58 protein-coding genes and 1 riboswitch (2 of these 59 cut by a window edge) are annotated in these 57,671 nt (G+C 47.4%); of the genes, 44 read left to right on the top strand and 14 right to left on the bottom strand.

The features are described from left to right. Together FS818_RS20295 and FS818_RS20290 are read left to right on the top strand one after the other, a co-directional pair. Nucleotides 1-738 carry the 3' portion of a Tle-like phospholipase domain-containing protein gene (locus FS818_RS20295; protein WP_186331802.1) on the top strand. It extends 600 nt beyond the left edge of the window, so only the last 738 of its 1,338 coding nucleotides appear in the window; its start codon lies beyond the left edge, outside the window; it ends in the stop codon at nt 736-738. Between the two features lie 73 nt (nt 739-811). Continuing rightward, on the top strand, nt 812-1,084 hold the full coding sequence (locus FS818_RS20290; RefSeq protein WP_090918837.1) for a hypothetical protein: 273 nt from the start codon (nt 812-814) through the stop codon (nt 1,082-1,084). A 188-nt stretch (nt 1,085-1,272) separates the two neighbouring features. Here the strand turns inward: FS818_RS20290 and FS818_RS20285 are convergent, their stop codons facing one another. The 4 genes from FS818_RS20285 to FS818_RS20270 form a co-directional block, all read right to left on the bottom strand. Continuing rightward, nucleotides 1,273-2,076 carry a YcnI family copper-binding membrane protein gene (locus tag FS818_RS20285; RefSeq protein ID WP_260984761.1) on the bottom strand — a complete coding sequence of 268 codons (804 nt, stop codon included), beginning with the start codon at nt 2,074-2,076 and terminating at the stop codon, nt 1,273-1,275. Nucleotides 2,077-2,152: 76 nt separating this feature from the next. Beyond that, nucleotides 2,153-3,868, bottom strand: coding sequence for a copper resistance CopC/CopD family protein (locus tag FS818_RS20280; RefSeq protein ID WP_145334121.1), 1,716 nt, complete (start codon nt 3,866-3,868; stop codon nt 2,153-2,155). Nucleotides 3,869-4,120: 252 nt separating this feature from the next. Next, nucleotides 4,121-4,777 carry a response regulator gene (locus tag FS818_RS20275; RefSeq protein WP_145334120.1) on the bottom strand — a complete coding sequence of 219 codons (657 nt, stop codon included), beginning with the start codon at nt 4,775-4,777 and terminating at the stop codon, nt 4,121-4,123. After that, on the bottom strand, nt 4,777-5,607 hold the full coding sequence (locus FS818_RS20270; protein WP_145334119.1) for a sensor histidine kinase: 831 nt from the start codon (nt 5,605-5,607) through the stop codon (nt 4,777-4,779). Before FS818_RS20270 ends, FS818_RS20275 begins: the two co-directional genes overlap by 1 nt. Before the next feature lie 524 nt (nt 5,608-6,131). Between FS818_RS20270 and FS818_RS20265 the strand changes: the two genes are divergently transcribed. Next, complete coding sequence (locus FS818_RS20265) at nt 6,132-6,320, top strand: hypothetical protein (RefSeq protein WP_090918827.1); 189 nt, start codon at nt 6,132-6,134, stop codon at nt 6,318-6,320. A gap of 112 nt (nt 6,321-6,432) precedes the next feature. On the opposite strand, the gene FS818_RS20260 is transcribed toward FS818_RS20265, so the two are convergent. From FS818_RS20260 to FS818_RS20250, 3 genes are all read right to left on the bottom strand, one after another. Continuing rightward, nucleotides 6,433-8,265, bottom strand: a complete 1,833-nt coding sequence (locus FS818_RS20260) for a bifunctional diguanylate cyclase/phosphohydrolase (protein ID WP_145334118.1) — start codon at nt 8,263-8,265, stop codon at nt 6,433-6,435. 382 nt (nt 8,266-8,647) lie between these two features. Beyond that, nucleotides 8,648-9,241 carry a DUF5317 domain-containing protein gene (locus FS818_RS20255; protein WP_145334117.1) on the bottom strand — a complete coding sequence of 198 codons (594 nt, stop codon included), beginning with the start codon at nt 9,239-9,241 and terminating at the stop codon, nt 8,648-8,650. Between the two features lie 244 nt (nt 9,242-9,485). Then, nucleotides 9,486-10,913, bottom strand: a complete 1,428-nt coding sequence (locus tag FS818_RS20250) for a hypothetical protein (RefSeq protein WP_145334116.1) — start codon at nt 10,911-10,913, stop codon at nt 9,486-9,488. 276 nt (nt 10,914-11,189) lie between these two features. Between FS818_RS20250 and FS818_RS20245 the strand changes: the two genes are divergently transcribed. The 15 genes from FS818_RS20245 to FS818_RS20175 all read left to right on the top strand — a co-directional run bounded on the left by FS818_RS20245 (nt 11,190) and on the right by FS818_RS20175 (nt 25,745). Next, entirely contained in the window at nt 11,190-12,221 is a 1,032-nt protein-coding gene (locus tag FS818_RS20245; RefSeq protein ID WP_145334115.1) for a BMP family lipoprotein, read from the top strand. A gap of 391 nt (nt 12,222-12,612) precedes the next feature. Beyond that, a complete protein-coding gene (locus tag FS818_RS20240) occupies nt 12,613-14,112 on the top strand; it encodes an ABC transporter ATP-binding protein (protein ID WP_145334276.1) in 1,500 nt (499 codons plus the stop codon). After that, nucleotides 14,109-15,176: an ABC transporter permease gene (locus tag FS818_RS20235; protein WP_145334114.1), complete on the top strand. Its 1,068-nt coding sequence runs from the start codon at nt 14,109-14,111 to the stop codon at nt 15,174-15,176. Before FS818_RS20240 ends, FS818_RS20235 begins: the two co-directional genes overlap by 4 nt. Then, nucleotides 15,160-16,083 carry an ABC transporter permease gene (locus FS818_RS20230; protein ID WP_145334112.1) on the top strand — a complete coding sequence of 308 codons (924 nt, stop codon included), beginning with the start codon at nt 15,160-15,162 and terminating at the stop codon, nt 16,081-16,083. Before FS818_RS20235 ends, FS818_RS20230 begins: the two co-directional genes overlap by 17 nt. Nucleotides 16,084-16,107: 24 nt before the next feature. Continuing rightward, nucleotides 16,108-16,779 (top strand): sulfite oxidase-like oxidoreductase, encoded by a 672-nt coding sequence (locus FS818_RS20225; protein WP_145334110.1) that lies wholly within the window; start codon nt 16,108-16,110, stop codon nt 16,777-16,779. A 2-nt stretch (nt 16,780-16,781) separates the two neighbouring features. Beyond that, on the top strand, nt 16,782-17,597 hold the full coding sequence (locus FS818_RS20220) for a nucleoside phosphorylase (protein WP_145334108.1): 816 nt from the start codon (nt 16,782-16,784) through the stop codon (nt 17,595-17,597). A 234-nt stretch (nt 17,598-17,831) separates the two neighbouring features. After that, nucleotides 17,832-18,020 carry a hypothetical protein gene (locus tag FS818_RS20215; RefSeq protein ID WP_145334106.1) on the top strand — a complete coding sequence of 63 codons (189 nt, stop codon included), beginning with the start codon at nt 17,832-17,834 and terminating at the stop codon, nt 18,018-18,020. A gap of 94 nt (nt 18,021-18,114) precedes the next feature. Then, nucleotides 18,115-18,600: a GNAT family N-acetyltransferase gene (locus tag FS818_RS20210; protein ID WP_145334104.1), complete on the top strand. Its 486-nt coding sequence runs from the start codon at nt 18,115-18,117 to the stop codon at nt 18,598-18,600. A 138-nt stretch (nt 18,601-18,738) separates the two neighbouring features. Then, nucleotides 18,739-19,125 (top strand): metal-sensitive transcriptional regulator, encoded by a 387-nt coding sequence (locus FS818_RS20205; RefSeq protein WP_145334102.1) that lies wholly within the window; start codon nt 18,739-18,741, stop codon nt 19,123-19,125. Between the two features lie 285 nt (nt 19,126-19,410). Beyond that, on the top strand, nt 19,411-19,611 hold the full coding sequence (locus tag FS818_RS20200) for a copper ion binding protein (RefSeq protein WP_145334101.1): 201 nt from the start codon (nt 19,411-19,413) through the stop codon (nt 19,609-19,611). Between the two features lie 158 nt (nt 19,612-19,769). Then, nucleotides 19,770-22,328, top strand: coding sequence for a heavy metal translocating P-type ATPase (locus FS818_RS20195; RefSeq protein ID WP_260989924.1), 2,559 nt, complete (start codon nt 19,770-19,772; stop codon nt 22,326-22,328). 306 nt (nt 22,329-22,634) lie between these two features. Continuing rightward, nucleotides 22,635-23,795, top strand: a complete 1,161-nt coding sequence (locus FS818_RS20190) for a YhgE/Pip domain-containing protein (RefSeq protein WP_145334099.1) — start codon at nt 22,635-22,637, stop codon at nt 23,793-23,795. A gap of 156 nt (nt 23,796-23,951) precedes the next feature. Beyond that, entirely contained in the window at nt 23,952-24,548 is a 597-nt protein-coding gene (locus FS818_RS20185; RefSeq protein ID WP_145334097.1) for a TetR family transcriptional regulator, read from the top strand. Continuing rightward, nucleotides 24,541-25,284, top strand: a complete 744-nt coding sequence (gene nfsA, locus FS818_RS20180) for an oxygen-insensitive NADPH nitroreductase (RefSeq protein WP_145334095.1) — start codon at nt 24,541-24,543, stop codon at nt 25,282-25,284. The genes FS818_RS20185 and nfsA overlap by 8 nt, the downstream gene beginning before the upstream one ends. 50 nt (nt 25,285-25,334) lie before the next feature. Further along, entirely contained in the window at nt 25,335-25,745 is a 411-nt protein-coding gene (locus FS818_RS20175; RefSeq protein WP_145334093.1) for a hypothetical protein, read from the top strand. A gap of 102 nt (nt 25,746-25,847) precedes the next feature. Here the strand turns inward: FS818_RS20175 and FS818_RS20170 are convergent, their stop codons facing one another. The 5 genes from FS818_RS20170 to FS818_RS20150 form a co-directional block, all read right to left on the bottom strand. Continuing rightward, entirely contained in the window at nt 25,848-26,657 is an 810-nt protein-coding gene (locus tag FS818_RS20170; RefSeq protein ID WP_145334091.1) for a TatD family hydrolase, read from the bottom strand. A gap of 102 nt (nt 26,658-26,759) precedes the next feature. Then, a complete protein-coding gene (locus tag FS818_RS20165) occupies nt 26,760-27,611 on the bottom strand; it encodes an ABC transporter ATP-binding protein (RefSeq protein ID WP_145334089.1) in 852 nt (283 codons plus the stop codon). A gap of 47 nt (nt 27,612-27,658) precedes the next feature. After that, a complete protein-coding gene (locus tag FS818_RS20160) occupies nt 27,659-28,417 on the bottom strand; it encodes an ABC transporter permease (RefSeq protein WP_145334087.1) in 759 nt (252 codons plus the stop codon). Further along, complete coding sequence (locus tag FS818_RS20155) at nt 28,417-28,707, bottom strand: MTH1187 family thiamine-binding protein (RefSeq protein ID WP_090918785.1); 291 nt, start codon at nt 28,705-28,707, stop codon at nt 28,417-28,419. Before FS818_RS20155 ends, FS818_RS20160 begins: the two co-directional genes overlap by 1 nt. 372 nt (nt 28,708-29,079) lie before the next feature. After that, nucleotides 29,080-30,120, bottom strand: coding sequence for an ABC transporter substrate-binding protein (locus FS818_RS20150; RefSeq protein WP_145334085.1), 1,041 nt, complete (start codon nt 30,118-30,120; stop codon nt 29,080-29,082). Between the two features lie 214 nt (nt 30,121-30,334). Further along, nucleotides 30,335-30,447, bottom strand: a riboswitch (TPP riboswitch). Between the two features lie 131 nt (nt 30,448-30,578). Here FS818_RS20150 and FS818_RS20145 point away from each other — a divergent pair. Next, a complete protein-coding gene (locus FS818_RS20145; protein ID WP_397351798.1) occupies nt 30,579-31,073 on the top strand; it encodes a DUF2798 domain-containing protein in 495 nt (164 codons plus the stop codon). A gap of 55 nt (nt 31,074-31,128) precedes the next feature. Here FS818_RS20145 and FS818_RS20140 read toward each other — a convergent pair whose 3' ends face one another. Beyond that, entirely contained in the window at nt 31,129-31,308 is a 180-nt protein-coding gene (locus FS818_RS20140) for a hypothetical protein (RefSeq protein WP_145334084.1), read from the bottom strand. 358 nt (nt 31,309-31,666) lie between these two features. On the opposite strand from FS818_RS20140, the gene serS reads away from it, so the two are divergent. After that, nucleotides 31,667-32,965: a serine--tRNA ligase gene (gene serS / locus FS818_RS20135; RefSeq protein WP_145334082.1), complete on the top strand. Its 1,299-nt coding sequence runs from the start codon at nt 31,667-31,669 to the stop codon at nt 32,963-32,965. Nucleotides 32,966-33,156: 191 nt separating this feature from the next. On the opposite strand, the gene FS818_RS20130 is transcribed toward serS, so the two are convergent. Continuing rightward, on the bottom strand, nt 33,157-33,360 hold the full coding sequence (locus FS818_RS20130; protein WP_145334080.1) for a hypothetical protein: 204 nt from the start codon (nt 33,358-33,360) through the stop codon (nt 33,157-33,159). Nucleotides 33,361-33,571: 211 nt separating this feature from the next. Between FS818_RS20130 and FS818_RS20125 the strand changes: the two genes are divergently transcribed. From FS818_RS20125 to FS818_RS20010, 24 genes are all read left to right on the top strand, one after another. After that, nucleotides 33,572-34,684: an Ig-like domain-containing protein gene (locus FS818_RS20125; RefSeq protein WP_145334079.1), complete on the top strand. Its 1,113-nt coding sequence runs from the start codon at nt 33,572-33,574 to the stop codon at nt 34,682-34,684. A gap of 123 nt (nt 34,685-34,807) precedes the next feature. Continuing rightward, nucleotides 34,808-35,359, top strand: a complete 552-nt coding sequence (locus tag FS818_RS20120) for a GrpB family protein (RefSeq protein WP_145334077.1) — start codon at nt 34,808-34,810, stop codon at nt 35,357-35,359. A 14-nt stretch (nt 35,360-35,373) separates the two neighbouring features. After that, nucleotides 35,374-35,769 (top strand): ribosomal maturation YjgA family protein, encoded by a 396-nt coding sequence (locus FS818_RS20115; protein WP_145334269.1) that lies wholly within the window; start codon nt 35,374-35,376, stop codon nt 35,767-35,769. A gap of 29 nt (nt 35,770-35,798) precedes the next feature. Then, nucleotides 35,799-36,356 (top strand): GNAT family N-acetyltransferase, encoded by a 558-nt coding sequence (locus FS818_RS20110; protein WP_145334075.1) that lies wholly within the window; start codon nt 35,799-35,801, stop codon nt 36,354-36,356. Between the two features lie 48 nt (nt 36,357-36,404). Continuing rightward, nucleotides 36,405-36,734, top strand: coding sequence for a DUF952 domain-containing protein (locus tag FS818_RS20105; protein WP_145334073.1), 330 nt, complete (start codon nt 36,405-36,407; stop codon nt 36,732-36,734). Between the two features lie 24 nt (nt 36,735-36,758). Beyond that, the gene (locus FS818_RS20100) at nt 36,759-37,325 is read left to right on the top strand and encodes a DUF1572 family protein (RefSeq protein WP_145334071.1); all 567 of its coding nucleotides are present in this window, start codon (nt 36,759-36,761) and stop codon (nt 37,323-37,325) included. Between the two features lie 28 nt (nt 37,326-37,353). Then, on the top strand, nt 37,354-37,929 hold the full coding sequence (locus tag FS818_RS20095) for a histidine phosphatase family protein (RefSeq protein ID WP_145334069.1): 576 nt from the start codon (nt 37,354-37,356) through the stop codon (nt 37,927-37,929). 18 nt (nt 37,930-37,947) lie between these two features. After that, nucleotides 37,948-38,790 carry a DUF2785 domain-containing protein gene (locus FS818_RS20090; RefSeq protein WP_145334067.1) on the top strand — a complete coding sequence of 281 codons (843 nt, stop codon included), beginning with the start codon at nt 37,948-37,950 and terminating at the stop codon, nt 38,788-38,790. A gap of 26 nt (nt 38,791-38,816) precedes the next feature. Further along, complete coding sequence (pxpB, locus tag FS818_RS20085; protein ID WP_145334065.1) at nt 38,817-39,548, top strand: 5-oxoprolinase subunit PxpB; 732 nt, start codon at nt 38,817-38,819, stop codon at nt 39,546-39,548. Further along, nucleotides 39,545-40,570 carry a 5-oxoprolinase subunit C family protein gene (locus FS818_RS20080; protein WP_145334063.1) on the top strand — a complete coding sequence of 342 codons (1,026 nt, stop codon included), beginning with the start codon at nt 39,545-39,547 and terminating at the stop codon, nt 40,568-40,570. Before pxpB ends, FS818_RS20080 begins: the two co-directional genes overlap by 4 nt. Next, nucleotides 40,567-41,346, top strand: coding sequence for a LamB/YcsF family protein (locus FS818_RS20075; protein ID WP_145334061.1), 780 nt, complete (start codon nt 40,567-40,569; stop codon nt 41,344-41,346). Before FS818_RS20080 ends, FS818_RS20075 begins: the two co-directional genes overlap by 4 nt. A 26-nt stretch (nt 41,347-41,372) precedes the next feature. Beyond that, nucleotides 41,373-41,831, top strand: coding sequence for an NUDIX domain-containing protein (locus FS818_RS20070; RefSeq protein WP_145334059.1), 459 nt, complete (start codon nt 41,373-41,375; stop codon nt 41,829-41,831). A 461-nt stretch (nt 41,832-42,292) separates the two neighbouring features. Then, nucleotides 42,293-42,709 (top strand): pyridoxamine 5'-phosphate oxidase family protein, encoded by a 417-nt coding sequence (locus FS818_RS20065; RefSeq protein ID WP_090918752.1) that lies wholly within the window; start codon nt 42,293-42,295, stop codon nt 42,707-42,709. A 498-nt stretch (nt 42,710-43,207) separates the two neighbouring features. Next, nucleotides 43,208-45,481, top strand: a complete 2,274-nt coding sequence (locus FS818_RS20060; RefSeq protein ID WP_145334057.1) for a bifunctional 2',3'-cyclic-nucleotide 2'-phosphodiesterase/3'-nucleotidase — start codon at nt 43,208-43,210, stop codon at nt 45,479-45,481. 218 nt (nt 45,482-45,699) lie between these two features. After that, nucleotides 45,700-46,764, top strand: a complete 1,065-nt coding sequence (locus tag FS818_RS20055; protein WP_145334055.1) for an EAL domain-containing protein — start codon at nt 45,700-45,702, stop codon at nt 46,762-46,764. Between the two features lie 197 nt (nt 46,765-46,961). Next, nucleotides 46,962-49,061 (top strand): methyl-accepting chemotaxis protein, encoded by a 2,100-nt coding sequence (locus FS818_RS20050; RefSeq protein ID WP_145334053.1) that lies wholly within the window; start codon nt 46,962-46,964, stop codon nt 49,059-49,061. A gap of 169 nt (nt 49,062-49,230) precedes the next feature. Beyond that, a complete protein-coding gene (locus FS818_RS20045; RefSeq protein ID WP_145334051.1) occupies nt 49,231-50,523 on the top strand; it encodes an arsenic transporter in 1,293 nt (430 codons plus the stop codon). 634 nt (nt 50,524-51,157) lie between these two features. After that, nucleotides 51,158-52,090 carry a phosphate ABC transporter substrate-binding protein gene (locus FS818_RS20040; RefSeq protein ID WP_145334049.1) on the top strand — a complete coding sequence of 311 codons (933 nt, stop codon included), beginning with the start codon at nt 51,158-51,160 and terminating at the stop codon, nt 52,088-52,090. 145 nt (nt 52,091-52,235) lie between these two features. Further along, on the top strand, nt 52,236-53,144 hold the full coding sequence (gene pstC, locus FS818_RS20035; RefSeq protein ID WP_145334047.1) for a phosphate ABC transporter permease subunit PstC: 909 nt from the start codon (nt 52,236-52,238) through the stop codon (nt 53,142-53,144). 2 nt (nt 53,145-53,146) lie between these two features. Next, a complete protein-coding gene (pstA, locus tag FS818_RS20030; protein WP_145334268.1) occupies nt 53,147-54,034 on the top strand; it encodes a phosphate ABC transporter permease PstA in 888 nt (295 codons plus the stop codon). Nucleotides 54,035-54,047: 13 nt separating this feature from the next. After that, nucleotides 54,048-54,803 (top strand): phosphate ABC transporter ATP-binding protein PstB, encoded by a 756-nt coding sequence (pstB, locus tag FS818_RS20025; protein WP_123065562.1) that lies wholly within the window; start codon nt 54,048-54,050, stop codon nt 54,801-54,803. 331 nt (nt 54,804-55,134) lie between these two features. Next, nucleotides 55,135-55,848: a response regulator transcription factor gene (locus tag FS818_RS20020; RefSeq protein ID WP_145334044.1), complete on the top strand. Its 714-nt coding sequence runs from the start codon at nt 55,135-55,137 to the stop codon at nt 55,846-55,848. Then, nucleotides 55,845-57,350: a HAMP domain-containing sensor histidine kinase gene (locus tag FS818_RS20015; RefSeq protein ID WP_145334042.1), complete on the top strand. Its 1,506-nt coding sequence runs from the start codon at nt 55,845-55,847 to the stop codon at nt 57,348-57,350. The genes FS818_RS20020 and FS818_RS20015 overlap by 4 nt, the downstream gene beginning before the upstream one ends. Nucleotides 57,351-57,356: 6 nt before the next feature. Beyond that, nucleotides 57,357-57,671, top strand: the 5' end (the start) of a protein-coding gene (locus FS818_RS20010; RefSeq protein WP_145334040.1) for a LolA family protein. It continues 780 nt past the right edge of the window; the window shows 315 of its 1,095 coding nt (coding positions 1-315); it begins with the start codon at nt 57,357-57,359; the stop codon falls past the right edge of the window.

Here is a 57,671-nt window from a genome sequence, read left to right as displayed (position 1 = left end):
TATACAGGTCTTCCCGCGGTTACATTCAGTGCACCTTCAGTTATGGGTAACTTGACTCCTGAAATGCGTCGACGGGTTGAGGCGGGTGAGTTGGATGGCCAAGTCACGAACTATGCGAGCCCGGGCGATCTGGTCGCGAGCGGAACGTTAGGCGGATATGATCGTCATGTAGGTTCTACGTATTATATTGATTCGAATTACGCAGATGCCAATAACGGTGTAAGTCTGATTGATAAAATCAAGAATACATTTGGCGGAGAAAACTACCACAGCCTGGATCAGTATGACTTCAAGAACGGTTATATTTCCAACGATTTGTATGATCCGATCACGGGTGAGCGGGTTCGTTATTCGCCAAGACTCATGGAGAATCTGGGACCACTAAGCAAAGCGGTAGGTCCAATGGGGCTGAGAGGCGGTGCAGGCAGAGGTGCGGCCGCCGCACTGGGATCAGGTCTAATCCAGGTTACCCCGGAAGAACTGAAAAGTGTAGCTTCCCGCTGGAAACAGAATGCCCAGCAGTGCAATGCCGAGCTGAATCAGGTGCGGACACGTATGGCCCAGTATTTGCATACAAGCCGAAGCCGCAGACTGGAGCCTATTGTGACCCACTTGGATGCATCCATCCAGGAGCTGAGCACGTGGCATATGAAGCATACGAGTCAGTTCCTGAACTTTATTGAGGAAAAGGCGGAGGCTTTCCGGCAGGCGGATGAGAGTCCGGTGCATTTTAACTAACGTGAAATGGCAGGCTGGAGAGTTTGAGTTGAGTTCAAGGTGAGAACGTGCACTGAGGGGGAGGGATACACCAATGAGCGGACAATTGCTGGTGGAACTGAACGACCTGCGAATTGCGGAGAAGGAGCTGTCACAGCTACTGGTTCGCATGCAAGCAGATGAGCAGGAGGCTAGAGCGCTGTACAGCCGTCTGAACGACTGGAAAGGACAATCTGCGGATCATACGAGGCAACAGATTGAAGAGTTTTTCGCAGGCCTTGCGAAGCGTATCCAATCCATCGAGATGCAGAAAAAAAGTCTGATCCAGTACATTGAATTTATGATTCAAACGGATCAGCAACGTTAGCATGCAACGGGGTGCCATATTGCGGATGGCACATGTAGTGTACACGGCAAGTCATCTGGATTCTAGATATGAGTTAACCCAAAAAGGAGTTTGCAGCATAAACGAGGCTATCCCGTTTGCTGCAAACTCCTTTTTTGAATCTTTTTACAATGTTCTCCTCGGGTGACCCCGGAGAAGAGAACTGCAGATTAACGTTTTTTGCGGCGAGTGGCCAGTGCGATGCCCAGGAAGGACATGATCAGAGCCAGGATCGATACGATTAACGTTGCTTGTTGTAGCTTCAACGTACCTGCATCGGAATCCGTGTTATTCGGTTGACCTGTTACCGTATCGGAGAGAGCATCGCCGAGAGTGGTGTCATCATTTCCCTTTTTGCCATCGGTCGCAGTGTCAGAGGCTTTGTCACCTGTCGCGGTACCGGCAGTACCTGCACTGTCATGCCCATCACTTGTTCCGTCAGCACTATGGTGGTCACCGCCTGTTGCGGCATTACCGGCAGCTGCCGGGTCTTCGCTGATGGTTGTGATGCTGTGAGGAGAGTTTGCCCCCGGCTGGCCTGTCCACTCTACAATGCTGCCATCACTGTAATATTGGAAGGCATCCCATGCGACTTCTGTTTCTGTCTTTGGGTTCTGTGCAACAAAGTTAAACTGTTGGAACTGTCCAGCCAGAATCCCTTGGTTATCTCCATCAATCTCCCAAGTGATTGAGGTTACTTCGTTAGAATCATTTTTCTCGGTTGTGATCTTCCATCCAGCCAGCGGCTGATATTGCTTAAATGCAACACCCTCTGGAATTTTGAGTGTAATTTTAGTTGTTGGCAACTCTTTCTCGGACGGTATTTTAATCGTATACGTCTGCCATGCACTCGTTTGTGCGACGGACGGATTTACCGTGACGTGAGCGCTGGCTAATCCAGAGAACAGCAGGAATGCTGCTGCACCTGTTGCCATAGCAGATGTTAATTTGGATACCCATGATGTCTTTTTCAAAATCAGAACCCCTCTCATTCTTGTGCAAATCGTATTTAGATACACTTGACTCTTTTTAAAAATGGTTCGTTGTTTACTACGGCTTTGCTACCTCAATCTTAAACTCGGCATCCAGGGAATCAAGTGAGCTTGTCAGCGCGTGGACTTGGATACTCCACTTGCCCGGCATAGAGATGTAGTCCTCTGCCTTGTATACGCCCGTATCGTTCTTCGGAATGGTGATCTCATAGATGCCCATATCCATATCCAGATGGATCAGAGACAACGTCACCTGTTCGAGATCTTTGACGGTACTGCCATCCGCTCGCTTCATGCTGACTTCGAACTGATTTTCTCCCACTACGCTTGGACTTACCTGAAGTGTTATCACGGAGCCATCATCTGTCGTCTGTGTGCCCTTATAAGGACCAGCGGGTGCTGGCTGACCTGGAGACAGATGTGTCAGTACAGCCGCGAGCGCAAGAATGATGGCACCTGTAGCCAGTTCAGCCTTTAAACTGCCAGACAACTGCTTACCTGTAGCAGCTCTTGCTCGTTTGGCATGAATCAGCGCGAAACCGATCATTACAATAAGCAACAGGATTTTACCGATTAGAACCAGGCCATATGCTGTTGTGAATAAGGAGTTCAGTAGCGGTGCAGGCAGGATGACCAGACTGCCATAGATACCCGTAGCGACCAGAACGGCTACAGCACCGATACCCCAAACGGTAAATCTCCTTATCGCTGCCCAGTAGACTTCGCCTCGCAGTTTTGCAGGCAATCGATTGGTGAGTGGTGGCAGACACACCGCCATAGCGGTGAGAGTCCCGATCCAGAATGCAGCAGCGGCAAGATGTACAAAGTCCATGGCTACAGCAAGCACACGTTGCTCTGCGGCAGCAGGATGCCCCGTCATCGCATGGGTAAGCAACCAGCCTAGAACTAGCACCAATGATCCGTATGAGGACCAGATGCGCACGCGCAGGGATCGATCCAGATCATAACCGGACAGTAGTGTGACTGCAAGCAACATGGCAATCAGCATCTGTAACATCCAGATCTGACCGAAGGAGGTCAGTTTGAGCGCACTGCCTAATAAGGCCCAACTGAATTCGCCGAGAGTGACACCTGACTCATAGAGGGTGTTCAGCGGAAGGCTTATTAGTGCGGCAAAGGAAGCAGCCGCATAGCTGATCCATAACAATTTGTAGCTACCCGGTGCCTCCATCGGTTCCCGTAGAAGGGAAGCTGGTGCAATTCGCAGTAGCAGGAAGGCTAGCGTACCGAGTATGACGGACAGACCGAGATATTGAATCCAGTCCGTGAATGACACGATCCATTTCAACGGGCCACCGGTGGCACCCGAACCGGATGCCAGATCCTTCATTCCGGCAGGTGCTCCGGTAGGCTCGCCGATATGGAACACATACGCTCCGGAGATTGGATGACCATCGGCAGATACGGCCTTCCAGTTGACGAGATATGTCCCGTCAGCAAGGCCAGGCTTCAGACCCGTTTCCAGAATGTGCGGGCGTTCCGAGTCAATCTGTACGTTACCATCGTCCGCTTGATTTCCGTCAGGTCCGGTAATTTTAATATCATAAAAGGCCGTCTGCAGTGATTCATTGAACTCCAGCGTCAGCCGCTGCGGTGCGGTTACGAGCAATTCATTTTCTTCAGGAGAGGCCTTAACAACATATGCATGGGCAGATGCCCATTGCGGCATCACAAGGCAGAACACCAGTAGCAGACTGGTGAGCAGCGTCCAGTGACGTTTGCTCCAACGCAGGGTTAAGCTACTTACTTTCAAAAATCATCACCCTTGGGTTATAGATTTACAATTATCCATAATTCATCGTTCACACATAATCTATACCATTATAACTTTGTCCAAAATGAAGGCGTATGACTACATAGGGCTATAAAAAATCATGGATTACTGCATATTTGTGACAAATGCTTGAAATAATGCACGTTGATATGCGGTGCTATTACATAGCGCATATCAGAAGTAGATCGTTCTGTGATAGAATTTCCTGTTCCATTCGCTTTGAAACATGTTTTATTTACGAGGCTTGCGACCGGCAAGCCCGCTCTCTAATGCGTAGCGAGTGAGCTGCACCCGGTTCTCCAGTTGTAGCTTCTGCAGAATGTTCTTCAGATGGTTCTTGACGGTCTGATCCGAGATGCCGAGCTGTTCGGCAATTTCACGATTGGTGTACCCGGCAGATACCCATTGCAGAATCTCCAATTCACGGGCGGTTAGCGGATTCTCCTGTACATCCTCACTGCGAGGAACGGGGAACTCCTGTAATATTCGGTACGCTAGCTCCTTGCTCAGCGGTGCATCGTCGCTAACAATGGCGCGAAGGTATTCCAGCCAAGTGGAAGGAGATAAATTTTTGCGTAGATAACCTTGAGCCCCTTGTTTCAGTGCTTCAAAGAGATAAGTGACATCATCCGATACGGTGACCATTACGATCATGACGTATGGGAAACGGAGTTTAATCTGCTTTGTTGCTTCGAGTCCATCCATATCGGGCATCTGCACATCCATCAGAATCAGGTCGGGCATCCAGTGCTCGGTTAACTCAATCGCTTCCTGCCCATTTTTGGCTGTACCAATGACTTCAAACAGGCTATCTTCGGATAAAATGGTGCATATCGCCTCACGCGCATGTGCGTGATCGTCCACGACCAGTACACGTACCAGTTCCATCAAGTCTGCCCCTTTCCAATGATTATTTGTGTATTACCTGATGCCGAATCAAGCTGGAATGTCCATCCCATCTGCTCAGCCCGTTCCTTGGTGATTCGTAAACCGTACCGATCTTTGAGTAGCATAGGGTCTTCGTGAATTCCAATACCATTGTCACGGATGTGAACAGACCAGTTAGAGGCATTGCCTTGCGTGTAAACTTCCACTTTGGTAGCATGGGCATGTTTGCGCACGTTAAGCAGTGCTTCGCGAATGCAAGCAAGCAGTTCTACCTGCTCTTTGGCCGAGAAGGAAACTTCGGTCAGATTCCATTCTACATCTGCCTCCGGAACGGTATCATTCACGATGGATTCGACCTGAGCCTGCAAAGCAACGGCTTCGGGATCAGCAACAGGCGAAGGTACATAACGCAACTGGGCAATGGCTTGCCTCACATATGTATTGACTTCGTGCACGGTCTTTTGAATCTCGCGCAGCTCCTGCTCATGGCTGGTGCCTGCAAGACTGCGTCCTGCTTTGTCAGTCTTTACCGAGAGCAGGAATAGCGATTGTGAAATGCCGTCATGCAGTTCCCGGGCAAGCTGGTCACGCGCTTCGAGCGCCGTTTTGGAAGCTCGCTCTTGTTCGAGGGCAGCTCGGGCCCCTTCTAACATCAGGAACAAACGGCTTAGCAGTGTCACACTGACAAGATAAACGATCACAGGTGTCAACCAGTTTCCGGCATCCATCGATAGATATGGCATCAGAAACTGATGGCGAATATATTCCCACAGTCCCACGGTGATGGTGGGAATCAGCAGGATCATCCATTTAATCTGTTTGTAGGACATATATGCATAACTCCTTCTAAGTAAAAATGGTCTTAATAAGTTGATCCATTTATTTACACTTTAACGGAGAGGACAGAAAAAACCTGAAAAAACGAAGTGCTTGCCTGAAAGCTTTCTGTAAGAAAGCTGCATCGGAAGCATATGCTTATCACCGGATTTTCCCCTTTTAGAAAAGGGAATCAACAAAATCCGGGGATAACAGCGATTGAAAGGTTCTTCTGTCATCGAAGTGTGTCGTGTAAAATTCTTCCTTAAAATTATTAATGGAATGAGGGTAATGGGATCATTATAACGCAACCTTGTCCAAGACCCTAGTCCGGGCTGTTCACAGGAAATCGGGGAGCATCATGGAGTATTTAGAAGGATATCTAAGAACACGGAGGGGTGAAATGCTGTCATCCTAGGTGAGGGTTGATGTGCTCTGCTCAGGAGGGCTCTGCCCGTTTTCGCTATGAGGGAAGGTCCTCTATACTTATATAGAACGCAAAATCATTACAAAACATGTTAAGGAGTGACGCAGCAACATGAGTCAAGAAGTATTGGAACGTCGCAGTGAATTGCTCAAGAAGAACATTCACCAGATGCTTGTTCAAGACAATCAGCACGGGATCAGTCGCCAAGACAACATGTTTTTGCAACAGATGATCAAAGAGTTACATCAGACCTCGCATGAACTGAATACGATGAGTAACGAAGAGTCTTCACAAGACTGAACAGGCCCTGATGCATCCGATGGATCAAATCACACTTCACATCACGATGAAAAATGAAAATGGCGCTATCCCTCCCGGGGATAGCGCTTTGGCTTTTATTCACCATTTCAGACTATTGCAATAGTTGATGAGCCGCTCTTTTTTCGATATACCGAATGAACAACTCCGCCAGTTCCGGATCAAATTGCGTACCTGAACATGCCCGCAACTCCTCTATGGCCTCATCCACGTTTTTGGTTTTCTGATAGGGTCGCTCGGTGGTCATGGCATCAAAGGAATCGATCACGGTCAGCATCCGGCACAGCTTCGGAATTTCATGACCCTTCAGCCCGTAAGGATAGCCATTCCCGTCATAGCGCTCATGATGCAATTCAATATACGGAATCAGATCGGCGAAGCGATCGTTCGTCATCACCATTTTTTTGCCCCAAGTCACATGACCTTTGATGGTATCCCATTCCTCGCATGTTAGCTTTTCTCTTTTGTTCAATATAGACCAGGGGATCTCCAGCTTGCCAATATCGTGAATCAGCGCCCCAAGCACGAAACGCCGCTTTTCTGCATTGTCCAGTTTGAGTACTTCGCTAATATCGAGCGCATATTTATAGACCCGTTTGGAATGTTTGAACGTATCCATATCCTTGTATTGAAACAGATTCAGCTGCTGCTCAATGTCGCGGACGTCTTGAACTAGATCAATCTCGTGCTCCATACCGTCATTGCTGCCATAGCGATGTACGTTGTTTTTGCCTTGCTTTTTGGCATAGTAAAGCGCCTTGTCCGCCTGATCCACCAGTTGAGACTTGTTATACATATCCACTTGGTATGCAGCAATTCCGGCAGAGAATGAGAGACAGCCATGGGGTAATACCTCTACGCCTTCAAAAGGGGTATCATTCAGCTGTTTGCGTAACTTATTCATAAATCTGTAAGACTCATCGAGTTCCATGCCTGGCATGAGCAACGTGAATTCTTCTCCACCATATCGAAAAGCGGTAACGGATGTGCCTTCGGTCTTGCGAATGAGAAAATCCCCAAGCAACGCCAGCAGGCTATCGCCTTGAAGGTGACCAAACTGATCATTATATTTTTTGAAATCATCAATATCAAGCAACCCCAGACAGAGGGGCGTTCCTTGCGTACGAGCTTTATTGAGCTCCGTTTCCAGCATGTTCTCGAAATAGCTGTGGTTGAACAAGCCCGTACGCTGATCCGAGTTTGCCTTTTCTTCAATGGACTGGTACATAATGAACAGTTGCTTGAACGCATGAGATAACAAGATACTGAGACTGAGATATAAAAATAGACCAAGCACACCGTTATGTACAACCAGAATGGTGAGCACAAGCGCCAAAATAAGTGTGCAGAGGTAGACCAGGAGGGATTCGGTTACGAATGCCCGTTTCATCTGCTGTAATGCATCTTTGGTTGAGAAATGAAAGAACAATCCCAGCGTAATGGTATTAATAATAAAATAGGCAGCCAGAGCAGCAACATATGGAATCAGGTTGTAACTATCAATGGCTCCGACCTGACCACCTGTCCATTCGAATACAGTGGCGGCTCCGGTGATCATGAGACTATAAATACTGAAATTGACAACATGTTTCCACCAGGCAAGCTTGCGGTCTTTAATTAATAAAATGATAGAAATCGGCAACAACACCGAGAGGCTGAATGCCCCGCCAAACATAAATATGCATGCCAGATACACAGAGGAATCCATCGATTGCTGGTTACCCTTCGGGGGAATCTGGAATGTAAAATAGTCGAGGATGAGCGCGGCTCCCAGCATGGTATAAACCATAACCCAGTCGGTTGTCGTCAGATGTACATAAGACCACTGGTTCATATAGATAAAAACGCCAATCCCGGTGCAGCTAAGCAATAAAACATACATCATGCTCCGATCTGCTTTGCGGATAAGGTTACGAATAAAGTTCATAGAAAATCTCCTGCTTGGATTTAGTCAACTCGTGATGTTAGGTATAAACGAACGATGCAGTATCACGACCTTTTTTGGAGATAACAGACTCCTGCTCGATGCATTTATATTGGTTATTCTTGTATAGGCATATACTATATATTTTTTTAACATAACAAGATCGCTTCCAAAAATCCAGCAAGAAAAAAACAGGCCGCTCGCAGCCTGTTTGTCTGGTGTGGCAGCAGAACCTAACCGCCAAGCTTGTATCCCGAAGTAAGTGCTACAACGACAGACGCTACGATGATGGCGTTGATGACAATGCGGGAATATTTGATACCTTCGAATTTCTTCATGGAAAAGACCTCCCTTCCTTGGAGTCTGGTCCGATGCTCACCAATTCTCATTGAGTCTGGTATGTTTCTGCGGACGATACGTCTTCTTTGCCTCGATCCACCATCATGTACTGGATAAACAGGAATATGCCAACATTCATCACGACATCACCAATGCTGATGACCTGTGTTCGGGGGTAAGGACTCGATAGCGGGATGATGTCGCCAAGAAAGGCAAGATGGGTTGATGCATCCATCATATAATGCTTGGATACGGCGCTACCTTCCCTTAGCAGATCGACATAATAAGGACCGAGCACAGCAGAAGCTTCCACGGAAACGGGCATGCGGCCACCGTTAAGAGCCATCACGATGAAGTTGAGAAACACCCCGATCCAGATCAGCGTGAACCCCCGATGATGTCTGTTGAGCCATAAGAAGATAAGGCCTGTGATATAAACAGCGGCAAACAGATAACCATTAATGGATGCTACCCAGCTCAACCGCTCCTGCATATAGAAAATGCCAAACTGGAAGAGTAACAGTAGCGGAAAGATCCATCCGCCGCGTAGCTGGAGTCTTGCAAACTGATTGAGTCCATAACGGACTCCACCCCTGAACAGACCAACAATCAAGCCGATCAGAATACCGTCGTATACCATGATTAACCCCTGTTCTTGCGAATATGCGAAACAATAATTGCGTGTTTGTGTACATAAGAAATTCGACCTGATATTGGCAATTCCTGCATGGTCAAAATGATTTTTAAGAAGAATTTTGTAAATGCATATAGAAAAGCCGTCTTCCCGAAAAATAGAGGTCGAAACCTGAATCCGAATCGGTGAAGACGGCTTTATATTTTGCTAAAAAATGATCATTTCAGTCAAGTGGTTATCTATACGATATTTACTCGGAACCGCCATTCAAGTAATTAAAGAAAGGTTGATCCACCCAGAAGTTGTATGAGGTGATATTTGCTTCAGGAGCCAGTTTTCGGAATCCTTCCTGAATCGCCTTGGCATTTTCTTTCAGTGAGAAAGATTGGGCATAATAATGACCAAGCGTAATTTTGTTGTTCGTAATCACTGGGAAGTTAGCCAGTGCGGTTGGTGAATAATATAGCGGCTGCCACCAGGAGTTGATAATCAGTGGAGATTGGCTGGTGCTGTTCTTTTTGGCGAATTTCAGAACGATATCGTTGAAACGGGTTTTGTCCGCTGTGTTGTTAAATTCAAACTGAATGTCATATTCCTTCGCATAAGCGATGTAATTGCCATTTTCAATTTGTGTAACTTTGTAGTCTGGTGTTTCCTTCGGCTCGCCCCACTCTTTCAAATAGATAAAAGCAGATGTCTTTGGCTGGAATTGTACATCGGCATCAATGCCTTCGCTGCGAAGCAGGCCAATCAGCTGTACTGCATGATTAATGCTGTCATGACCATAAGTTAACGTCAGTTCATCGATAAAATTGGAATCAAAACGGCTGTCTTTCAGGTTGTAACCTGTAACGAGATCTTCCCGCAATGCCTGATCAACAATCTTTCTCAGCTCAGGAGCTTCAATCAAGTCGGCTGTACGGTATGCAGCATAAAGCTTGGAGTAGATATCTGCATCATTGGAACGTCCAATTTCATTTTTATATTTACCTTGGCTAATCAGCACACGTCCGAGCAGAATGTTCGCTGCATCCTTGCTCGCTACGCCGCCCTTAACAAGAGCAGGGTAGAGGCTCTCGGGAACCAGTCCTGTATCAATGGCCGCAGCCAGTTCTTGCCCTGCTTGTCCTTGCAAACGATCAGACTTGATGCCTGCTTTGGCAAGTGCTTTAGCTGTTTTGTCGGCAGGATAGGTGTAAGCGAGTTCTTTGAATCCAGCTGCCTTGACGGCGAGGAATACCGCTGTGTAAATGCTTAGTTGATCCTTGGCATGTACCTCCGTTGCTGTTAACACACCGTTGTTGAACAGCGCAACAGCTGCCTCGTAGGCATCATCACCCGATTTCAGATCGCTGAAGGCTGGTGCCTTTGCGGAATCCGTACTTGTAGAGGCTGCAGAACTTGCTTCTGTGATGGTTGCAATGGCTTTGATAAAATCACCCTTGGACGCTTGTTGCGGCAATTGGATACCGTACTTGGCTTGCAGGAATTGAGCGAAATCTGCTGCACTTTCTGTGTAGACAGCGGGTGCTTTTACTGCAGGGGTGTTCACATGTAGCGTTTTAGGTGCAACTGGCGTTGCGGATGCCGCAGAAGCAGAAGTGGGCAGACTGAGAGTGCCGAGGGTTACCGGAGCGGCGAGCAGGGCTGCCAGCGTAATCTGGGTGATCTTTTTCAAATGAAAAGCCTCCTTAAAATAGGTTGAAAATGATAGGTGAATGCAATATAATCCTGACAAATCCTATCAGAATAGAATAATTGGATTGACTTTAGCACGGAGTCGCGCCAAATGTCAACGAAAAAAAGCCAGTCATAATGCGGCTTCCAGAGTCTGGAAGATACTGTTTTTGCGATGATCTTCCATATGAGTGTATACGCTGAAAGTTTTATTGACAAGGATCGACATTATCCGATAGGATAATAAAAAAGATTATTGAAAAGGGGAATTTTCAAAATGAAAAGAGGTTTATCGTTCGTCTTATCAATTGTTATGATCGCTATTTTGCTGGCTGCTTGTGGAAAATCAGCTACTAAAGACGAACAATCCGCTCAAGGCGGCGATTCTGGAAAATCCCTGCGGATGGCATTAGTACTTCCTGAAAAAATAGGGGTCAACCCTTTCTTTGTACAAATGGATGAAGGCTTCAAAAAAGCAGGTAAAGAGTTCAAGGTGGATACCAAAACGATTGAATCAACAGACCCTGCAGCATTCGAGCAAAACCTGCGTGCAGCTGTTGCCGAGAATTATGATCTGATTATTACAGCAACGTTCCAGGCAGAAGATGCACTCAAAAAGGTTGCTGCCGAGAATCCAAACAAGTCGTTTGCGATTGTAGACACAGCGATTGATCTGCCTAACGTTCGTAGCGTTGGTTTCCGTGAATATGAAGGAGCGTACCTTCTGGGTGCGGCTGCCGGACTTTCCACGAAAACGGATAAAGTGGGTATGGTCGCTGCAATGGACATTCCTTTGATTAAGAAATATACAGAAGGATTCAAAGCAGGTCTGGAGTCCGTTAATCCAAAAGCAGAATTCCTGGTGAACTATGTTGGTGGTTTCAATGACCCGGCTAAAGCGAAAGAATTGGCACTGGTGCAATTCGGCAAAGGTGCTGACTTCATCGCAGGTGCATCTGCTGTAGGTGACCTTGGTGTGTTCGAAGCGGCGAAAGAAAAAGGCTTCTACACTTCTGGACAAGATACAGACCGTACAGTAGAAGATCCGGAGCATATCGTACTTTCCCAGTTGAAATCTACGGATACCGTTGCTTATGAGACCGTGAAAGATTTTGCAGAAGGTACATTCAAAGCAGGCGCAGTCAACTACGGTTTGAAAGAAGACGGCGTGGGTCTGACATACGTTACGCGTGACAGTGAGTCTCCACTGAATGCATTTGTTGGTCAAGAAGTTATCGACAAAGTAAAAGCAATCAAAGATGACATCGTATCCGGTAAAATTGTAGTTAAAGATCCATTGCAACAATAGTAAGGATAGAAATCACTTCCTATATCTGATCTGAAATATTTCATATGAAGAATGAGCAATGAACTGATGGATGTGTAATCAATCTAGTTAGCCGGCTGCCCAACCAGGCAGCCGGTTTTGCTACTGTTTACAGTGACCTTATATGTTGAACGTAACGTTTACACGATAACGGAGAGGACAGAAGAAACCTGAGAAGCGGAGCTAAAAGCTTTCTGCAAGAAAGCTGCATCGGAAGCATAGGCTTCGCCTTTATCCCCGGATTTTCTCCTTATAAAAGGGAGTTCAAAAAAATCCGGGATAACAGCGATCGAAAGGTTGTTCTGTCATCGGAGTGGCAAGTGTAATCAATTATAGCTTGACTTACATCAATCGAGAGGAGCGAACGCAAGATATGCTGTTGGAGATGGAGCAAATTACGAAGAAATACGGTAGCTTCACGGCGAACAAGGATATCCATTTTAATCTGCGCGAGGGGGAGATTCATGCTCTTGTCGGGGAGAATGGAGCAGGGAAAACGACGCTAATGCGTATGCTGTACGGGATGGAGCAACCGACAACAGGCACGATTAAAGTCCGTGGGCGCGAGGTAAGCTTTGCAACACCATCTCAGGCTATGGCGAGCGGGATCGGCATGGTGCACCAGCATTTCATGCTGTTTCCATCCTTTACGGTAGCGGAGAATATTGTCATTGGACGTGAACCTGCGGCGGCAGGGGTATTTGATCGAAAAAAAGCGGCAGCCCAGGTCGATGAATTGGGCAGACAATACGGCATGCCGGTTGACCCGTGGAAAAGAGTTGGCGAATGTCCCCTGGGTATGCAACAACGTGTAGAAATTCTCAAAGTGTTACATCAGGGAGCAGACATCATTATATTGGATGAACCTTCGGCGGTGCTCACTCCGCTTGAAGTGAAAGAACTGCTGGCGAATATGAAATCACTCGCGAAGCTGGGCAAAACCTTCGTCATCATCACACACAAGTTGCAAGAGGTCATGGATGTTGCGGATCGAATCACCGTACTTCGAGATGGACAAGTCACAGGTACATTAGAAGCGAAGGATACTGATGTAGAGGAGTTGTCACGCCTGATGGTGGGGCGTGAACTGGTGCGAATGGACAAACCCGCATCTGTTCCGGGTGAAGCTGTGCTTCAGGTGGAGGCTGTTCAACTATCGGGAGCCAAAGACCGCTCTGCACTTAAAGATATTCATATGAAGGTTCGCAAAGGCGAAGTAGTGGGGATCGCGGGCATCTCCGGTAACGGTCAATCCGAATTGATTCAGGTGATTGCCGGGTTGCGAAAGCCGGAGGGAGGCCGAGTGCTTTTATCCGGGCAGGACACGACGAACTGGCCGGTACGCCGCATTCGGGAGCATGGACTGGCGCATATTCCGGAAGACCGCTACATGTGGGGAGCGGCGAAGGATGCCAGCGTGAAGGAGAACGGACTGATGGGGCACCATCACCGCCTGCAGAAGCGTGGCATGATCAAAGCCAGAGCAGCCAAAGCGATGGTGGAGAGCTGGATCAAGCAGTTTAACATCAAGACAGGATCGGCGGAAACAAAAGCCCAATTTCTATCGGGCGGTAACTTGCAGAAGCTGATTGCTGCACGTGAGTTTGCACAGGATACACCGTTTCTGATTGCAGCAGAGCCTACACGCGGAGTCGATATCGGTGCAATGGAAACTATCCACGCAGAATTACTGCGTAAACGCAATGAGGGAGCGGGTATCTTGCTGATCTCGTCCGAGTTGTCGGAAATTTTGCAATTATCCGATCGCATTATTGTCATGTACGAAGGAGAGATTGCCGGAGAACTTGCGGCAGCGGAAGCGACAGAAGAACAGATCAGTTTGTTGATGGCAGGAGGGAAAGAGCGGGTATGAATCGGGTAAAAGAAACACTTCGCGGACTTGTACAGCCGCTGCTTGCCGTATTGATCGGCTTGCTCGCCGGTGCGATTGCCATTCTGGTCGTTGGCGGCAATGTCGTAGATACGTATGCCGAGATGTGGAAGGGTGCCTTCGGTAACTTCTACTTCTTCACCAATACATTGGCGCGTGCAACGCCGATTATCTTGGCGGGGCTTGGCGTAGCACTGGCATTCCGTGCCGGATTTTTCAATATGGGTGCGGAAGGTCAGATGATTCTGGGCGGACTCAGTGCGGCGCTCACGGCGCTTTATCTGCCAGGGCCGGGCTGGTTCGTATGTATTGCAGCCATTCTGGCGGGAATTATTGCCGGCGGGGCGTGGTCCCTTTTTGCAGGCTGGCTGGATGCACGCTTTGGCATGAACCTTTTGATTACAACATTATTGCTTAACTATATTGCGACGTATTTTGGCGGATATATGGTTTCGTATCCATTTAAAGATAAGACAGGTTCTGCAGCGATGGCGCAGACACCAATGATTGATCAGAGCGTGTGGCTACCGAAGCTGTTTCAGGGCATGGGACTGCACGCAGGCTTCATTATAGCGATTGTAGGGGCGATGCTGATCTACTGGTTTACGCACAAAACGGTGACGGGTTATGAAATTCGTATGCTGGGCAGCAATCCGTCGTTTGCGGCATATGGCGGTGTACGTCGTATCCGTATGATGATGCTGTCCATGGTCATTAGTGGTGGACTTGCAGGTCTTGCGGGTGCTGGCGAAGTTCTAGGTACACAGTATCGTTTCCTGGATGGCTCGTTATCCTCGGCAAGTTATGCGTGGAGCGGTATCATGGCTACATTGCTGGCGCGCTCGCATCCACTGGGTACAGCTGTAGCGGCTATTCTGCTCGCGGCATTACAGACAGGGGCGATGGGCATGGAGCGGAATACGGATGTGCCTCTGGAAGTTGGTAGCGTAATTCAGGCTGTCTTGACACTGTTTGTCTCGGCACAGATCGGTTATTCCTTCCTGAAGCGGAGAAAGGAGAAAAAGTCCAATGCAACAACTGTTTGATGCAGCCATGTTTGGCTCAACCTTGCGGATTATGACGCCGATTCTGCTCGCAGCACTTGGCGGGGCTTTATGTTCGCGCGTCGGTCTGTTTAACGTGGGCTTGGAAGGACTGGTGCTGATCGGGGCATTCTCCGCGATTGTGGGCAACTACCTGTTCGGCAATGTACTCTTGGCAGTGCTGTTTTCGATTATTATCGTGATGCTGTTCTCGGCGCTCTTTGCGTTTATAAGTATTAATCTCAAGGCTAACGCCATCGTCGTCGGTATATCGTTGAACTTTCTGGCGGCGGGACTCACGACCTTTGCCTTGCGGGCGATCTTTGACGTAAAAGGTGCATACTACGATAAAAATATGGTGGGCCTCCCGAAATTGGACATTCCGCTGATCAAGGATATTCCTTGGGTGGGAACGGTGTTATCTGGTCATAGTCCACTCGTATATCTAGGCATTATTGTTGTTATTGCTTTACAGTTCTATCTATTTAAAAGTGTATCGGGCTTCCGTCTGCGTTCCGTGGGTGAGAATCCGATTGCTGCCCAGAGCATCGGCATCAAGGTACGCGCTATTCAGTATGGTGCTGTACTGATGTGCGGTGTACTGTGTGCTCTGGCTGGAGCGCAGCTGTCGCTTGGTCAGGTGACGATGTTCACCGAAGGCATGACCGCAGGTCGCGGCTTCATCGCTTTGGTTGCCACGATGCTGGGGCAAGCCAACCCGCTTGGGGTCATGGGGTCTAGCGTGCTCTTTGGATTCATGGAAGCACTCAGTATTCGTCTGCAAGGCTTCTCTCTGCCCACCCATTTCACCATGATGTTGCCGTATATTGTAACACTGGTGGCAATGTTCTTTTTCAAAGACCGGACGTATGCGCAGGATGCATTGAAAGCGGGCGGAAGCTCGCGTTAATCGTAGCAAGGGAGGAATCAGGACGTGCATAACAAAGCTGAGCGTTTGAAAAAAACCAAAACGCCACCACCGAAAGCTGGCGCCGATTACGGAGATCGGTTGCCGCCCGGTCAGGTGCTGACGGAAAAATTCCCGATTTTGCATGAAGGGGAAGTGCCGGAGTATGACCTTTCCGCTTGGGACTTGAAGGTTTTTGGTGAAGTCGAAGAAGAGAAGGTGTTCTCTCTGGCTGAGCTTCAGGCGATGCCGCAGGTGAACATGGTTAGTGACATTCACTGCGTTACCCGCTGGTCGAAGTTTGATACACCGTGGGAGGGTATCCGCTTCTCGGAATTCATGAAGCTGCTCGGGGTTAAACCAGAAGCGAAGTACGTCATGATTCATGCGGACCACGATTACGAGACCAATGTGCCACTCGAAGAGCTGATGCATGATGATGTATTGCTTGCTTTCAAATATAACGGCGAGCCACTCACACCGAAGCATGGTTTCCCACTGCGACTGGTTGTGCCACAGCTGTATTTCTGGAAAAGTGCAAAGTGGGTGCGTGGGCTGGAGTTCATGACAGAGGATCGTAACGGCTTCTGGGAAAGCAATGGCTTCCACCATTTTGCCGATCCGTTCAAGGAACAGCGTTTCTCGGGTGAGGATCTGCCGATTCCTGAGGATGAGTGGACGAAGAAGGAGTTTGATTAAACATGTTGATGCCAATATTGCAAATTCATTCGGAAGATATGCCAGCCTATGCCATCGTGTGCGGTGATCCGGCTCGTGCGGAGAAAATTTCCCGAAAGTTGGAGAATGTCAGAGAGCTGGCGTTCAGCCGCGAATATCGTACATTTGTAGGAGAGTATGAAGGGGTTCAGATGGCAGTGGCCAGTCATGGCGTAGGTTCACCGGGCGCAGCTGTTTGCTTCGAGGAACTGATTCGTGCAGGGGTGAAAACCCTGATTCGCGTAGGTACGGCAGGCTCATATACAGCCGATTATCCGGCAGGAAGCGTTATTGTCAGCACAGCGGCTGTACGCTCCGATGGACTTACACGTCAGCTCGTACCAGACGGTTTTCCGGCCGTGGCCGATATTGATGTGACCAGCGCATTGGTCGCAGCTGCACGTGAGACGGGCAGTGGTACAGACGAGGCGGTAAGTGCTGTGACTGGAGCAGACGAAGGATCAGCATCATTCACAAGTGCAGGAGCTGCCAAAGTTGGCGTGGGGATCACGGTAACACTGGATGCGTTCTTTACAGGGGTAGAGGAGATTCCACACCGTAAATACAAACAGGCTGGAGCGCTTGCCGCCGAGATGGAGATCGCTGCGCTATACATTGTCAGCACGCTGCGCGGTGCGCGGGCTGGAGCCATCGTAGCGATTGACGGCTTCGCAGACAGTGATCTTGCGGCTGAGTATGATCCGCATACCGATGCGGTGGCTAAGGCTGTGGAGCACGAGATCACTGCGGCGCTACGTGCACTTGCGGCACTTGCTCGCCAAGATCAGGTAACGAACTAGCTTAGACATGGTGTAAATGTCCACCGAGAGTGGACATATTCGTAAGACGTCCTTCTACGGTCATGAATATGGCCGGGGGCGTCTTTTTTTACATAGAAGAATTATTCTATCACCGGAGTGTAGCTTATAAGAACTTTAGTTCAGCTGTCGTAGCTCAGAATGATTTTGAAATCATTGGGTAATTATATACAGGAACAGAATCCAACATGAGATTGCAAAAGGAGGACTTACACGATGACACAGAACAATCAACCTCAGGATGAAGCCAAACTCCGCAATAAACTGGACGAAGACGGCGACTCCTTAATGGAGAAAAAGAAGATATTAAATGGCGTGGATATTGAGCCACAGGCGGATGATTGGGCAGCTAAGCCGTCACCTGTAGCTTACAACGAAGAAATCAATACCTCTTCCCAAAAATAGGATGAATCGACAGAGCAGGTACCTTAGGGTATCTGCTTTTTCGTCCTTGTATAATATTACAAATACATAATAAGGAAAGGTGGAGGGAACCAATATGAAGAATACCATACAGATCCGAAAAGCACAGCTTGCTGACTATCCGGGTGTATCCACGTTATTAGATCAATTACACGAGTTACACGTACAGGCAAGACCGGATATTTACAAATCTTTGCACCCAAGGCTTGGGGAAAAGGAATATGCCGATTGGCTTGCCATAGATGACCGTTACCTCTATGTAGCCGATCATATTGAGAACGGAAAGATTGTCGGCTTCAGCAGTGCACAACTGAGCATCATTCAGGATCATTCGCTTTTTGTGGATCGCAGGATGCTATACATCCACGAAATCGTGGTGGACGCAAGTCACCAAGGACACGGAACAGGCAAACGGCTAATGCAGGCCATGCTGGATCTGGGGAGAGAGCTTCAGGCAGACCACTTGGAATTAACGGTTTCTACATTCAACTCGCATGCACAGGTTTTTTATGAACAGATGGGGTTAAGGGTGCGTAGTAGCAGAATGGAGTTCCCATTGTAATTGTAAGTCGAGTAGTGGAATAAGTCTGAGCATAGAACTACATACACAAAATGTTCGATAATAAATAGAAATAATCCCTTGCATACCCCATGGGGGTATGTTAATCTGGATGAAGAACGAAAGAAAAGGGGTGTTATGATGGAACATCAAAGCCATCCCGAAGAGTCTGTACACACTGCGGAACAGCAGTCCGAGCAACAAGCGGATTCATGCCATGCTGGGAATTTAGACAAGGACGGCAAACCTGTCCGCAAAAGCCACCATTCGCAGGAGATGAAGGGCAATCTCATCTCCAGGTTGAATCGGGTGGAGGGCCAGATTCGCGGCATCAAAGGGCTGATTGATAAGGACACATACTGTGATGATGTGTTAACCCAGATCGCTGCAGCGCAGTCAGCGCTCAATTCGGTAGGCAAGCTTTTGCTGGAAGGGCATATGAAGAGCTGTATTGTGGAACGTATTCAGGCGGGTGAACACGAAGTCGTGGATGAATTACTGGTTACCGTTAGAAAACTGATGAAGTAAGTGCAGATGATAAACTATGTATTTTGAACTAATCATTTACACAGAAAGTGAGGGGACAGAATTAACCTGAAAAAGCGGAGCTAAAAGCTTTCTGAAAGAAAGCTAGCATCGGAAGCATACGCTCCGCCTTTATCACCGGATTTTCCCCCTAAAAAAGGGATCAGAAGAAATCTGGGGATAACAGCTACTCTCCAGGTTGCTCTGTCATCGGAGTGCCCATGTAAATAATCTTCAGTTCAATTTATATAGTCAATACGAACACACTCAATCAAGGAGGAATGGAACATGTCTAATGTTACGTTGAATGTCAAAGGAATGTCTTGCAATCATTGTGTAAAGTCCGTTGAAGAAGCGGTGAAAAGTGCGGGAGCAAGTGGTCAGGTAGATCTGGCAGCCGGAACGGTAGCTGTAGAATATAATGAGCAGGCTGTTACCGTGGATCAGATCAAAGCTGCAATTGAAGATCAAGGATACGACGTTGTTTAATTGATTCGAGAGAAGTTCATTAACGAAAGATGGCAGTATAGGCTTAGACCTCTTGTTCCTCAGTTGGAATTGATTGCACAAGGGACGGTTTAAGCCTGGTTTTCTGCCTTAAATATACCCCTATAGGGTATATGGCTTGTTTGAAAGGAGCTGACATGATGACAACGAGCGCATCTGAAAATATAGAACCCGCACCAACGCCTGCACCAACGGAGAACCTTGGTCTGAAGACAACCCTGCATATCACGGGTATGACCTGTGCCGCATGTTCTACACGTGTGGAGAAGGGGTTATCCCGCATGGAAGGTGTACATCAGGCTAATGTGAACCTTGCCATTGAACAGGCAACCATCTCGTATGATCCCAAAACGACCAGTGTGGACGCATTACGGGACAAAGTCGCGGCACTTGGCTACGGTACGGTGACGGAATCCGTCGATCTGGATATTACGGGAATGACCTGCGCAGCCTGTTCTGCACGTATTGAGAAAGGGCTGTCGCGGTTGCCCGGTGTCACCCAAGCTAACGTTAACCTGGCACTGGAGACAGGGCATATTGAATATGCAGCGGGTACTCTCAAACCGTCCGATATTACAGCCAAAATCAAACAGCTAGGCTATGGCGCCGCATTGCAATTAACGCAGGAGGAATCGACCTCTGTTCGGGAACGGGAGCTACAGCGTAAGAAATGGAAATGGATGATCTCCGCACTTTTGTCCATTCCGTTATTGTGGGCAATGGTTGCCCACTTCTCCTTTACGTCGGGCATTTATGTACCTGAGCTGTTTTTGAACCCATGGTTCCAGCTGTTACTGGCGACACCCGTCCAATTCGTGATTGGATGGCAGTTCTATGTAGGTGCATATAAGGCTCTTCGCAATGGTAGTGCTAACATGGACGTACTTGTGGCACTCGGAACAAGCGCCGCCTTTTTTTATAGCCTTTACCTGACGCTCACGAGCGGGTACTTACCTGATGCCAGTATGGGTCAGAGTATGGACCATGGAGCAATGGCAACGGATGTAGGCACTGCTGCAGGAGCTGCCGCGATGCCGATGGTGGAGCTGTACTATGAGACAAGTGCAATTCTGATTACGTTGATTTTACTTGGAAAATGGTTCGAGGCTGTGGCGAAAGGGCGTTCTTCACAGGCGATCAAAAGCTTGATCGAACTCGCTCCACGTGAAGCACGGGTTATCCGTGACGGACAGGAAGTTCTGATCCCGGCTTCCTATGTCGCCGTCGGTGATCTGGTTCTGGTGAAGCCTGGGGACAGCATTCCGGTGGACGGTATCGTAGAAGAGGGTCAATCCTCAGTCGATGAGTCCATGCTGAGTGGAGAAAGTCTACCTGTAGATAAAAAGCCTGGCGACCCCGTCACGGGTGCAACGCTGAACAAAAACGGCGTTCTCCGCATTCAGGCGACCCGAGTTGGCTCAGATACGGCTCTATCGCAAATTATTAAAGTGGTCGAACAGGCACAGGGATCAAAAGCACCTATTCAGCGGATTGCCGATGTAATCTCGGGTATTTTTGTACCGATTGTAGTGGGGATTGCAATACTAACCTTTTTGATCTGGTATCTGTTTGCAAGTCCGGGGGACTTCGCCGGATCATTGGAAAAAGCGATAGCTGTGCTCGTTATCGCCTGTCCATGTGCGCTCGGGCTGGCGACACCGACCTCTGTCATGGCTGGTTCAGGTCGTGCGGCGGAATATGGCATTCTGTTTAAAGGCGGTGAACATCTGGAGTCTGCTCAGCAGATTCAGACGGTTGTGCTCGACAAAACAGGGACCGTTACCCAGGGCAAGCCTGTATTAACTGATGTTATTGCAGCACCCGGCTGGACAGAATCAGAGTTACTTAGACGTGTTGGAGCGGCAGAGCAAAGCTCGGAGCACCCGTTAGCTGAGGCGATTGTGAACGGCATTCGGGAGAAGGGTCTGCTTTTGGAATCAGCTGCATCGTTTGAGAACATCCCTGGTTATGGTGTCCGTGCAACGGTATCTGCTGAAGAGATTCTCGTGGGAACACGCCGCTTGCTGGCAGATGCGAACGTAGAGGTACCGGAGGAAGGCATACAGCAGATGAGCGCTTTGGAGGAACAGGGCCGTACGGCTATGCTGGTTGCTTCTCAAGGCCAGTGGGCGGGCATCATTGCGGTGGCGGATACGATCAAGGATACTTCTCGGGAGGCCATTGGACGGCTTCAATCTATGGGAATCGATGTCATTATGATTACGGGGGACAATGAACGAACAGCTCGTGCGGTAGCAGCGCAAGCGGGCATCCAGAACGTTTTGGCAGAAGTTCTCCCGGAAGGCAAGGCATCGGAAGTGAAAAAATTGCAAGAGAGTGGCCGAAAGGTAGCCATGGTTGGAGATGGCATCAACGATGCCCCGGCACTGGCTACAGCCGATATCGGCATGGCGATTGGAACCGGAACCGACGTAGCGATGGAAGCGGCGGATATTACATTGATGCGTGGTGACTTGAACAGCATTGCAGATGCAATCGAGATGAGCCGCCGCACGATGGGCAATATCAAGCAGAACCTGTTCTGGGCTCTTGGCTACAATGTGATTGGCATACCGATTGCGGCCGCGGGATTTCTGGCTCCGTGGCTGGCAGGGGCTGCAATGGCATTCAGCTCGGTGTCGGTTGTGCTGAACGCCCTGCGTCTGCAACGGATGAAACTTGCTCGAACGAAGTCATAAGATAAGAGATTAACATACGGGTAAGAAGAGCTATGTAATAGATCAATGACTGATCCTTTAAATGCGCGGCTCGCCCCACGGCGAACCGCGTATTTTTTTACGCAAAAAGCAGTCATAAGCCAACCAAGATTGACATTTATGAAAATAAATCCAGCTTCATTCATGAAAATACGGACAACTTTTCTGAATGTTACGAAAGTATATTGACAAGATAGACATATGCCTTTAAAATTTAAACGATTGTTTGATTCAAACGAATGTTTAAATCAAATTAGAACTATTTTAAAAATGGAGGAACATAATTATATGCTGCAAGCTCTACGTACCCTATTTAAAAAACCGCCAGTAATTATAGGCATTGTTACTGCACTGATGTTTCAGGTTATCTTTAGCGTGATCTGGATGACTGCATATTCCGGTGTGAACGATCGGACGAATGAATTAACGGTAGCCATTGTGAATGAAGATGGTGAACTATCCAAAGCTGTTGCGGATCGGTTGGCAGAGACATTGCCTTTCCACACCGTGGCCAATCTGAGTGCTGCTGAAGCACTCGATCAATTGAACCATCATCAAGTGCACATGGTGCTGGACATTCCGGCAGGATTTAATGAATCCCTTCAAACGGCTGGCGCCACGGCCGAGATCAAATATACGATCAATGAAGCCAATCCGGTAACGATTAAAAGTATGATGCAAGGTGTGTCACAGAGCGTGACCAACACCATTAACAAACAAGCTTCCGCGCAAGGTGTGCAAACTGTACTTACCGCTTCGGGTGCTTCTGCCGATCAAGCTGCTCAGGCTGCTACGAACCTGACCAACCGGGTGGAAGGCAAGACGACATCGATTAATCCGGTGAACGGCATGAACAACCAGATGGTACCGATGATGATGGTGCTTGCTTCTTATGTAGGCGCCATGATTATGGGTATGAATCTTCAAGTAGCTATGGGCATGTTGTCTTCGATGTATTCTCGCATGACATTGTTCGGTGCCCGGGTCGTCATTAATGTAGGTTCTGCACTGGTTGTTTCCTTGCTTGGATCTTCTCTGATCGTGGCATTGGGAGGACAGATTGCACAAGGATTTGTGGCCTTCTGGTTGTTCCAGGCACTCTTCCTGTGTACGTTCATGTTTTTCTCCCAGTTCTTCCTGATTTGCTTTGGACCAGCAGGAAGTGTGTTTAACATCATCTCGTTATCCCTGCAACTGGTGTCATCCGGTGCGATGGTGCCGCGTGAATTGTTGAACAGCTTCTACAGCGGAATCGGTCACTACTTGCCTGCAACCTACGCGGTTCAGGGGATTCTAAGCGTGCAACTGGGTGGCCCCGGCGTACAATCTGCCGCAGGTTCCATCGTTGTTGTGTTGCTGATTGCTGTTGCGCTGTCGCTTGTTGTGACGCTACTCAAAAAAGGACGCAAACCCGCCGGCATGCCAAGTCCGGCTCCAGCAAACAGCTAATATACGCAGGCGTTATGAAGCTGTATCGTTTGCATCAAGCACCCCGGTGATTTTCATCGGGGTGCTTGGTGTAATATAATAGATGGATGAAGTGAGGGCTGCAGTCCGGTTAAATACTGTAGCGACTGACATGAACGGACAAGAGGAGAGAAACAAATGACGGAACCGGAATTGGATATCAAAACAAGGATATTGCTTGCAGCGAAGAAACTTTTTGCATTACAAGGGTATGACGGGACGAGTGTTCGTCAAATCTGTGATGAGGCGGGGGCGAATGTATCCCTGGTGTCTTATCATTTTGGCGGTAAAGAGAAGGTGTTCGATGCACTATTTGAGCACTTTTTCCCTGAACATATTCTGAGTAAGTTAGCTGCAGAATCGATGTCCCCTGTTGAAGGTATCCGCCGAATTGTTGGTGAAGTCGTGAGGTTTACGATGACGGATCGCGAGATGAGTGACATTGTACAGTTGGAGATTACCCTGCGTACGCATCGGACTGCAACGGTGTTTCAATATCTGGACCCGGTCTGGAATAAAGTGAGAGAGTATCTGCAGCAAGGTAAGGATGAGGGACTGTTCAAGATTGAATCTTCATCCTATGCCATGCTTCAGGTTATGGGCGTAGCACTTGCGCATAAGCGGGCCAAGCACTCGCGTTTTGGTTTTGATTATCAGGATATGAATACAGAGGAACTTGCCGAAGAGACGGTAGAGTTCGTACTTCGAGGATTAGGAGTGAACAGCCATGAATGAAACGATTGAACTGATGATGAGACACCGCTCTGTACGTAAATTCAAGCCAGATCCCGTTAGCGAGGAGCAACTCGCAGCTATTGTTGCGGCGGGACAGATGGCATCCTCTTCAAGCAATGTACAGGCTTACTCGGTGATCGCTGTGACAGATCAAGAGCAGAAAGCCAAACTGGCTGAGCTTGCCGGGGGTCAGGCTTATGTCAATGAATGTCCGGTCTTTCTCGTATGGTGTGCTGACCTATATCGATTGAAGGATGCAGCAGCGCGTCATCTTCCGGAGAAGGAGTCTTATGCGGACTCCACCGAAAACTTTATGGTAGCTACGATTGATGCTGCCCTTGCTTCTCAGAATGCTGCTCTTGCAGCCGAATCGCTCGGTTTCGGCATTGTATATATCGGCGGAATCCGCACTCGTATTGAAGAAGTAGCTACATTGCTCCAATTACCGAATGGCGTTTATCCAGTATACGGGATGTGTGTCGGAGTTGCAGATCAGGAAACGGGCATCCGTCCACGCCTTCCACTGAAGGCAGTATTACATCATAATCACTACCAGCCTGCTCAGACCCTGGAAGGTGTTCAAGAATATGATGTGACCACGACGGAATACTTGAAAGAACGTACCCATGGTGAGCGCGCAACCCCGTGGTCTGAACTCATGGCGAAACGTCTTACCGAGCCAGCACGTTTGCAGGTGAGAGCATTCCTTGAACGCAGAGGGTTCTTGAAGCGGTAATCATTCTGAGTATTTAGTGGAACCGCAAAGAAGGGAAGGAGGAAGGCTGATTGAATTTTAAAAGGTCTTTTGTAATTTTCCTGTCTGCAGCTACGTTGATTGTTCTTCTATCGGTATCTGTTTTTGGAGAGAAGTCTGAGTCTAAAGATTCTAATGTTGCTCAAAAAAATCAGGGTGTATATCAAGTTAACCAGTCCGGACAAACCTACGGGAAATTTGTAGATCCATCAGTGGCACCTGATTTAATCTCCGCAATAGGTATTGACGGCAAAAACGGCTATGTACTCTCATCCGATCTCATTGGTTCTGATCCTGCAACACCTGAGGAGGCAGTGAAACATCAGATGGAAAAAGAAAAAAGTAATCAACGAATCCCCCTGTATGACAAAGAGGGCAAAACAGTTATTGGTCAATTTGAGATGACACCAACTGAATACAGACGAATGGCAAAGTATAAATAAAAAAACAGCGAACACGCCTCTATTACAAGTGTTCGCTGTTTTTTTATTTATAAGTGGAAGTAATTGTACAGTGAAAATTGGTTATGAATCGTTCCTCTTATCTTACTCTGGCAGGCGATAAAAACGCTTGGTGTTTCGGTAAAAAAGACGTGCCGCTCGCTCGATTCCCATACCTGTAATCTCACTCCAGGCCTGAATCACCTGACGTGTCATAGCCGGGTGTGTCATCTTGTCTTGAAACGGCCCTTCAAAGGGCCAAGGCCCATCGGTCTCAGCCATCACTTGCTCTGCCGGATATTGCCTTGCAAGCTCACGGATCTCCGTCTCGTATAGAATATCGGGTGTGAAGGAGATGTAATACCCGTTGTTTGCCATACGCCGAATGGTCTGCTTGGATCCTTTGAACCAGTGGAAGTGGGCCCGTGTAAACTGATGTTTCTCCAGCAGTTCGCAGGCTATATCGGCATCCTCATACACGGCATGCAGGATGATGGGTTTATGGTGTTTTTTGGCGAGTATAATGAACTGCTCCAGCAGATCAATATATCCGCTTTGGTCGAAGCTAAGGCCTGCACGTCCTGCCTCTTCACGGCTGTAATAAGGCAAACCTACCTCACCGATGGCAATAGCATGTCCAATGTGTTCTTCAATCCAGAGAAAAAACTTTTCCTGATCGTTGAGGGAGGGGAGTTGCTGTTCGGGATGATAGCCAAACGCCGGGTAGATGTAACGCGCATGCTGTTTAGCAAGTTCCAGATTGGCCTGGGCAGAAGCCAGATTCATGGAAACTGCAATGACCGCTTCGACTTGATGCGAGGGTAAGCTTAGCAACATCTTCTCCTGTTCCTCCGGTGTGTATTTATCAAAATGAATGTGGGCATCGATTAACGGTGCAAACGTTTGAGAATGCATGGGGGATTGCCTCCTTAAATCGTAGGTATTCATATATATAACGCCGAGTTCATCGTTTTGGATCACCCATATCAGGAAAAATATAACTAAAAGCCCGCGCTATCAAGATAGGCGGGCTTTTTGCTGTTCTTCTTTCATCCACTGGGCAATCTGCCGTTTGCGTTCGAGAAAGGCAGGCTCTTCTGTTATTTCATCTCGTCTTGGACGATCAAAAGGAACATGAACCTCGTGTAGCACAACAGCCGGTCGATTGGATAAAACATAGACCCGATCCGCCAGTAGCAGTGCTTCCTCGATATTATGGGTGATAAACAGCACCGAGCGGCGAGTCTGTTCCCAGATATCCAGAAGCCAGCGCTGCATGTCGCTCCGCGTCAGGGCATCAAGCGCGCTGAATGGCTCATCAAGCAGCATCAGCTCCTGCGGGCTGAGCAGTGCACGGAGGAAAGCAACACGCTGTTGCATTCCTCCTGAAAGTTGATGAGGGTATGCTCGCTCGAAACCTGCAAGGCCAACGCTACCCAGCCACTGCTTTGCCTCTGCGAGCGCTTCGGCACGCGGAGCAACGGGGGCGGTGAATCCTGTAGCAGAAGCGACCTCGCCTGCCAGCAACACATTGTCTTCAATGGTTCGCCATGGGAAAAGGGCAGGCTGCTGCGGCATATAACTGATATGTCCGCGTTCTCCCGTAACTTGCTTGCCATTCATGAGTACTTCGCCATCCTGCGGCTTGAGCAAGCCGCCGATGATGTGGAACAGGGTGCTTTTGCCGCATCCGGAAGGGCCGACGATGGCAACAAACTCTCCTTTTTTCACCGTAAGGGACAAGCTGTTCAACACAGGCAGTTTCCGCCGCCTTTCCTTGAAGGACACATGCAGGTTAACGATGTCTAGCGCAGGAGGAACCGAAATGGAACCCGGACCATTCGTTTTATCCTTCAGGTATCTTTTCATAGGGAATCACATCCTAATGTACATATTACGTTAACTTCTAAGCATAACTAGCGCTTCTGTGGGCGCCAGCGAACGAGCACCTTCTCTAACAGCGCAATGAGCAGGAAAAGCAGCAGGCTGAGCGCCACGATAATCATAATGGCAACAAAAAGGCGATCCGTACGGTAAGCCGATTTCTGCAACATCATATAATAGCCGATGCCTTTGTCGGCACCTATCCATTCCGCAATGATGGCCCCCATCACGCTATAAGTGGCGGCAATTTTGACACCGGAAAATATCGATGGCAGGGCATGCGGAAGCTCCAGTTTCCAAAAAATATGTCGGCGATTCGCACCTGCCATGCGCATATAGTTCATCATCGCCGCATCCGTGCGCGTGAGTCCATCCATGGCAGCGACCGCTACCGGGAAGAAGCAGACCAGAATGATGGTAATCAATTTGGGTAGCAAGCCAAAGCCGAACCAGATCAGCAGGAGTGGTGCGAGTGCGATGGTTGGGATATTTTGACTAAGAATAAGCAATGGATACAAGGCCGACTTGAGAAAGGGGATCAGATGCAGCACCATCGCAATGAGCAGACCAACCGCTGTCCCGGCAACAAATCCGATGAGGGTTAGCTGAATCGTTGCAGCGGCGTGCATACCCAAACGGTCAGCTTGGGCAGCTGCTTCGCGAGCGATATCGGACGGTGCGGGCAACATCCATTTCTCAATCTGGAATAGAGAGACGGCCCCTTGCCATACCGCAATAAAGAGAATAACCGCCACGAGGGGCGGCCATACACTTTTGAAATAGGTAGACATTAGCGATATTTCTCCGTCAGTGTATCCATGCTGAATCCATCCGGGCTATGTGCGATTTTGATCTGGGAGATGATGCTTGGACTACCAGCTTCCACAAGCACTTCGTGCATTTTGCGCACAACCTCCAGTAGTTCATCCAGTTCGCCTTCCATGGTCGTATCGAGCGCATTGACCTGATATTTCAGACCGGATTGCTGAATCACTTCGATGGCGCGGTCTACGTATGGATAGGAGTTCTCGCCGTTTGGCGTTTTGGGAATAACCTGTATGCTGAGTAATGTACTTGCCATGAGAGATTAACGCTCCTTTCGGGTGTGGGTGGATAAGTAGAATTGATGATTGTACACGCTACCACTCCGATGACAGAATAACCTTCCAATCGCTGTTATCCCCAGATTTTTTGATTCCCTTTTCCAAAGGGGAAAATCCGGTGATAAAGGCGACCGCTTCGCTTTTTCAGGTTTTTTCTGTCCTCTCCGTTTCTTGTGTACAAAAAAATTAACTTATCCATTGAATTGAGGGAAGAAATTCAAGAGAAAGCGTACTTCTGAGGAAGCTTTTCTTAGAAAACCCTATAAGCGATCGCTTCGCTCCAGTTTTTTCTGTCCTCTTCGTTCAAAACGTGTAAATACCAAATTTCATTGTTACATTAAGATTTAATATTATTGTGGTAAGAATTCATTGGTGTATGCTTTCGTTACATCGATCTCTTTATCCAGCAGTTTCTTGCTGAACATCCAGTCGGTGTAGTTCTTCCATACCTCTTCCTTTTGTTCACCCCAGCGAGGTGCGTCATCTTTGTATTTCGGGCTGAGCCATTTTTGGCTTGCGAGTACTAATTCTTTGTCCAGATCGGGAACAGCTTTGATCAAAATGTTCGCTGCTTCTTCAGGGTGGTCTATCGCATATTGATATCCTTCAGAAGTGGCCTTTAGGAAAGCTTTCACCAGTTCAGGGTCTTTCTGAATCGTCTGTTCATTGGTCACGAGTACAGGGGTGTAGTAATCCAGCGCTTTGGCATAATCTTTTACATATAACATGTCAATCGGTTCTCCGCGTAATTCAGCCTCAATTCCCGTCCAGGCATAGAAAATCCACGCAAAGTCGATGTCGCGTTTCACAGCTGTGAAGAAGTCGGCATCGCCCATGTTAATGTTTTTGACTTTCGATACATCAGCACCTTCGCCCTCCATGATAGACTGCATTACCGCTTCTTCTACCGGGGAACCCCAGCCACCGTAGGTTTTACCTTCAAAATCTTTGGGTGATTTGATCTTACGATCCACTGGAGCGGCAAAACCAGATGTATTATGCTGAATAACTGCGGCAATCGACACAAGTGGAACGTCCTGCGTACGCGCCTGAGTTACACTTTCCTGATAACTGACGCCAAACGGTACCTCACCCGAGGCAACCATCGTATCCGCACCACCGGCTCCTGGCTGTACAATCTCCACATTTAAACCTGCTGCTTTATAAAAACCTTGGTCCACCGCTGCATACAGACCGGTATGATTCGTATTTGGAGTCCAGTCGAGCACGACTTTTATATCTTTCAGTGCAGTACTGCTCCCTTCATTGGTTTGGTCCGAACCAGTCGCACTTTGCTGCTCTGCTGGAGCGGCTTCTTTGCCACCACATGCTGCTACGGTAACCAATAGCACACACATGAGTAACATTCCCATCGTTTTACGCCATTTCATTGTGATTCTCTCCTTCGCTATGTCCGGCCGGACGGCACGGGGTACTCCTTGGCTTCATATCCAATCCCTTTGCATAAATCGACGAATTTATACTCGCGGGTTATCCGAATAACGTCATTTTTCTGTTTCTGCTGGCAAAAGAGAACAAAAAAAGCGCCCCGTAATCCGGGACGCGTGCAGGCGTGAGAGAGTGGCATTCAGCTTATAGCTGCGCCGTTGCAATATACTCCGATTCCTACGCTGGCATGATCCAGATCAGGTCTAAGGGTTAGTATCTTGATGGGATACACTCTCAGCCGGCCAATTCCGACTCCCCTGGGAAACTATGAAGTTAAGGGCATTACTAGGTGTAATTATAGGCCAGTGACGGGAGTGTGTCTAGTCGGTAAATCGTTCACAAAATGTTCACTTATGTGAGGGTAGCCCGATTGTCTATAATGATCCAAGTTACAGAAAGGATGAGCATATTGCCAGTAAGCAAGAAAGAACAAGTTATTTTTGGACTTATGATGTGTACAGGAATGGTCGTAGTGATGATGACCTTCAATCTATGGCATACGGGGATGTTAAGTCGGATGTCCGTGATGCAGATGCTGCTTCAATTCGTGCTCTGTTTTGTCATTGCCTTTTTGGTGGAGTCGTTCATCGTGGGGCCAATAGCGAGAAAAATTGCATTTTCCTTCTCATTTGCGAGATCGGGTAAAATCAAAGGTGTAGTTACGATGTCCTTATTCATGGTGATCGGCATGGTTTTGCTCATGTCTTTATATGGCATCATTACAGCCGTTGCTGCCGGTCAGTTAGAGGGAGAATCCGTGATCAGCACGTATCTTCATACGATTGTACGTAACTTCGGTCTGGCATTGCCATATCAGTTGATTGTATTAGGGCCGCTAGTGCGTTATGTATTTGGCAAGTTGTTCAAGGGACCAGCGGCTGTTATGCCGGTTTAATTCATCGTATCGTTATCCATCTAGAAAAAAAGTATTTCCTGGGCAATCCTGTGGTTTAAGAAGTTCTACCATAAGCGATCCAAAACAAAATACCAATAATCACAGCAGCAATAAAGATCGTTGTGAAAATTCCGCTCAACCATGAACCTCGCTGAGCTTGGCGGGCAAGTTCATCTGCTCTTTGTTTGGCCGCTTCGCCCTCGGATGAATTCAGATGGTTCGGGCCCATATTCATAAAGCAATCACTCCTTGGTGTTTTAGAGGTTATTTCAATTGTACTTGATCCAGCTTTGGAAAGATACGTAAACGGGCATCTGTCAGTTGCAATGTTGTTCTGTCTTCGTATATACTGAGAAACACAATTACAGATCGGATCATGCCATTGAAGAGAATCCAACTCGGAGGCGTTTTCGCCAGGGAGCGAAATGAAATTTTCCCAAGTTAACCGGAACCGCCCGTTATCGCGGACCAAGAGGCTGAATCAGGAGGTTTGAACCGATTCGGCAAGTTGGGTGGCACCGCGAGCAGAGCGCTCCTCGTCCCAAGGGATGAGGGCGCTCTTTGTATTTTTTTAGCCAAAGGAGACGGTGACTATGTTAGACATGAAGTGGGTTCGGGCACATGCAGAAGAGGTTCAGGTAGCTGCAGACGGGAAAAAGATCAAGATTGATATCGCTGCGTTAATACAACGGGATGATGAGCGCAAAGTGCTTTTGCAACAAACGGAAGAAGCGCGTCGTCTGCGCAATACGTTGTCGGCTGAGATCGGGAAGTTCATGCAATCGGGTGAGCTTGAGCAAGCAGAGAAGATGCGGGCACAGGTCAAACAATTGAATGAACAGCTGGAGCAAGAGGAAGCGAAGCTGGGGGTAGTACAGGAGGAAGTAAACAGGTTGCAATGGCTGGTACCTAATATCGTGTCGCCAGATACACCTGTGGGCTTGTCGGATGAAGATAATGTAGAGCTGCGGCGAGTGGGGGAGCTACCTGTGTTTGACTACGAGGCCAGAGATCATGTCGAGCTAGGAGAGATGCACGAATTGATCGACATTCCGCGCGGCGTGAAGATCGGTGGAACGCGAAGCTATGTATTGAAGGGGGCAGGTTTGTTGTTACACCGGGCGGTACAGCAGCTTGCACTGGATCTGTTGCTGAAGCAGGGATTCACCCCGCTGGAAGTTCCGCTCATGGTCAGGGAGGATACTTTGGTGAACACCGGATTTTTCCCGACAGGCCGGGATCAGGTATATGAGTTGCAAGGAGAGAACAAATGGCTGGTCGGCACATCGGAAGTACCGCTGGTTTCGTATTATGCGGATGAAGTGATTGATGTGAAAGAGCCCATGAAGCTGGCAGCAGTATCCACGTGTTTCCGTAGTGAAGTCGGCTCGGGAGGACGGGATGTGCGGGGCTTGTACCGTGTACATCAGTTTGCCAAAGTAGAGCAGGTCATCCTGTGTGCGCCGGATGCAGCGGAATCGGAACGGATGTTACAGGAAATTACGGGACATGCAGAGGAATTGCTGCAACAGCTTGAATTGCCCTATCGTGTAGTGGCGGTATGTACGGGTGATATGTCGCAGAAAACGTATAAACAGTATGACATCGAAACATGGATGCCAAGCCGCGAAGCATATGGGGAAACCCATTCGTCGTCGAACTTGCATGATTTTCAGGCTCGGCGTTCGAACATTCGTTGCCGTGATGAGGAGGGCAAGTTGGTCTACTGCCATACGCTCAACAATACAGCCGTAGCTTCGCCGCGAATTTTGATTCCGTTGCTGGAGAACCATCAGCAGGCAGATGGCAGCATTTATATTCCGGTGGCTTTGCGTCCATATATGGGCGGAGCCGAACGTTTGATTTTACCGGAGCATGAGCAGGGTGAATAGAAGAAATACAAGGCATGAACAGAAGAAATACACTGATTTTAATTGAATGTAATAGAGAATAAGCAAATAAAGAGGGGCCCTTATCGGGTTCCTCTTTATTCAAACATATGGTCAATAAGCTTTTCTTTAGCCCATTGAATTTTTTTCTGAATTTCTGGTGTTTTTATACGCTCCATGATTCACCTGTATTCTTAACGCAGCTTCCATTCAAGCTCGTTAATAATTTCGATTTTTCCGGATTGCAATGCCTTTTCAAAACGATTGCGGGCCGTTCTCATCAGTAAGACCATCTCATCTTCTGAACGTACCTTCGTGGATGGTGAAGTGGAAATGGCCTTCATGCGTTTGCGGTTATTGGTGACGGCGACCACGTCCAGCAGATTCTTTTCGATCATACATGCCTCACCTCACTTGTTCAGCTTTATTAGAACAGTATTTCGTCGCTTATATATATTATACAATGAAAATCATAAAATGGTTCTACCTATCCTAGTACTTGTCATTTAACTTTAACCTTCGAATCTCCGATATAGAGTATAGTGGAAAGTAAAATATTGGTTAGTGAAGGGTATGAAAACATAGGATGATGGGAGAATGAGACTGGACATGGACAAGAGTAGAATGAAATGGTCGTTACGAGGTATGCTTGCTCTAATTATCGCACTCACACTTGTGGTACCTTCATCTGTTTGGGCGGCGTCAGGTGATGTAATTTCAATGGAGATTTCAGGTAGTAATTCACAGAAGATGAATGTGGGAGAGACTGCATCCTATCAGGTACTCGCGACGGTGGAAGGCGCGGATCATAAACAGGATGTTACCGGCGGAGTAACCTGGTCCACTAGCAATACTGCTGTGGTGACGATCACAAAAGGTAAAGTCAAAGCGATCGCTGCAGGCGAAGCCACGATTGTTGCACAAGTGAGCGGGGTTAAAGCACAGGTGGTTGTTCAGGTGCAGGATAAAATCAAAAGCATCAAGGCTTCACCTAGTGCGTATACGTTTGTAAAAGGAAACGAAGGCACGCTCCCGAAAGTCAGCATTACGCGTGCGAATGGCAAGGAAGAGGAAGTCACATCCGACATTGTATGGACGGTGTCCAGTAACCTGGCTGTGATTGAGAACGGAAAGATCAAAGGCATTACTCCCGGTAAAGTGATACTGCAAGGGAAGTACGGGTCGACCCTCGTTAAAGTACCGATAACGGTGACAGACACCATTAGCAAGATCGAGGTTAAGCCTGCAACAATCCAGTTAACGATCAAAAAATCTAGCCCACTTAAAGTGATGGGGACGTACTCCAGTGGCAAAACAGTTAATTTATCCAAATCTGTTGTGTGGACGTCATCCAATCCCGGCGTGGCTGCGGTGAAAAACGGTACGGTCAAAGGGATGAACGAAGGACAAGCTACCTTGACGGGTTCGTACCAGGGTCAGACGGTTACTGTAGCAGTCAACGTGGTACCTACGCTCCAGAAGCTGATCATGGGTCAGAAAAGTTTGGTTTTGTCTCCTCAGTCCAGCTCGGCTCTAGGGGTAATGGCTCAGTATGATACAGGGAAAACGTTGATGGTGACAGGAAGTGCGGTGTGGAGCAGCTCCAAGCCGAATGTCGCTACGGTATCGAATGGCAGAATTGTTGCGCTAGCTAAAGGTAAAACAAGCATCACCGCGAAGTGGGGCAATAAAAAAGTGACGATACCTGTGACGGTAAAATAATGTTCCTTTTTTCCACATAAGTGTTGATCAGATCGAATTGAATCCATGTATACTATGAGGGAGGCGTACTTGTGCGTCTCCTTTTTTGAACATAGAATCTAACTTCAAGGAGTGATTATGGAAATGGCCGATCAGATGAACCCGGAGAATTGGCCTGCATGGGCCACGGAACCTATAGAGGTTATAGAAGCTAACTCCGCCTGGAGTACGCAGGCTGAGGAAGAAATTGCGCAGTTGAGAGAACTTTTGAAGCATCTGGATATACATACATTTGAGCATATTGGGAGCACCTCCATACCTGGTTTATCTGCCAAGCCAATTATTGATCTGATGGGGGAGGTGCAGTCCTGGGATGTCATGGAGCGCATTGCCGCGCAGTTGAACCCTGTTGGCTGGAATTATGTTCCACCCGAACTGGATGGCCGGGAATACAGACGATTCTGGGTCAGAGTTAAAGATGGGAAAAGAGCTGTGCATCTGCATCTCATGCGTCCAGGTGAGGAACGTTGGGAGCGGCAGATTCGTTTTCGTGATGTGCTGAGATCACGTCCGGATCTGGTGAAGGCATATGCTGAACTGAAAATAAAGCTTGTAGATGAGAATAAAGACGACAGAGAATCGTATACTGCTGCCAAAACCGAATTTATCCTAAAGGTTCTGGATGGACGGCTGTGAAACATTGGAATGGGATGTCTATTCAAAATAGAAGCGTCTACTTCATCGCCGTGATCATCACGATGACGGCAGGACTAGCTTCCAGAACATATGGAGCCGTATTGCCTGACTGGGTTCATGAGCATTTTGGAGATGCACTATGGGCAGGCATGATCTATTTTGGCGTACGTATGGTATGCATCCACTCGAACCGTGCAAGAGCTTTATGGGGAAGTGTAACGTTCAGTTGGATGATTGAATTTTCACAGCTGATTCAAACACCTTGGCTGAACAATCTGCGTTCGACGTTGTTGGGAGCTCTGATATTGGGTCGTGGATTTCTTTTCATGGATTTGATCCGATACCTAATCGGCATTTTATGTGTTTATCTTATAGACCGTTTTATTCTGAGTAAGATGATGCGCCTATAGAGTCCATTCATAAACAGGAGGTACGCTGAATGAATATTGATAAACTTTTTGCAGCATTACCAGAATTTGAAACTGAACGGTTGTACCTCAGACGTCTTACGATGGACGACCTCGATGAATATTATGCATTTGCATCTGACCCGAAAGTTAGTGAGCAAAGCTTGTGGCAGTGCCACGAAAGCAAGGATGATTCCATCGGTTATCTGGAGCGCGTGCTACGAAACTATGAGCAACAAACGGTATATATCTGGGCTTTTGTGCTGAAAGAAACGGGAAAGCTCATTGGGAGAGGCGGCATTTTCGATCTGGATGAATCCATGCAGAGTGGGGAGCTTGGGTATGCCATTAGCAGTGCCTATTGGGGCAAGGGACTTGCCGCGGAAGCCATGCAACCTATCGTTGATTACTGCTTCGAGCAACTGGAGTGTAACCGGTTGGAGGGAAGATGTAATGCCGGCAACATCGGCTCTGCGCGCGTAATGGAAAAGCTGGGTATGGTGCGAGAAGGGGTGCTACGCAAGCAGTTGAAAATTAAAGGTGTATTTACCGACCAGAAAATGTACGCCCGCATCCGGGATGATCTATAATAGTTGATTAATATGTGCTGTCTTTCAGCAACCAAGGAGGAAAGATCTATGATTTACAGTATTATTTCCCGCTCCGTATGGGAGGAAGTATCCAAAGGAGATACGTATGCCCCAGAGAGTTTAGAAACGGACGGCTTTATTCATTGTTCCACCGCAGAGCAGATTCCATGGGTAGCTGGACAGTATTATGCGGGACGTACCGACCTGTTGCTGCTCGGGATTGAAGAGAGAACGTTGAAGGCAGAGCTGGTCTATGAAGATTTGTATGAATTGAATGAGCTGTTTCCACACATCTATGGAGAGTTGAATCTGGATGCAGTAAGTAAGGTATTGAAATTTGAACCGAATGCAGACGGCACGTTTTCTTTCCCGGCATAACTTTTTGAAATGGGGGTAAGACGGATGGACATGAATCAGGCTTTTTTGGAAACAGCGGAGAAACAGTTCCTTTACTACAAGCAGCTTGGTGAACGCGCAATGGAGCAATTGGAGACGGAGCAGTTGTTTCAAACGTGGAACGAGGACACCAACAGCATTGCGGTCATTGTGAAACATCTATGGGGCAATATGCGATCCCGCTGGACGGATGTGCTGACAACGGATGGTGAGAAGCCATGGCGTGAGCGTGATGCCGAATTTGTGGGTGATTTTCATACTCGGGAAGAACTGCTTGTTAAATGGGAAGAGGGCTGGGACTGTCTGCTGGGAGCACTGCGTTCGTTTACTCCGGATCACATGTCTCAGATCATATATATTCGCAATGAGGGCCATACCATAATGGAGGCGATTATGCGGCAGTTGGCGCATTATCCGTATCATGTGGGGCAGATGGTTCACACGGCCAAAATGTTAAAAGAAACGTCGTGGGATAGTCTTTCTATCCCCAGAAACGGGTCAAATACCTATAACGAAGGCAAGTTTTTGAAACCGAAGGCCAGAAAACATTTTACAGAGGACGAGCTCGAATGAGCTTTAGAGAAAAGAGGGACTACAAACGATGACACAGATTGCGTTGATACGTCATGGCAGTACGGCTTGGAATAAAGAAAAGCGTTCGCAGGGACAGACGGACAATCCGCTCGATCAGGAGGGGAGAGAACAGGCGGCTTTGCTGGCGGCAAGGCTGGCTGAGGAATCCTGGGATGCCATCTATGCCAGTGACTTGGAGCGGGCAAGTGAAACGGCTCGTGTGATCGCAGATCGGCTTGCTATTCAGGAGATTCATCTCGACCCGAGATTGCGCGAAATGGGCGGAGGTCAGGTGGAAGGCACGACAGAAGAGGAACGTATTGCGAAATGGGGAGCAGATTGGAGTTCGCTCGATCTAGGAAAAGAGCACCCGAATGCAGGTGCTTCCCGAGGGAAAGCGGCGTTAGAAGATATCCTCCGGCAACATCCGAATGGACGAGTCATCGTAGTGAGTCACGGGGCTGTGCTTCGTAATACACTGCGGGCACTGGTACCGGAACTGGATATCAGCGTAAAGCTGGGGAATACCTCCATTACACGGGTGAACTATCAGGACCAGGCATGGCAGTGTGAATTGTACAATTGCAGCATGCATCTGGAGTGAGAGAAAGGAATATTGTACATGGACGCAATTACATTAAAGCAGCATCTACAGCAGCTTCGTGCAGTGGATTTTGCCGCAGATCAGGTAGAGCAACCCTATGAATTGTCAATGCATATGATGCAGCATATTGGTAATCCAGACCCAGTGCTGCGAGATGAGCTTATTTACGTTACGCTGGCGACATGGATTGGTCAGAACGTTTTTTCGGACGAACAGCTTAAGAATTTGCTAGATATAGCATTGGATGATAAGCATTTGTTCTACAGGATTGGTGAGCAGGGAACGGACAGTGTGTTTACTCGTACATTTTCGGTGTTACTCCTGCCGCCCATTTTGAGCGTCGACCGTCAGCGTACTTTCTTGCAGCAGGAGGATATGGCAAGGGTTCTGGAGCGTTTGACCACGTATCTGAAAGGTGAAAAGGACGTTCGGGGCTACGTAGAGGATAAGGGATGGGCCCACGCACCGGCTCATGCCGCTGATGCAGTTGAAGATTTGGCCCAGTCACCGTATCTCGAAAGTGCAGATTTGCAGGAACTTTTGCATGCACTTTCTATAAAAGTGATGGAGCCCGGCGTAGCCTATATCTATGATGAAGATCAGCGTATGGCTCAAGCGGCTGTGACAATCCTGAGGCGCAATCTACTAAAGCAGGCAGAGCTTGCGGAATGGATTGAACAGCTTCAATCGAAGAGAAGTGGAGCTACTAATGAAGGTGGAAGCTTGCAAGAAGTAAGTCAAATGAGCTTGAATATCAGACTGTTTATGCAGTCGCTCTATTTTGTTATACAAGATGACAAGGCGGAGCCGTTTCCGGCGGTTCGCTTATTGTTGTTGAAGGCACTAGACGTCAGAGGCTAAACATAGGCAAAAGGAGAGGGGAGGCCATGAACACGATCACTTATGACTGGACGGATGACATGTTATCTCCACTAGGAGAGTGTGGAATAGTGATTCGTTGCGGCGATACCTTGTCGGATGGGGTGCATCAGAGAGTGATGTCAGTATGTGCTCTTCTGGAAAAGGGATCTGTGCCAGCTACGGTGGAATGGGTACCTTCGTATTTGTCCGTCACATTATTTTACGATCCTTGGATATCGTCTTATCAGGAAACAAGCAGGCTTCTGCTACAACATCTGCGTCAACGCAATGAAAAGATACAGCCGAATGATCTGAGGAAATCCACCCGAATTGTGACGATTCCGGTATGTTACGGCAGAGAGTTTGGGCCGGATCTGGAATATGTGGCTAACGAACACGGCCTGACAATAGAGGAAGTCATTACGATCCATTCTTCTGTTGATTACCTTGTACATATGATTGGTTTTGCCCCTGGCTTCCCTTATTTGGGTGGGTTACCCGAACAACTAGCCACACCAAGGAGGGCAACGCCGAGGCTTCAAGTAGAGGTGGGGACGGTGGGGATAGGTGGTTCTCAGACGGGGATTTATCCGATAACGACACCAGGTGGGTGGCAGTGTATTGGACGGACACCTATCCGTCTTTTCCGTCCGGAAACGAATCCTCCAAGTCTGCTTGAAGCAGGGGACTTTGTTCGTTTCAAGCCCATTACGATGCCAGAATACTTGGAACTGGAGCGGAGGGAGGGGAAGGGATGAGTATACAGATCATTCGTCCTGGCTTGTTAACAACCGTTCAGGATGAAGGTAGAATAGGGTATCGCCGTTATGGTGTGCCGGTGGGCGGTTCTATGGATATGTTCGCGGCCCGGGCAGCCAATATACTTGTCGGTAACTCTCGGCACGATGCAGTACTTGAAATTACGATGTCCGGGCCAGAACTGAAAATGCAAACCAATCAACTGATTTCGCTATGTGGTGCAGATCTCAGTGCCACAGTAGATCGACAGCCTGTACCTTTGTGGCGACCCGTGCTGTTACGGGCTGGCAGTGTATTGAAATTCGGTGCATGCCGGCATGGCCTGCGTGCATATTTGGCGTTTGCTGGGGGGATCGATGTACCAGAAGTAATGGGTAGCCGCAGTACGGATGTTAAGACCGGGTTTGGTGGTTTTCATGGAAGGGCTCTGCGTGCGGCAGATGCGCTGGATGCGGGAGGCATCTCGTATGAAGTTCAACAGTGGATAAGTGTAATGGAGATGCAATTAGGTGACAACCAAACTATGGTGGCTCCCGCATGGTTTTTATCGGAGAAGGAGAGACCTGACTATTATGAAAAACCTGTCATACGAGTGATGCAAGGTCAAGACTATTCGTACTTCAGAGAAGAGAGTCTGAAAATCTTTTTTTCTGAAAACTATATGATCTCTCCCCATTCTGATCGTATGGGATATCGGATGCAGGGGTCACGGCTGGAGCTGGATGGGCCATTGCATCGTTTATCCGAGGCGGTCACCTTTGGCACGGTGCAGGTACCTGCAGATGGGCAACCTATCGTATTGATGGCAGATCACCAGACTATTGGAGGTTATCCTGTGATTGCACAGGTAGCTACGGTTGATCTGCCTATTCTGGCCCAGGTCAGGCCCGGAAGCCGCATTTCTTTTGCAGAGATTACGCATGATGAGGCCCGTGATCTCTACATATTACGAGAGCGGAACTTGCGATTGCTGGATCAGCTGATACGCAGGAAAATGGCAGAAATGGAGGTGATATCATGACTGCTTTATATACGCTGGACATTAATTGTGATCTCGGTGAAAGTTATGGAGCTTATCAGACGATGATGAGTTCTGATGAAGCCATGATGCCTCTAATCACATCGGCCAATATTGCCTGTGGATTCCATGCCGGAGATCCTTCCGTCATGCGGCTGACGGTAGAACGGGCAATTGCGCATCAGGTAGCCATCGGCGCACATCCCGGGTTACCTGATTTGCAGGGATTCGGCCGAAGAAATATGGAGATTACGCCTCGGGAAGCCTATGATATGGTGGTGTATCAGATGGGGGCTTTGCAGGCTTTTGTCCATGCCGGCGGAGGATGCCTTCATCATGTGAAACCACATGGAGCACTTTATAATATGGCGGCAACCAACTCGAAGCTCGCTGAGGCCATAGCCGAAGCGGTTTATCGGGTGCAGCCTGAGCTGTATTTATATGGTTTGGCAGGCAGTGAGCTGATCAGGGCAGCTCAGCGAATCGGTGTTCGCGGCGTGAATGAAGTATTTGCAGATCGCACGTATACTTCAGATGGCAAATTAACGCCTCGCAGTCACGAAGGTGCTCTCATAGAACGACCCGAAGAAGCGCTGGCTCAGGTGATTCGCATGGTTAAAGACGGAGTGGTCGTATCTACGGATGGAACCTTAGTTCCCATTACGGCAGATACAGTTTGCATCCACGGTGACGGAGCACACGCCCTTACGTTTGCGCAAGAGATTCGTCGCATGCTGGAAGCTGAGAGCGTTGCACTGACCGCTTATCAAGCGAGATAAGATGGAGAATGGAGGAGTTGTATACCATGAAACCCATACGGAATTCGGCCAAAGCGGTCATTGTTCAAGACGGCAGCTTGTTGCTGATTCGTCTGCAAGATCAGTATGGTGATGCTTATGTTTTTCCTGGTGGTGGGCAGGAGAAGGGTGAGGAACTGAAAGATGCAGTAGCACGGGAGTGTCTGGAGGAGATTGGACAGGCAGTGCAGGTAGGTGAGCTATTACATATCCGTGAATACATCGGTGCCAATCATGAGTTTGCGGAGTGGGATGCAGATATTCATCAGGTTGAGTTTTATTTCGAATGCAGTCTTGTTGATGCAGAAGCTTCGGTCTTTGAAGGCTCCAACCCGGATGACCATCAGGTTGCTGTAGAATGGATTGCGCTTGAGGAACTGTCCAACATCCGTCTCTATCCCAAAACGATCGGTGAATTGCTATTGAAAAAGGGAGAGCAACGCATTTACCTTGGAGACCTGAATTAAGTTAATATTCTCAAAATTGTCATGCATATGTTCTGGTTCAGGGATTCATCATAGGTGAGGCGGGTACACTATAAGTACAGGCGTTTGCAAAGCCAAAAGGCATCTGTCCTTAACGATGTATCTGTACAACGTAACATTTAGAAGATCGTCGTCTAGATTAAAAGACAGAGATTTTTAAATTAACCCTAGAAGGTTTTTAAAGCTTTTGGGCTTTGAACTGCTTCTACCAATGAAAGAATTGCAGCTGTAGTGGAAGGGACGAAATCGATTCTGAAGAAGCGAAGCGCTCGCCTTTATCACCGGATTATTAACCATTAAAAAATGTTCAATAATAAATCCGGGGATAACAGCGATCAAAAGAACGATTCGTCACTGTAACGGTCACACTGCATAACGATGTTGGTAGCTCACCTCAAAGCCAAGATTGCAAACACTCCCCCATCGCGAAAGGAGCAACTCCCATGAACCAGAACGAATTGGAACAAAACATTGTAAAGGCTTTGGAAAATAACCCGTATTGCAGTTTCTCCACCGTAGAGAATGGCAAGCCGAAATCCCGTTACATGGCTATTTTCAATGATGGGCTGAATATTCATCTGGCAACCAACCGTCAGACCCACAAAGTAGAGGAACTGGAGAATAATCCGAATGTTAGTCTTCTGCTTGGTTACGAGGCTGGAGGCACCAAGGAAGTGGTGGAGATCGAAGGCACATGTGAGGTCACGAAAAACGAATCCTTGCGTGAGCAAGTGTGGAATGATGAGTTGAAAGCATGGTTCGATGGACCTAATGATCCCAACTATGTGATCTTGGATATTACTCCTGCTCGTATAGAATATACAGGCAAAGACCATGAGCATCATGTGTGGGAGCAATAAATTCAGCATAGCTTCAAGGTAAGCCAATCACCACATCATCTTGACGAAACCTCGTTGTCAGACGACAAAAGTATAGAGATTGTTCAACCGTGAATGCCCTTTCTGAGGCTTCGCGGTTTTTTATTTTGTCCCAAAACAGTAAAATATGTACCTGATGTAACAGTGATGTAATATACGTGAATTTGAGTAAACATACCCTAATACCTTCCTTGTCTACTGCAAAATATGTCGAAATCACGCATGAAAACGTAAATTTGACTAGTTATGTGCGGATAACGTAAAAATTAATGCTTTTCTTTGGTTTAACATTACGTTATGATTTGATATGTAAATACGCGCACAGATATGAATAGATGTTCATGTGAGATAAACTAACCTGAAGACACCGATGAATGTTCATTGGATCATCAGTACGCACAACCCATGAAATCTATTATTTTCTGTGCCTGTGTTTGCGGTATGGCATGATTTAATGTACATAAACCGGGAGGGGTTATTTTGAAGAAAAGCAAGAAGTTGTTATCAAGCCTGACTGCCGCTTTCGTTGCATTTAACGTGCTTGCGGTATTTCCAGTACCTGTATCGGCTGCCGATGCGGCCAAAGTCAAATTGCGGATCATGGAAACAACGGACATTCATGACAACCTGATCAACTACGACTATTATTCAGACAAAGCGACGGATCAATATGGACTGGCCAAGACGGCTACACTGATCAAAAAAGCCCGTGCGGAAGCGAAGAACAGCCTGTTGTTCGACAACGGTGACTTGATCCAGGGTAACCCGATGGGAGACTATGTTGCGAAGATTGATCCCTTGAAAAAGGGTGAAACTCACCCTGTATATAAAGCGATGAATCTGCTCGATTATGACGCAGGCAACATCGGTAACCATGAATTCAACTATGGTCTGGATTTCCTCGACATGACATTGGAGGGAGCGAACTTCCCTTACGTTAACGCGAATGTTTATGTAGACGACGGGGATCAAGATGAAACAAATGACAAAAACTATTTCACGCCATACAAAATTTTGGATAAAAAAGTAACGGATGAAAATGGCAAGGAGCATACCATTAAAGTGGGTGTAATTGGCTTTGTGCCGCCGCAAATCATGCAATGGGACAGTGCAAACCTTCAAGGTAAGGTCATTGCCAAGGATATCATCGCTACTGCGAAAAAATTCATTCCAAAGATGAAGGCCGAAGGTGCGGACATTATCGTAGCAATCCCTCACTCGGGATTTGAAGATATTCCGCAAACCGACCTGATGGAGAACTCCGTGCTCTACCTGAGCCAGGTGGAAGGCATTAATGCCATCCTGTTTGGACATGCCCACAAAGTATTCCCTAGTGCAGATTTCAAAGGTAAAAAAGGAGTCGATCTGGAAAAGGGAACAATCAATGGTGTTCCTGCTGTAGAGCCAGGCTTCTGGGGTGACCACCTCGGAATCATTGATCTGGATCTGGAGCAAGTGGACGGCAAATGGAAAGTGGTTGATTCCAAAACAGAAGCACGTCCAATCTACGATACAGCAAACAAAAAACCGCTTGTAGATGCGGATCAGGCAATTGTTGATGCTGTCCATGACGAGCACGAGGGCACACTGGAATATGTACGTGGTCCGGTTGGCGAAACGACAGCACCGATCAACAGCTTCTTCGCTCTGGTGCAGGATGACCCATCCATTCAGATCGTAACGAATGCACAGAAATGGTACGTAGAAAAGAAACTGCAAGGCACTGACTATGAGAATGTCCCAGTCCTGTCTGCGGGTGCACCTTTCAAAGCAGGTGGACGTTCCGGTGCGTCTTACTACACCAACATTCCTAAAGGTACAATTGCGATCAAAAACGTGGCAGACCTTTATGTATATCCAAACACGGTTCACGCTGTCATGGTGAACGGTGCTGAGTTGAAAGAGTGGTTAGAATGGTCAGCAGGCCAATTTAACCAGATCGATCCGGCTAAAGGCGGCCAGCAACAATTAATTAATATGGATTTCCCAACGTATAACTTTGATGTTATCGATGGTGTAACCTACCAGATTGATGTCACACAACCGGCTAAGTACGATAGCAAAGCGACAGTGGTTAATGCATCGGCCAGCCGGATCAAAAACTTGAGCTTCGAAGGCAAGCCAGTAGATCCAGCACAAAAGTTCATCGTAGCAACGAATAACTATCGAGCATCTTCATCCAAATTGGCTAACCCGGATGGTAAACGTATCGTTCTGGCTGCACCGGATGAGAACCGTCAAGTGATTATCGACTATATCCGTGAGAACAAAACGATTAACCCGACAGCGGATGGCAACTGGTCACTGGCACCAATTAAACCTTCTGCTGGTGTAACAGCGGCAGCGCTGAATGACCTTGAGGTGGTATTTGCTTCTTCCCCGGATGCGAAAGATCTGGTGGAAGCGAATCCGGCCATGTCCTTTATTGGTACCAATAAAGACGGGTTCGCAGAGTACGGATTGAAACTGACAGGTGAGGCGGCAACAACTCCAAAACCTGAACCAAGTCCGGCTCCGACACCGAAACCAGAACCAACTCCAGCGCCGACACCAAAACCTACACCAGCACCAAAACCACAGCCGGAGAAACCAGCGACGAACCACAAAGTCGTATATGTGGTGCAAAAAGGGGACAACCTGTATCGCATCGGTTTAAAATATGGTGTGGACTGGCGTGTACTTGCCAAAACAAACAAAATCACAAATGTGTATAACCTGAAAGTTGGACAAAAAATTGTCATTCCTGCTTCATAGAGTCTAATAAAGGGTATAGACGAGAGACTGGCAGTCATCAGACTGCTGGTCTTTTTTGTGGCAAGAAAGAATATAAATGTTTCTATATGCGTCATATAGGAAGTCATTAAAACATTAGAGATTAATTGCTGGACCCATGATATACTATTTACAAACTTTGGGTATAAAACTTGGTAACATTAATGATGTAGCTTGATAAACTGGCAAGGGGGTTCTATATGAATTGCAGTGGCTGCAGTCCAATCTATCCGATAGAGGGCCAAGGTACAGTGTACCTGCGTCCCGTCTCCCCTGCTTTGCTGGAAGCGCTGCAAACCAAGGGAAGGCATGTTGATTATTCAGAAAAGATGCTTTGGTTCCATTTTTCAGATGTACAGGAGTTGCAGGATCGGATGGAAGAGATTATAGAGATGGAGAAGTTATTAGCGATTTCCTTGGCCGTTCAGTTAAAATTCGCTAACGATCCGCTCACGGATGATCTTGAGAAAGAGTGGATTAGTCTATCCATGCAGCACGCCAGAATCAAATATGCTGATATCGTTTCTACTATTTTAGAGCGCCAGTTTACCAGTTATATGCAACCGATTGTAGATGCCTCAGAGTGCATTATCGGATATGAGTTTTTGCTTCGTCCGGCCGAGCATGGAAGAGCATTTAGTTCCTATGAATTGTTTGAAGTTGCTCGCGAAACGGGACTGCACTCGTTTCTGGATCGCACTGCCCGTATTAAGGCCATTGAGACAAGTGCCAAATATCTGCCTCGCGGTGTGAAACGTTTTGTTAATTTCCTGCCTTCCTCTATTTATAACCCTGAATATTGCCTGACACATACATTTGAGGCGATAGAACGTCTCTCGCTCGATCCGAAAGATTTCGTTTTTGAAGTCGTGGAAACGGAACAGATCCAGCAACTGTCTACGTTGCAGCATATTTTTGAGGTCTATCGCTCTCGTGGTATGTCCGTAGCATTGGATGATGTAGGTGCGGGATTTTCGACGATCGAACTAATGAACCGCTTGGAGCCTGATTTTGTGAAAATTGATCGCAGCCTGATCGACTATTGTGATCAGGATGAAGTGAAACAGCAGAAGATCAGGAACATTGTTCAATTATCCAATCGATTTGGAGGCAAAGTGCTTGCCGAGGGGGTCGAACGAATGGAGGAGTTTGAATTCTGCCGTTCGGTTGGGATTGAACTTGCACAAGGATATTATTTTGGTAAACCCGCAGCACAGCCTCCTGACGGTCCATACTCAGGTCCATCGTACAGAGCAGCGAGATAACTGCCATTCACCCGTACTAAAAACGGATATTCAACATAACATTACAGCACAAGTCACTGTCCCCTTGAAGTGGCTTGTTTGTCGTGAACTCTATTTTCATTCAAAAAATCCTCTTCATTAGCCGATATATAGTATAGACCAATAGAAGTTCATACATATCTGGGAGCATGGTGACATAATACAAGGGGGAGAAACGATTGAAAGAGACTACGGAACACCAGCAAGAAAACACGAAAAAACCTGTCAAACCTGTCAAAACAAAAGAGAATAAGAACAAAAAGAAAAGTAAAAAGAAAGCTTTTGTTTGGAATATCCGAAATAAAATGCTCGTTTCGTTTTTGGTTGTTCTCTTGGTACCAAGTTTGGCAATTGGCTTCGTGTCTTTGTATATCGCGGAAAATACGGTACAAGGGCAGCTGAATGAAAGTGCTCTGCAGAGTGTAAGTACGGCCAATAAGATGATAGAAAGTCAGGTCAACAGCAAAATTTTTGACATCAATTTCTTCTCGGATTCACTCGATTCGTCCTTGATCAAAGGAGAAAATGATAGCACAGAGCTCCAAGCCAAGCTTGCTCAGTATCTGGGACTACATCCAGATGCTTTGAATATTTTTGTAGGAACGACAGAAGGAGTCATGGTTCGCGGAAAACCAACAGCAAGCAGTCTTCGAGGGGAAGCTTTTGATCCAAGAGAGCGTGAGTGGTATAAGCTGGCGATGGCTAATCCGGGTGCAGTAGCCGTTTCACCTGTTACCAAAAACACAGATGGCGTAGCGGTTGTTTTTATTTCCAAAACGCTTAAGGATCAATCGGCTGTAATTGGCTTGTCACTTGATTTGACGGATCTAAGGGATCAGGCTTCGATTAAGGTGGGCAAAGAAGGATATGTTATTATCCTGGATAAAGATAAAAATGTTGTTGTTTCTCCTGTGCAAGAAGTAGGTACACAAGAAAAAAGCGGTGTGTTGGATCAGATGTATGATGGCAAGGAAGGTCAATTTGACTATGATTACGAAGGCCGCGCCAAAACAATGATCTTCTCTACCAATGAAGCAACCGGTTGGAAAATTGCAGGTACGATGTTCAAGAGTGAAGTCACCGACGCAAGTAAGGAAATTCGATTAGCTACGCTTATTGTTCTACTGGCTTCTGTGTTCCTGGCTGTTATCTTTATTATCTGGTTTACGCGTTCCATGATTCGTCCGATCAAACGTCTGCAAGAATCGGCCCGAGCAGTCAGCAAAGGTGATCTGACCGTGAAGATGGATAGCAAACGTAAAGATGAGGTGGGTGAACTCGCGAAGTACTTTGAACGTATGGTGGATAATTTACGGATGATGATTCTGGGTGTGCAGGAAACGGCAGAGCAAGTATCCGCTTCTTCACAAGAGTTGTCTGCGAGTGCAGACCAAACAACCAAAGCCATCGAACATTCAACTATGGCGATCCAAGAACTGGCCGAGGGTGCAGAGCAACAAGTGAATAGTGTGAAAGATGGTTCTGGACAGATGAGCCGTATGGCAGAAGATGTTCGTCAGATGTCAGAGCGTGTACAATCCATCACTACAGCGATGCGAAATACTTCCGGGGCAGCATCTTCAGGGAATGAAGCAGCGGGAGAGGCTGTTGAACAGATGAATATCATCCAGGAAACGGTAGAACAGTTAGGAGATGTTGTGCAGTCCCTTAACGCCCGTTCAGTTGAGATCGGTAGTATGGTTGATGTCATTGCGTCTATTTCGAAACAGACCAATCTCCTTGCACTGAATGCATCTATTGAAGCAGCAAGAGCAGGGGATGCAGGACGTGGGTTTGCAGTCGTAGCTGGAGAGGTACGTAAGCTGTCTGAAGAATCGGGTAGTTCCGCGGCTCAGATTGGTGAACTTGTGCATAATATTCGTCAGGACATGGACTCTGCCCTTACAGCGATGAATGCCGCCCAAAGCCGCGTCGGTGAGGGGATACAGGCTGTGAATACGTCTGGAAAATCCTTTGCCCAAATCCGTGAAGCGGTGGAGGATGCTGTTCATACGCTGGATGAACTAACCGAAACGACGAAACAATTGGAGAAGGGTGCCTCCCATGTGGCTCAAACGATGACGGACATTTCGAACGTCACTCAGGAATCTGCGGCGAGCACCGAATCCGTATCAGCTTCATCGCAAGAACAACTGGCTTCTGTTGAGGAAATCGCGTCGTCCTCTGCACATTTGAATAGTATGGCTGAACAGTTACAAGGTTTGCTGGGTATGTTCAAAATGATGGATGATCCCGCAAAAGATAACAGCAAATCCTGAGCGCAAAGGTTCAACCGACCATTATCAAAATAATAGAAAAAAATAAATATAGACATTCCTCTTGCAGCCCTGTATAAATATATCGTCTGGTTCTTACAGGCAATTGTGCGATGTATTTTAAATATGTAATGATCAATAAGCATATTGAGTCAGGACAGCAGGAGGAACTATGGTATATGTAGCAATATTAATATTTGTTTTGACCATTACGATGGTGATCTGGCAGCCTCGTGGCATCGGGATTGGCTGGAGCGCTTCAGGAGGAGCAATCCTTGCCCTGGCAGCAGGAGTAGTTAGTTTCAATGATGCTTCGGATGTGGCCTCAATTGTATGGAATGCTACGCTGGCCTTTGTTGGCATTATTATGATTTCATTGATTTTGGACGAGACCGGATTCTTCGAGTGGGCTGCCCTCCATATGGCCCGGCTGGCCGGAGGTAACGGACGAAAATTATTCCTCTATTCTATTTTTCTGGGGGCCGCAGTGTCTGCCTTGTTTGCCAATGATGGTGCAGCGCTGATTCTGACGCCGATTGTGCTGGCAATGGTTCGTGCTTTGAAGTTTGATGAGCGCATGGTGCTGGCATTTGTCATGGCAAGTGGTTTCATCGCGGATACGACCTCATTGCCACTCGTGGTCAGCAATTTGGTGAATATTGTTTCTGCCGATTTCTTTGGCATTACATTTGTAGAGTATGCGGTACGCATGTTGGTGCCTAATCTGTTCTCTATTGCTGCGAGTACGGCGATGCTGTTTTTGTTTTATCGTAAAAGCATCCCGCAGACGTACGATGTCACGGCCGCTCGTGACCCCAAGGAAGCCATCCGTGATCCACGGGTATTCAAGATTGCATGGTTTATGCTGGGGCTGTTGCTCGTAGCGTACGCTTCCAGTGAATTCCTCCCTATTCCCGTCTCGGTTATTGTAGGTGCGGTGGCTCTACTTTTCGGTATACTTGCACGCAAGAGTGACGCAGTGGATTTGAAAAGGGTGGTTAAGGAAGCCCCTTGGTCTATTGTTGTCTTCTCGGTAGGGATGTACATTGTTGTTTATGGTTTGCGTAATGCCGGTTTAACGGATCATCTGAGTAGCTGGCTTGATGCTATAGCTGATTATGGTCTGTTCGCAGCATCGCTAGGTATGGGCCTGATCGCTGCGGTATTATCATCCGTGATGAACAATTTACCGACGGTACTAATCAATTTGCTCGCCATTCAGGGTGCACACACGGAGGGTATCGTAAAGGAAGCCATGATCTATGCCAATGTCATTGGCTCTGATCTGGGTCCGAAGATGACGCCAATCGGATCACTGGCAACCTTGTTATGGCTACATGTATTGTCTCGCAAGGGTGTTAAGATTACATGGGGATATTATTTCAAGGCAGGCATTATCCTAACCATCCCAACATTGTTGATCACTTTGGCAGGATTAGCATTATGGCTGTGGATTCTGGGATAACAATAAGCAGTGAGTTTAAAATGGTTAAAATAGTTATGATAAAAAGGCTCTTCTCATCAGATGTGTTAAACACATCCGTTGAGAAGGCCTTTTTTATTTTTTTTAAATGTAGTTTCCATTTTTCTTTTTTATAGAAGAAACCAACTAAGCAATTAAGTGCAGGGGACGGAATCAATTTTGGAGAAGCGAAGCGCCCTCCTTTGTCAGAGACATCAGCAATCGAAAGAACAATCCTTAACCTGAACGGCTTGCACGAAGTGCTCTTTTCCCTTCTGCCTCCAGCTTGGCTAGGGATTCATTTTTAGAAACGAACGAATAAGCGCTGACGTAGCGGAGGGAACGGAACGATTGTGGAAAAGCGGAGCGTTCGCCTTTATCCCCGGATATATTCCTCTTAAATATAAAATCAAATATATCCGGGGGTAACAGCGATTGAAACAACGTCCGTTCCCGAAGCGGCTCCCAGCGCACAAAAATATGTTTCGTATTTTAATCCCTAGCCCATATTTTTAACATTGCGTTTACAAAACATTGATTTTCAGATGACATACCGAAACTACAATGATAAAAGAGTTGATGGTGATCACACAAATTCACAAAACGCCATCACTACATTGGGGGAGGAAAACAAAAAATGTTTAAAAAGTTGCCGTTTATTTTGATGACCTTAACGTTCGTACTGGTGCTTGCAGCATGTGGATCGAAAAACGACGCAGGTACTACAGATGGTGCCGCAAGTAATGGATCAGGAGAAAATACTGCTGCTGAACTCAGCGGTAATATTCTAGCTGTTGGATCAACAGCACTGCAGCCTCTGGTAGAGCAAGCTGGACAAAAATTTATGGCAGTTGATCAATATAAGAACGTAATGGTACAAGTGCAAGGTGGAGGTAGTGGTACGGGCCTGACACAAGTTTCCGAAGGACAAGCAACAATCGGTAACTCTGACGTATTTGCTGAAGAGAAGTTGAAAGACGAAGCAAAAGCAAAAGAACTCGTTGACCACCAAGTAGCAGTCGTAGCGATTGCACCGGTAAGCAACAAAGATGCGGGTGTTACGGATTTGACAAAAGAACAACTGGTAGATATTTTCTCCGGTAAAATCACGAACTGGAAAGATGTTGGCGGTAAAGATCAAGCCATCGTTATCGTTAACCGTCCAGGTAGCTCCGGTACGCGCGCAACTTTCGAGAACTTTGCGCTGGGAACGAAAGTAGAAGATATTCAAGGTTCGATCCAGGAAGATTCCTCCGGTACAGTTAAGAAACTGGTATCCGAGACTCCAGGAGCAATTGGTTACCTGGCTCTTTCTTACCTGGATGATAGCTTGCAAGTTCTGAAATACGGCGGTGTTGAAGCTACAGTTGAGAACGTGGAAGCAGGAACGTATCCAGTGTGGGCTTACCAACACATGTATACAAAAGGTGAGCCGGATGCAGCAACTAAGGCATTCCTCGACTACATGCTGAGCGATGAAGTTCAACAAAATGACGTTAAGGAACTGGGCTACATTCCGGTATCCGGCATGAAAGTAAAACGCGATGCAGCAGGTAATGTGACTCAGTAACATTCTTTGAACTTGCGCATACAGCGAAAGAGGCGGACCCAGGTCCTGCCTCTTTGCGCGGTTTGCTCAGGAATTATCCCATATTTTGCACTAATTCTACTATAGAAGGATGGTTGTTATGGAACAGACCGAAGGGGGAACGGTAATGAACAATAAACTGAAACCACGCCGGCCCTTGAGAGAGAAACATTACTGGGAAGAGTGGACGGGACGGATCTACACGTCGATATGTGTCGTTTTCCTGATCGTTGTTATGTTTTCCATCGTATATTTTGTCGCATCCAAAGGATTATCTACCTTTTTCCAAGATGGCGTGAGCGTACGTGAATTCATTTTCGGGAAAACGTGGAATCCAACAGGTGAGCCTGGCGTTTATGGTGCATTGCCGTTCATCACGGGTTCCTTTACAACCACCTTGCTTGCTGCATTGATTGCGAGTCCGCTTAGTCTGTGTGCGGCGCTCTTTATGACCGAGATTGTACCGGGTAAAGGTAAAAAGATTTTGCAACCTGCAATTGAATTGCTTTCCGGTATTCCATCCGTCGTGTACGGATTTATCGGTCTGAGCGTAATTGTTCCTATGTTGCGTAGTATTTTCGGAGGAGCAGGAATCGGGATTGCAGCCGGATGTCTTGTTTTGTCCGTCATGATATTGCCTACTGTAACGAGTATTATGGCAGATGCGTTGTCAGCTTTGCCTAAGGGGTTGCGTGAATCTTCTTACGCACTTGGCGCGACACGTTGGCAAACGATATATCGTGTAATCATTCCGACGGTGTTGCCTGCATTGCTGACAGGTATTGTCCTCGGTATGGCTCGTGCATTCGGTGAAGCACTCGCTGTGCAGATGGTTATCGGTAATGCGCCTCATGTACCGACATCCCTGCTCGAATCTGCTTCAACATTAACGAGTGTAATCACCCTGAGTATGGGTAACACCACGATGGGTTCTGTTCATAACAATGCATTGTGGAGCATGGCGCTTGTCCTGCTGGTAATGACCTTTGTCTTCGTCATTCTGGTTCGTCTGCTTGAAAGGAGGAACCGGGTATGAGAATGAAGCCAAAAACAGCGGATAAAATTGCAACAGTAGTCATTGTGATTCTGGCTCTATTCATTGTTGTACTTTTGCTCGGTTTACTCGGATTTATTCTGTTCCGGGGGATCGGCCAGATCAACTGGCACTTCCTGACGAGTGCGCCGCAATTGCTCAAAGGTGGCGGCGGAATTGGACCGCAGCTCTTTAACTCGATCTTCTTGCTTGTCTTAACGTTGATCATCACCATTCCGCTCGGCTGGGGCGGAGGCATTTATATGGCGGAATATGCCAAACCGGGGCGAGTTACAAGTTTCATTCGACTGGTTGTCGAAGTATTGTCATCTTTCCCATCGATCGTTATCGGTTTGTTTGGACTTTTGCTGATCGTAAATACGTTTGGACTGGGCTTCTCACTCTTATCGGGTGCGATGGCACTGGCGATTTTCAACTTGCCGCTTATGGTACGGACGACGGAGCAAGCTTTCCGTGCCGTTCCCAAAGAGCAGAAGGAAGCGGGACTTGCTCTTGGTTTGTCCAAATGGAAGATCATTACGTCCATCCTGTTGCCTGTGGCACTGCCAAGCTTGATTACGGGCACCATTCTGGCATCCGGTCGGATCTTCGGTGAAGCCGCGGCCCTGATGTTCACTGCGGGTATGAGTAGTCCACCGCTGGACTTCACGGACTGGAATCCAACAAGTCCAAGATCACCGATCAATCCGCTTCGTCCTGCGGAAACACTAGCCGTGCACATCTGGAAAGTCAACAGTGAAGGCATCGGGCCAGATTCCAAAGAAATTGCAGCAGGAGCTTCTGCCGTGCTGGTCATTCTGGTACTGGCATTCAATCTGAGCGCGCGCTGGATCGGCCGGGTTGTGTACCGCCGTATGACAGCTTCGAAATAAGGAGGAAATCCACATGGCCATACCATTTGGTACGGAACAGTTAAGCATATATTATGGGCACTTTCAGGCCGTGAAGCAGATCAGCCTGACTTTCCCCGAAGCGAGTGTAACGGCCCTGATTGGGCCGTCCGGTTGCGGCAAATCCACATTCCTTCGTTCTCTGAACCGGATGAATGATGAGATTGCCGGGTCCCGTACGGAAGGACACATCTGGATGGACGGCAATGACCTTAATGAACCGGGGACGGATGTCATCAAGCTTCGTCAGAAAATCGGCATGGTGTGGCAGAAGCCAAACCCCTTTCACAAGTCTATTTACAACAATATCGCATTTGGCCCCCGCTACCGCGGTACGAAAAGTAAGAAGGCACTGGATGAAATTGTGGAAAAGAGCTTGCGCCGTGCTGCCCTCTGGGACGAAGTGAAAGACAGGTTACATGATTCAGCCTTGGCACTTTCAGGTGGACAGCAACAGCGTCTCTGTATTGCTCGCGCGTTGTCTGTAGACCCACAGATCCTATTACTTGACGAGCCTGCATCTGCGCTTGACCCTGTATCTACGGGTAAAGTGGAGGAGTTGATCTCCGAGCTGAAGCAGGAGCTACGCATCGTTATCGTTACCCATAACATGCAACAGGCTGCACGCATCTCGGATTATACAGCTTATTTTTATTTGGGCAGTCTGGTTGAGCATGGAGAGACGGAGCATATTTTCACTAACCCGGACAATCGTTTGACGCAGGAATATATTATGGGACGTTTTGGTTAATGAAAACAGAAGACAAGGCTCCTGGATTAGTATATCCGGGAGTCTTTTTTTGCTCTCTGAGTATCTGGGGCTATTTGCCAGATGGGAAGCCCCATGCTAGGATAAATAGAGATCGAGAAATCCAGATCGAGAAATCATTACATGAGTTAAGCGTAACTTTTTTGAAGTTGTATTATGAGACGGAGCGTCCTGAAGTTCAGGGGGCTCTTTTTGTTGTAAATCAGGTTTAGAGATTGGCATATATGCGATCTGTAAATCTAAAGAAACTATAAACTTTGAAGTATCACATGTATTTTTCGCTACACTTTAATGCAGGGAGGATGAAAGCGCAATGACAGACAAGGATAACATACTGTTAGTAGAGGACGATCCCGAAATTGCCCGGATCTTAATGGATCATCTGCGTCGTAAAGGATATGCAGTGACCTGGGCATCAAGTGGACTGGAGAGCTGGGAAGATTTCAAGAACGGATTATATCACCTTGTCCTGCTTGATCTAATGTTGCCGGAGATGGACGGATTTACAGTATGCAAACATGTCAGGCTGATCAGCGATGTTCCGGTATTGATCATGAGTGCCCGGACCCAGGAAGAAAGCAAATTAGAAGGACTCGGCTTGGGCGCAGATGATTATATCACCAAACCTTTTAGTTTGGCGGAGCTTACGGCTCGAATCAAAGCCCACCTGAACAGATATCGTAGATATCAAGGTGGTCAGTCCAATGCATCGGTTCAGCAATACAACGATGGGTTAACGATTCACCCATTGAATCAGCAGGTGAAACTGCATGGTACAGAGGTGCAGTGCACAGCTAAAGAAGGAGCATTGCTAATGCTGCTGACTTCGCACCCCCACCGAGCCTTTACGAAAACAGAGATTTACGAACATGTGTGGGGTCAATCGGCAGAAGGAAGCTCCGCCGCTACAGTTACTGTGCACGTGAAAAGTTTGCGGGCCAAGCTGGGAGATGCGCCGCACCAGCCGCGCTGGATTCAAACCGTATGGGGCAGTGGATACCGCTTTATTGGAGAACGGGTTGAATGAAGCTGAAATATTGGCTGATGATTGCGTTCCTGATCGTGATGTTTTTGCCTGTGGCGGCAGGGTGGGCTTTATTTTCCTTATATAACTATTATGAAAATCATCGTGCAGTAGCGGAGTATGTGGAATTGACAGGACGCCTTGCACCCATAGAGAAGGTCTTAAATGATCCAACGCTGTATCAGTTGAATTCTCTTAAGCGTGATCAAACCCTCCCTGCGCTTGCCAGCGAACAGCTAAGTTTCAATCTTTATCTACCTTCTGGGATTCGAGTCTACACTTCTGGCGGGGATACTTGGTCAACAGGTGGATATACGGTGAGAAGTTCTGAATTATATCGAAATCTGTATCATCTTCAGATTCGACACCGCACATTTTCATTGAAAAAACCAGTTTGGGATCAAGGGGAGCTGGCAGGGATTTATGAAATAACGATGTTGCGTGAGGATCGGCTTGAAGGAATATCGCTTCGAACGACATGGGTTATCGGTGGATCAGTGGCATTTTTTGTTCTCTTGTATGGAACGGTGTTGTGGTTGTTATTCCGCAAGCTTTTCTTCCCTATGAAAGTTTTGATAAACAGGATGCATGGATTTGCCCGCGGAGAAAAACCGGATGAGATACGGGTCAACGGTCGCAGTGATGAGATGGGTATGTTGTTACAGCAGTTTGATGCGATGCAACAAACCATTAGCCAGACCCAGGAGGAAGTGGAGAGGCAGCAAAAAGAAAAAGAGATGATTGTAGCTTCTCTTTCACACGACCTGAAGACACCTCTCATGTCCATCAGTGCTTATGCGGAAGCACTTAGTATGGAGGAACATTCTAGACAATTAGAGAGACAAGAGTATAGAGATGTTATCGCCAGAAATGTTGAACGTATGAAAAAGATGATCGGTGAGTTGGAGATGTACACAGCATTGGGTTCCAGAGATTCAGAGTTTGCTATGGTTGAGGTAGAAGGGGAAGAGTTTTTTGAGATGCTGCTTGGCAGTTACGGAGGTCTTTCGGAACGTAATGAGTATGACATGAAGATGTCTGTACGGACCAATCATTGCTATCGAATTCATCCTGAATCGCTGATGCGTCTGACTGATAATCTAGTGCATAACGCGCTTCGTTATACTCCTCCCCAAGGTAGAATTGGGCTTGCTGTAATTGACTCCGCAACAGAACTGCCGGGATGGATCGATCCATCACTGAGGGCAGAACTGGATACGTATAGAATCGGAGCAACACTGATTGTTGTACAAAATGAAGGTTCTCCTATTCCGCCAGAACAACTGGAGCGTATTTTTGAGCCGTACGTTCAATATCACCAAGAGCAGACAGGCGGTTATGCAGGAGGCTCTGGATTAGGATTGAGCATATCAAAGAGAATCGCATTAAAGCACGGAGGGGATATACGCATGTGGTCCTCTAAACAATATGGGACTGCAGCTGTTTGCTTATTGCCGGAACGAAGAAACCCGGATGAATCGCAGGATATAATCAAGAAAGGATGATGATTTATGATTAAAAATGGATGGAAATGGATAGGGTCGATCTTGATCGCAGGTTCACTATTGGCAGGCTGTGCAGAAAAGGAGCTACTCGGAATGTCAGGCGATGACATGATTGAAAAAATTATTACTGCCGAGTCTGAGCCGGGGTCATACTATGCCGAAGGTACGGTGAAGATGTGGACAGATAGTGAGGTTACGAACACCATACACGTGAAGGAATGGGTTGACGGAAAAACAGGGAAAAAGCGGATCGAGACAGATGAAAATGGAAACGTGAGTTATGCGGTTCATAACGGTTCAGAGATACTGATCTATGAAGAA

The organism is Paenibacillus xylanexedens (assembly GCF_007680605.1).
Taxonomy (GTDB): Bacteria; Bacillota; Bacilli; order Paenibacillales; family Paenibacillaceae; genus Paenibacillus; species Paenibacillus xylanexedens_B.
This window is presented reverse-complemented; position numbering and strand designations above follow the sequence as displayed.

What these genes read in the sequence shown, in the direction of transcription:
- FS818_RS20290 (WP_090918837.1), top strand. Translation starts at nt 812, where the DNA reads ATGAGCGGACAATTGCTGGTGGAACTGAACGACCTGCGAATTGCGGAG.
- FS818_RS20275 (WP_145334120.1), bottom strand. Translation starts at nt 4,777, where the DNA reads ATGGAACTGGTACGTGTACTGGTCGTGGACGATCACGCACATGCGCGT.
- FS818_RS20270 (WP_145334119.1), bottom strand. Translation starts at nt 5,607, where the DNA reads ATGTCCTACAAACAGATTAAATGGATGATCCTGCTGATTCCCACCATC.
- FS818_RS20265 (WP_090918827.1), top strand. Translation starts at nt 6,132, where the DNA reads ATGAGTCAAGAAGTATTGGAACGTCGCAGTGAATTGCTCAAGAAGAAC.
- FS818_RS20260 (WP_145334118.1), bottom strand. Translation starts at nt 8,265, where the DNA reads ATGAACTTTATTCGTAACCTTATCCGCAAAGCAGATCGGAGCATGATG.
- FS818_RS20255 (WP_145334117.1), bottom strand. Translation starts at nt 9,241, where the DNA reads ATGGTATACGACGGTATTCTGATCGGCTTGATTGTTGGTCTGTTCAGG.
- FS818_RS20245 (WP_145334115.1), top strand. Translation starts at nt 11,190, where the DNA reads ATGAAAAGAGGTTTATCGTTCGTCTTATCAATTGTTATGATCGCTATT.
- FS818_RS20240 (WP_145334276.1), top strand. Translation starts at nt 12,613, where the DNA reads ATGCTGTTGGAGATGGAGCAAATTACGAAGAAATACGGTAGCTTCACG.
- FS818_RS20235 (WP_145334114.1), top strand. Translation starts at nt 14,109, where the DNA reads ATGAATCGGGTAAAAGAAACACTTCGCGGACTTGTACAGCCGCTGCTT.
- FS818_RS20230 (WP_145334112.1), top strand. Translation starts at nt 15,160, where the DNA reads ATGCAACAACTGTTTGATGCAGCCATGTTTGGCTCAACCTTGCGGATT.
- FS818_RS20220 (WP_145334108.1), top strand. Translation starts at nt 16,782, where the DNA reads ATGTTGATGCCAATATTGCAAATTCATTCGGAAGATATGCCAGCCTAT.
- FS818_RS20215 (WP_145334106.1), top strand. Translation starts at nt 17,832, where the DNA reads ATGACACAGAACAATCAACCTCAGGATGAAGCCAAACTCCGCAATAAA.
- FS818_RS20210 (WP_145334104.1), top strand. Translation starts at nt 18,115, where the DNA reads ATGAAGAATACCATACAGATCCGAAAAGCACAGCTTGCTGACTATCCG.
- FS818_RS20205 (WP_145334102.1), top strand. Translation starts at nt 18,739, where the DNA reads ATGGAACATCAAAGCCATCCCGAAGAGTCTGTACACACTGCGGAACAG.
- FS818_RS20200 (WP_145334101.1), top strand. Translation starts at nt 19,411, where the DNA reads ATGTCTAATGTTACGTTGAATGTCAAAGGAATGTCTTGCAATCATTGT.
- FS818_RS20195 (WP_260989924.1), top strand. Translation starts at nt 19,770, where the DNA reads ATGACAACGAGCGCATCTGAAAATATAGAACCCGCACCAACGCCTGCA.
- FS818_RS20190 (WP_145334099.1), top strand. Translation starts at nt 22,635, where the DNA reads ATGCTGCAAGCTCTACGTACCCTATTTAAAAAACCGCCAGTAATTATA.
- FS818_RS20185 (WP_145334097.1), top strand. Translation starts at nt 23,952, where the DNA reads ATGACGGAACCGGAATTGGATATCAAAACAAGGATATTGCTTGCAGCG.
- nfsA (WP_145334095.1), top strand. Translation starts at nt 24,541, where the DNA reads ATGAATGAAACGATTGAACTGATGATGAGACACCGCTCTGTACGTAAA.
- FS818_RS20170 (WP_145334091.1), bottom strand. Translation starts at nt 26,657, where the DNA reads ATGCATTCTCAAACGTTTGCACCGTTAATCGATGCCCACATTCATTTT.
- FS818_RS20165 (WP_145334089.1), bottom strand. Translation starts at nt 27,611, where the DNA reads ATGAAAAGATACCTGAAGGATAAAACGAATGGTCCGGGTTCCATTTCG.
- FS818_RS20160 (WP_145334087.1), bottom strand. Translation starts at nt 28,417, where the DNA reads ATGTCTACCTATTTCAAAAGTGTATGGCCGCCCCTCGTGGCGGTTATT.
- FS818_RS20155 (WP_090918785.1), bottom strand. Translation starts at nt 28,707, where the DNA reads ATGGCAAGTACATTACTCAGCATACAGGTTATTCCCAAAACGCCAAAC.
- FS818_RS20150 (WP_145334085.1), bottom strand. Translation starts at nt 30,120, where the DNA reads ATGAAATGGCGTAAAACGATGGGAATGTTACTCATGTGTGTGCTATTG.
- FS818_RS20145 (WP_397351798.1), top strand. Translation starts at nt 30,579, where the DNA reads ATGAGCATATTGCCAGTAAGCAAGAAAGAACAAGTTATTTTTGGACTT.
- FS818_RS20140 (WP_145334084.1), bottom strand. Translation starts at nt 31,308, where the DNA reads ATGAATATGGGCCCGAACCATCTGAATTCATCCGAGGGCGAAGCGGCC.
- serS (WP_145334082.1), top strand. Translation starts at nt 31,667, where the DNA reads ATGTTAGACATGAAGTGGGTTCGGGCACATGCAGAAGAGGTTCAGGTA.
- FS818_RS20130 (WP_145334080.1), bottom strand. Translation starts at nt 33,360, where the DNA reads ATGATCGAAAAGAATCTGCTGGACGTGGTCGCCGTCACCAATAACCGC.
- FS818_RS20125 (WP_145334079.1), top strand. Translation starts at nt 33,572, where the DNA reads ATGGACAAGAGTAGAATGAAATGGTCGTTACGAGGTATGCTTGCTCTA.
- FS818_RS20120 (WP_145334077.1), top strand. Translation starts at nt 34,808, where the DNA reads ATGGCCGATCAGATGAACCCGGAGAATTGGCCTGCATGGGCCACGGAA.
- FS818_RS20115 (WP_145334269.1), top strand. Translation starts at nt 35,374, where the DNA reads ATGTCTATTCAAAATAGAAGCGTCTACTTCATCGCCGTGATCATCACG.
- FS818_RS20110 (WP_145334075.1), top strand. Translation starts at nt 35,799, where the DNA reads ATGAATATTGATAAACTTTTTGCAGCATTACCAGAATTTGAAACTGAA.
- FS818_RS20105 (WP_145334073.1), top strand. Translation starts at nt 36,405, where the DNA reads ATGATTTACAGTATTATTTCCCGCTCCGTATGGGAGGAAGTATCCAAA.
- FS818_RS20100 (WP_145334071.1), top strand. Translation starts at nt 36,759, where the DNA reads ATGGACATGAATCAGGCTTTTTTGGAAACAGCGGAGAAACAGTTCCTT.
- FS818_RS20095 (WP_145334069.1), top strand. Translation starts at nt 37,354, where the DNA reads ATGACACAGATTGCGTTGATACGTCATGGCAGTACGGCTTGGAATAAA.
- FS818_RS20090 (WP_145334067.1), top strand. Translation starts at nt 37,948, where the DNA reads ATGGACGCAATTACATTAAAGCAGCATCTACAGCAGCTTCGTGCAGTG.
- pxpB (WP_145334065.1), top strand. Translation starts at nt 38,817, where the DNA reads ATGAACACGATCACTTATGACTGGACGGATGACATGTTATCTCCACTA.
- FS818_RS20080 (WP_145334063.1), top strand. Translation starts at nt 39,545, where the DNA reads ATGAGTATACAGATCATTCGTCCTGGCTTGTTAACAACCGTTCAGGAT.
- FS818_RS20075 (WP_145334061.1), top strand. Translation starts at nt 40,567, where the DNA reads ATGACTGCTTTATATACGCTGGACATTAATTGTGATCTCGGTGAAAGT.
- FS818_RS20070 (WP_145334059.1), top strand. Translation starts at nt 41,373, where the DNA reads ATGAAACCCATACGGAATTCGGCCAAAGCGGTCATTGTTCAAGACGGC.
- FS818_RS20065 (WP_090918752.1), top strand. Translation starts at nt 42,293, where the DNA reads ATGAACCAGAACGAATTGGAACAAAACATTGTAAAGGCTTTGGAAAAT.
- FS818_RS20055 (WP_145334055.1), top strand. Translation starts at nt 45,700, where the DNA reads ATGAATTGCAGTGGCTGCAGTCCAATCTATCCGATAGAGGGCCAAGGT.
- FS818_RS20045 (WP_145334051.1), top strand. Translation starts at nt 49,231, where the DNA reads ATGGTATATGTAGCAATATTAATATTTGTTTTGACCATTACGATGGTG.
- FS818_RS20040 (WP_145334049.1), top strand. Translation starts at nt 51,158, where the DNA reads ATGTTTAAAAAGTTGCCGTTTATTTTGATGACCTTAACGTTCGTACTG.
- pstC (WP_145334047.1), top strand. Translation starts at nt 52,236, where the DNA reads ATGAACAATAAACTGAAACCACGCCGGCCCTTGAGAGAGAAACATTAC.
- pstA (WP_145334268.1), top strand. Translation starts at nt 53,147, where the DNA reads ATGAAGCCAAAAACAGCGGATAAAATTGCAACAGTAGTCATTGTGATT.
- pstB (WP_123065562.1), top strand. Translation starts at nt 54,048, where the DNA reads ATGGCCATACCATTTGGTACGGAACAGTTAAGCATATATTATGGGCAC.
- FS818_RS20020 (WP_145334044.1), top strand. Translation starts at nt 55,135, where the DNA reads ATGACAGACAAGGATAACATACTGTTAGTAGAGGACGATCCCGAAATT.
- FS818_RS20015 (WP_145334042.1), top strand. Translation starts at nt 55,845, where the DNA reads ATGAAGCTGAAATATTGGCTGATGATTGCGTTCCTGATCGTGATGTTT.